The organism is Kitasatospora sp. NPDC052868, from assembly GCF_044547105.1.
Taxonomy (GTDB): Bacteria; Actinomycetota; Actinomycetes; order Streptomycetales; family Streptomycetaceae; genus Kitasatospora.
In genome coordinates this window covers 1-57,671 of the sequence record NZ_JBITZW010000025.1, presented here as the reverse complement: position 1 = coordinate 57,671, position 57,671 = coordinate 1, and the positions used below count along the sequence as shown (strand labels likewise).

Below are 57,671 nucleotides of genomic sequence, written 5' to 3'. Positions count from 1 at the left end.
GAGAACGCGCACTCCTTCCGGGACCTCGCCTACCACTCCGACCAGGCCGAGCTGTACGCCTCGATGTCCGCGCCGGTGATGGAGCGGGCGGTCGACCTCTTCCGCCAGGACGGCGACCACGTCCGGTCCTACGCCTTCAACCTGATCGGCATGGCCAGCGTGTACCTGCTGCAGAAGGAGCCGGAGCAGGCCGCGGTGATGGCCGAGCAGGCGGTGGACATCGCCACCAAGGTCCGCTCCGAGCGGCTGAACTCGCGGGTGCGCAAGACCACCGAGGCGGCCTCGGCCCGGTACCACGGCGTGGACGCGGTCAGCCGGCTGAAGGAGCGCGTCGTCCAGGACATCCCGGAGTACGTCTCGGTGGTCTGACCGGCTCCGCGAGGGCCTTGGCGCTGGCCTGCTCGGGCCATTTCGGGCCCTTTTTTCGGGGCCTCCCCAGGACTCCGCCGACCGTGACGGCCGCCGCCGCCACGGTCGGTGGCGTTTCCGGTACTCCTCGTGCCGCGCGGCGGCACGGTAGCCGATCGCGCACGGCGGCGCGGCCGTGGTTCACGTAGGCGTAACCCCTGCGTCGCCGTCGTCACGGCCGTGAAACAACGGGCCGCATCGGCCGAAACCCGCCTTCGGCACTCTCCTCTCATCGCCGACACCCCGGGTGGCACGGGACAGGTATCCCGGGTGTGGAGCGGCTTCCATTCATGAGGAGACGCCGATGCCGGACGGCTTCAGCGCGGGCGATACCGCCTTCGTGCTCATCAGTGCGGCCCTGGTCATGTTGATGACCCCGGGCCTGGCCTTCTTCTACGGGGGCATGGTCAGGGTCAAGAGCGTGCTCAACATGCTGGCGATGAGCTTCATCTCGCTGGGCATCGTCAGCGTCCTCTGGGTCCTCTACGGGTACTCGCTCAGCTTCGGCCCCGACGCGGGGGCCGGCCTGATCGGCAACCTGGACTTCATCGGCATGCACGGTGTCGGCCTGAACGACCTGACCGGGACGATCCCGGTCACCGCGTTCTCCGCCTTCCAGCTGATGTTCGCGATCATCACCCCGGCGCTGATCAGCGGCGCCATCGCGGACCGCGCCAAGTTCACCGCCTGGGGCCTGTTCATCGCGCTCTGGGTGACCGTGGTCTACTTCCCGGTCGCGCACTGGGTCTTCTTCTTCGACGGCGGCCAGGGCGGCTGGCTCGGCGACCGCAACGGCGTGATCGACTTCGCCGGCGGCACGGCCGTGCACATCAACGCCGGTGTCGCGGGCCTGGCCCTCTGCCTGGTGCTGGGCAAGCGGGTCGGCTTCCGCAAGGACCCGATGCGCCCGCACAGCCTGCCGCTGGTGATGCTCGGCTCCGGGCTGCTCTGGTTCGGCTGGTTCGGCTTCAACGCGGGCTCGGCGCTGGCCGCCAACGGCGTCGCCGCGATGGCGCTGGTCAACACCCAGGTGGCCACCGGGGCCGCGCTGATCGGCTGGCTGATCTACGAGAAGCTGCGGCACGGCGCGTTCACCACGCTGGGCGCCGCCTCGGGTGCGGTGGCCGGACTGGTCGCCATCACCCCGGCCTGCGGCTCGGTCAGCCCGCTCGGCGCGGTCGCGATCGGCCTGATCGCGGGCGCCGTCTGCGCCGCCGCGATCAGCCTCAAGTACCGCTTCGGCTTCGACGACTCGCTCGACGTGGTCGGCGTGCACGCGGTCGGCGGGGCGGTCGGCTCGCTGCTGGTCGGCCTGTTCGCCACCGGCACGGTCGGCCAGAGCGCCAAGGGCCTGTTCTACGGCGGCGGCCTGGAGCAGCTCGGCAAGCAGGCGATGGGCGTGGCCGTGGTCGCCGCGTACTCCTTCGTGCTCTCCTGGCTGCTCGCCAAGGCGATCGACAAGACGGTCGGGTTCCGGGTCGCCGAGGAGGTCGAGGTCGCCGGCATCGACCAGACCGAGCACGCCGAGTCGGCGTACGACTTCAGCGCGGTGGGCGCCAGCCTGGCCAGGACCACCCCGGCCCCGGCCGTGGCCGTGGTCGCCGCCCCCGCCCCGACGGCCGGTACCGCGGCCGGTAACGGATCACGCACCGAGAAGACCGAGGTCGACGCCTGATGAAGATCATCACCGCGGTCATCAAGCCGCACCGCCTGGACGATGTGAAGGCCGCCCTGCAGGCCTTCGGCGTGCACGGACTGACCGTGACCGAGGCCAGCGGCTACGGCCGCCAGCGCGGACACACCGAGGTCTACCGGGGCGCGGAGTACACCGTGGACCTGGTGCCCAAGGTCAGAATCGAGGTCCTGGTGGAGGACGAGGACGCCGAGCAGCTGATCGACGTCCTCGTGAAGGCCGCCCGGACCGGCAAGATCGGCGACGGCAAGGTCTGGAGCATCCCGGTCGACACCGCCGTCCGGGTCCGGACCGGCGAACGCGGCCCCGACGCCCTCTAACATCGGCTCCACTCGAACACCGCAGGCGGGCCTGCGACCGGTCCACGGTCGCCGGTCCGCCGACGGCGTATCAGCGGCTCCTGCTCAACCGGACGACGGACGGGGAGAACCAATGACCACCGAAGCCGACCCGCCCTTCCCGCCCGCAGGCGGGCGGCAGGGGTCCCCCGACCACGGCCTCCCCGACCAGAGCCCTTCCGACCAGAGCCCGTCCGACCACGGCCTCCTCGACCACACCGCCGCCCGGGCCGCGCTGCTGGCCGCGCCCGGCCCCGGCGGCAGTGCCCGCCGGGCCGCCCTGTCCCGGCTCACCGACGAGTGGCTGGCCGGTCTGCTGGCCGAGGCCGGCCACCCGGCCGGGGTCGCCCTGGTCGCGGTCGGCGGCTACGGCCGCGGTGAGCTCTCCCCGCGCAGCGACCTCGACGTGCTGCTGCTGCACGACGGCCCGCTCGACCCGGCCCTGCCCGAGCGCATCTGGTACCCGGTCTGGGACACCGGCGCCGCCCTCGACCACTCGGTCCGCACCTTGGCCCAGGCCCGTGACGTCGCCGCCGCCGACCTCAAGGCGCAGCTCGGGCTGCTGGACGCCCGCCACATCGCCGGCGACCCGGCGCTCACCGCCGCCCTGCGCTCCGCCGTCCTCGCCGACTGGCGCGCCGGCGCCCCCCGGCGGCTGCCCGAGCTGCGCGAACTCGGACGCGAGCGGGCCGAGCGCCACGGCGAGCTGTCCTTCCTGCTGGAGCCCGACCTCAAGGAGGCCCGGGGCGGCCTGCGGGACGTCGTCGCGCTCAACGCCATCGCCGCCACCTGGCTGGCCGACGCCCCGCGCGACGGCCTGGAGGCCGCCGCACTCCGGCTGGCCGACGTCCGCGACGCCCTGCACCTGGCCACCGGCCGCGCCACCGAACGGCTCAGCCTCCAGGACCAGGACCAGGTGGCCGAACGGCTCGGGGTGCTCGACGCCGACACCCTGCTGCGCCAGGTGTACGAGGCCGCCCGCACCATCGCCTACGCGAGCGATGTCACCTGGCGGGCGGTGGACCGGGTGCTCGCCGCCCGCTCCGCCCGGGGCCGGCGCTCCTCACGGCTGTCCTTCCCGTTCACCGGGGCCGGCCGCGGCTCGGGCGCGGTGGCCCGGGGCACGGTCGACCGCCGCCCGCTCGCCGAGGGCGTGGTGGAGCAGGACGGCGAGGCGGTGCTCGCCCAGGGCGCCCGCCCGGCCGCCGACCCGGTGCTGCCGCTGCGCGCCGCGGCCGCCGCGGCCCAGAACGGGCTCACCATCTCGTACGCGACGGTGCGCCGGCTGGCCGCCGAGTGCCGGCCGCTGCCCGTGCCCTGGCCGGACGAGGCGCGCGAGCAGCTGGTCACCCTGCTGGGCGCGGGCGAGGCCTGCATCCCGGTCTGGGAGGCGCTGGAGGCGGAGGGCCTGATCACCCGGCTGCTGCCGGACTGGGAGCGGGTGCGCTGCCGGCCGCAGCGCAACGCGGTGCACCGCTGGACGGTGGACCGCCATCTGGTGGAGACGGCGGTGCGCGCCGCCGCGATGACCCGCCGGGTGTCCCGGCCCGACCTGCTGCTGGTCGCCGCCCTGCTGCACGACCTCGGCAAGGGCTGGCCGGGGGACCACAGCGAGGCGGGCGAGGTGATCGTCCGGGACGTGGCCGTGCGGATGGGCTTCGACCGGGAGGACACCGAGACCCTGGCGGTGCTGGTGCGCCACCACCTGACCCTGGTCGACACCGCGACCCGGCGGGACCCGGACGATCCGGCCACCGTGGAGGCGATCACCAAGGTGGTCGCCGACCTGCACCAGCTGGAGCTGCTGCACGCGCTGACCGAGGCCGACGCCACCGCGACCGGCCCGGCGGCCTGGAGCAGCTGGCGGGCCTCGCTGGTGGACGGGCTGGCGGCGCGGGTGGCCGCCCAGCTGGCGGGCGGCGGGACGGACCAGGCCCCCGGCTCGGGGGGTCCGCACACGGCGGACGCCGAGCCGACGGCCGAGCAGGAGCGGCTGGCGGTGGAGGCCGCCCGGACGGGTGGGCCGGCCCTCTCGCTGCTGGCCCAGAGCGGCCCGGACGGCGGCGCCCCGTACGGCGGTGTCCCGTACGGCGGTGTCCCGTACGGCGGTGCCCCGTACGGCTCGGGGGTGCCCGGCGAGGCCGTGCAGCACCCCGAGCCGATGGGCGTCGAGCTCACGCTGGCGGTGCCGGACCGGCCCGGCCTGCTCGGCACGGTGGCCGGGGTGCTCGCGCTGCACCGGCTGACCGTCCGGAAGGCGGGCCTGCGGGAGCTGGACCCGATCGGCGCGGGCGCGGTGCTGCTGCTGTCCTGGACGGTGGCCGCCGAGTTCGGCGAGCTGCCGGAGGCGGCCCGGCTGCGGGCCGACCTGCGCCGGGCGCTGGACGGCACGCTGGACGTCTCGCGCCGGCTCGCCGAACGGGACGCGGCGGCCCCCCGGCGGCGCGGCATCCCCACTCCGCCGCCGGTGGTCGCGGTCGCGCCGGCCGTCGTCTCGGCGAGCGCCACGGTGCTGGAGGTCCGCGCCCACGACGCCCCCGGCCTGCTGCACCGGATCGGCCGGGCGCTGGACGGCGCCGGCGTGCGGGTGCGGACCGCGCACGTCAGCACCCTCGGAGCGGACGCCGTCGACTCCTTCTACCTGACCGACGAGGCCGGTCGGCCGCTGGCGGCGCAGCGCGCGGGGGAGGTCGCGGCGGCCGTGCGGGCCGCGCTGGGCTGAGCGCTTCCAGGACGGTCCACCCGGGGGTGGAGACCGTTGCCAGGGCGGCCGGATACCCTTGGGGGCGACGACCGTACTCATACCGATGCCGCAAGGGACCCGCGACGACGTGTTCGACACCCTTTCCGATCGCCTCGCAGCGACGTTCAAGAACCTCCGGGGCAAGGGCCGCCTCAGCGAGGCGGACATCGACGCCACCACCCGCGAGATCCGCATCGCGCTGCTGGAGGCGGACGTCGCGCTGCCGGTCGTGCGGGCCTTCATCAAGCAGATCAAGGAGCGGGCGCTCGGCTCCGAGGTCTCCGGTGCGCTGAACCCGGCGCAGCAGATCATCAAGATCGTCAACGAGGAGCTCATCGCCATCCTCGGTGGCGAGACCCGCCGGGTGAGGTTCGCCAAGAACGGCCCGACGGTGATCATGCTGGCCGGCCTCCAGGGCGCCGGTAAGACGACCCTGGCGGGCAAGCTCGGCCACTGGCTGAAGACGCAGAAGCACACCCCGCTGCTGGTCGCCTGCGACCTCCAGCGCCCGAACGCCGTCAACCAGCTCCAGGTCGTCGCCGACCGGGCCGGCGTCTCCTTCTACGGCCCGCAGCCGGGCAACGGTGTCGGCGACCCGGTGCAGGTCGCCCGCGACTCGATCGAGTACGCCAAGCAGAAGCAGTACGACGTCGTCATCGTCGACACCGCCGGTCGCCTCGGCATCGACGCCGAGCTGATGCAGCAGGCCGCCGACATCCGGGCCGCGGTCAACCCGGACGAGGTCCTGTTCGTCGTCGACGCGATGATCGGCCAGGACGCGGTCACCACCGCGCAGGCCTTCCTCGACGGCGTCGACTTCACCGGTGTGGTGCTGTCCAAGCTGGACGGCGACGCGCGCGGTGGCGCCGCGCTGTCGGTCGCGCACGTCACCGGCCGCCAGATCATGTTCGCCTCCAACGGCGAGAAGGTCGACGACTTCGACGCCTTCCACCCGGACCGGATGGCCTCGCGCATCCTCGGCATGGGTGACGTGCTCTCCCTGATCGAGAAGGCCGAGCAGACCTTCTCTCAGGCCGAGGCCGAGAAGATCGCCTCCAAGCTGCAGGGCGGCGGCAAGGACTTCACGCTCGACGACTTCCTGGACCAGCTGGAGCAGGTCCGGAAGATGGGCTCGATCTCCAAGCTGCTGGGCATGCTGCCCGGCATGGGCCAGATCCGCGAGCAGATCAACAACATCGACGACAAGGACGTCGACCGCGTCGGCGCCATCATCAAGTCGATGACCCCGGCCGAGCGGACCGACCCGAAGATCATCAACGGCTCGCGCCGCCTGCGCATCGCCAAGGGCTCGGGTGTCGGCGTCGGCGAGGTCAACAACCTGGTCGAGCGGTTCTTCGAGGCCCGCAAGATGATGTCCGCGATGGCCTCCGGCAAGGGCATCCCCGGTATGCCGGGCATCCCGGGCATGGGCGGCGGCGGGAAGAAGTCCGCCAAGAAGGCCCCGGCGGCCAAGGGCCGCAAGAAGTCCGGCAACCCGCTGAAGCGCGCGCAGGAGGAGGCCGCGGCCGCCGAGCGCCGCGCCCTCGGCCCGGGCGCGGCCGACCAGCAGGCCCCCGGCGGCGCGTTCGGTCTCGGTGCGGGCAAGGGCCCGGCCGACTTCCAGCTGCCCAAGGAGTTCAAGGACCTGCTGTAGGTCCTGTCGCAGGTCCTGCGGTCGGGTCGCCGGCCGCCCAGGACCGGCTTCGGGCCCGCCACGGCTCCGAACGGCCCGCATCCCGGTACGCACCGGGCGGCGGGCCGTTCGCATGTCCGATGATGGTGCGGTGAGAGTGACGATCAGGGCCCCGAGGGCCGAGGACGAGGTGGCTTACGCCGAGGCGGTCCGACGGTCCGCCGAGCACATCGGACGGTGGAACCCGGTCGAGCCGAACGGGCTGCCCGAGCTCCTGGAGCGCCAGGGGCCGGGCCTGCGGACCTTTCTGGTCGTCGATCAGGGCAGCGGCGGGCTCGTCGGCAAGGTGAACGTCGCCAACATCGTGATGGGCCGGTTCTGCAACGGCGCGCTCGGCTACGACGCGTATCTGCCGTTCGCCGGGACGGGCCGGATGGCCGAGGGCATGCGGCTGGTGCTGGAGCACTGCTTCGCCCCGGCCGCGGCGGGCGGGCTGGGACTGCACCGGCTGGAGATCAACGTGCAGCCGGACAACGAGCGCTCGATCGCGCTGGCGCGGCGGCTGGGCTTCCGGCACGAGGGCTTCACGCCGCGGATGCTGTTCCTGAAGGGCGCCTGGCGGGACCACGAGCGGTTCGCGCTGACCGCCGAGGAGTGGCCGGGCCTGGGGGAGTAGGGCCTGGCCAGGGGGGCCTCGGGCGCGGCGTTGCGGATGGATCACCTGAGCGGATGTCCGTATTGTCCGATGGGTGACCGATCCCGTGCCGCCGCGCCAGACCCCCGACCAGCCCTGGCGGTCCGAGGGCGCCCCGCCCCCGCCGCCTCCGCGCCGAAAGATGCCCGGCGGCTGGATGGGCCTCATCCTCACCGCGCTCGTGGTGTTCCTGATCTCCGACCTGCTGCTGTCCTTCTTCGGCAACGGCGGCGCCACCACGATCTCCTACACCGAGTTCAACAACCAGCTGAACAAGGGCAACATCACCAAGATCTACTCCAAGGGCGACGCGATCGAGGGCACCCTCAAGAGCGCCGAGCCCAAGCCGGACGGCGCCAAGGGCACGTACACCGAGTTCGACACCCAGCGCCCGGTCTTCGCCGGCGACAACCTCTGGACCACGCTGCAGCAGCAGGGCGTCGAGGTCACCGCCGAACCGGTGGTCCAGCAGCGCAGCTTCCTCGCCAACCTGCTGATCTCGCTCGCCCCGATGCTGCTGCTGATCCTGGTCTGGGTCCTGCTCGCCCGGCGGATGGCCGGCGGCATGGGGGCCGGCGCGCTCGGCCGCAAGGCCCCGCCCAAGCCGATCACCGCCGAACCCGGCAAGCGCACCACCTTCGCGGACGTGGCCGGCATCGACGAGGTCGAGGCCGAACTCACCGAGGTCGTCGACTTCCTGAAGAACCCGGAGCGGTACCGCAGGCTCGGCGCCAAGATGCCGCGCGGCGTCCTGCTCAGCGGCCCGCCCGGCACCGGAAAGACGCTGCTCGCCCGGGCCGTGGCCGGCGAGGCCGACGTGCCGTTCTTCTCCGCCTCCGCCTCCGAGTTCATCGAGATGATCGTCGGCGTCGGCGCCAGCCGGGTGCGGGACCTCTTCGCCGAGGCCCGCAAGGTCGCCCCCGCGATCGTCTTCATCGACGAGATCGACACCATCGGCCGCCAGCGCGGCGGCGGCGGTGGCATGGGCGGTCACGACGAGCGCGAGCAGACGCTCAACCAGATCCTCACCGAGATGGACGGTTTCACCGGCTCCGAGGGCGTCATCGTGATCGCCGCCACCAACCGGGTGGACGTCCTCGACCCGGCCCTGCTGCGCCCCGGCCGGTTCGACCGCCGGATCACCGTCAGCCCGCCGGACCGGGACGGCCGTGCGGCGATCCTGCGGATCCACGCCCGGTCCGTGCCCCTGGGCGGCGACGCCGACCTGGGCCGGCTGGCCAAGGTCACCCCGGGGATGACCGGAGCCGAGCTGGCCAACCTGGTCAACGAGGCAGCCCTGCTGGCCGTCAAGCGCGAGCAGGACGCGGTGGGGGAGCGGGACCTCTCCGACGCGCTGGAGAAGGTCCAGCTCGGCGCCGTCCGACCGCTGGTGATGCCGCAGGGCGAACGGGAGCGCACCGCGTACCACGAGAGCGGCCACGCCCTGCTCGGCATGCTCCAGCCGGGCGCCGACCCGGTCCGCAAGATCACCATCGTGCCGCGCGGCCGGGCGCTCGGCGTCACCCTCTCCACACCCGAGACCGACCGGTACTCCTATACCGAGTCCTACCTGCGCGGTCGGATCATCGGCGCGCTCGGCGGGATGGCCGCCGAGCAGGTGGTCTACGGGGTCATCACCACCGGTGCGGAGAGCGATCTGGAACAGGTCACCAACATCGCCCGGGGGATGGCCGGCCGCTGGGGGATGAGCGAGCGGGTCGGCCGGCTCACCGCCGTCCCCGCCGACCCGCAGGGCGCGTACGGGCTGTCCGCCGCGCCGACCACGCTGGACGCGGTGGACGAGGAGGCCCGGCGGATCGTCTCCGAGTGCTACGACGAGGCGGTGCGGCTGCTGACGGAGCAGCGGGAGCGGCTGGACGCGCTGGCGGCGGCGCTGCTGGAGGCCGAGACGCTGGACGAGGAGGGGGCCTACCGGGCCGCGGGGGTGCCGCGGAAGACGCTCGACCAGGCCTGAGCCGTTCGGGTGGGGTTCTGGTCTTTCCTGGGACGCGAGCCTGGGTTTCTGCGGAGGGCTCCGGGGCCGGGGTCGCCGGGGTCGCTGGGGGCGCCGGGGTCGACGGGGTCGCTGGGGGCGTGTGCCGGGTGGCGCACGCCCCCTGCTGTGTGATCAGGCCGCAGGTGATCGACCCCGGGTGGTCAGCGGGGCCGCTCGGCGATCAGGTAGCGGAAGAGGTTCTCCATCCGGACGGTGCCGTCCGGCCGCAGATACGGGTGCAGAGCCTCCTCCAGCTCCTTCGCCACCAGCGGCAGGCCGGAGAACTCCGCCGCCGCCTCGTACAGTCCGGTGGAGAGCAGCCCGCGCACCGCGCTGTCCAGGTCCGGGTACGCGAACGGGCAGCTCACCCGGCCGCTGCCGGCCGGGCGCAGGGCGGCTCCGGCGAGCAGGTCCTCCAGGGCGCCCGGCGTACTCAGCTCGAACGGGTCGCGCGCGGTGGTGCGGCCGGCCATCCGGCGGGCGACGTCCAGGACGGAGGCGCTCTCGCAGCGCTCCGGCGGCCCCCAGGCGGCCAGCACCACGTGTCCGCCGGGGAGTGTCAGCCGGGCGGCTTCGGCCACCACCCGATGCGGATCCGACGATCCCGGCAACTGCTCGAAAACGGTGACGAGCGAATGGGCCGGGCGGGGGACCGCGGCCGCCGACCGGGGACCGGCGCCGACCTGCAGGCTGCGGCCCCGCGCCAGCTCGCGCAGCTCCGCCTCCGGCTCCAGGCCGGCCACCTGTGCACCCCTTCCGGAGGCCAGCAGCAGGGCCAGCCCGGAGCGGCAGCCCAGACCGAGCACGCTGGTCGCCGGGCCCACCTCCAGCCGGTCGTAGACAGACTCGTAGAGGGGCACCAGCATCCGTTCCTGGATCTCCGCCCAGTCCCGCGCCCGGGTCGGTCCGGCGGCCTGCCCGGTGGCCGGTCCGGTGGCCGGTCCGGTGGTCGGTCCGGTGATGCCGCAGGCCGCGGGCGGTGTCGCCGAGTGCGCTCCCGGGCCCGGCTCCGGGTGTGCCGACAGGTGCGCTGCCGTGTGCGCAGCGGTGAGCGCCGTCGTGTGTGCCGTCGTGTGCGCTGTCGTGTGTGCCGCCGGACGCGTCGCGGCGTGCGGGTCGTGCGGGTCGTGCGGGCGTGCGCCTGCTGGTCGAGCACCTGCTGGTCGTGCGGTTGTGCCGGTCACCCGAGCTGAAGCCATCGCGGCCTCCCATCCGGTCCTTCGGTGTCCTGCTACGGCTCCCCCAAAGTCCCGCCCCACTCCAGCGAACAGCGGCTCGGGCGCGGCGTCCAGAGGGGTGCAGGGTGGTGCGCGCGTGTCGCGGTCGTGCGCCCCCTGGCGTTCTGCGGGCCGACGGATCCCGTTCGGTCCCGATGTATCCCGCCGGATTGCGATCCCAGCGGACGGATCGCGAGGGATCGAGCGGATCGCGGGGGATTAGGTGGGATCGCGAGCGATTGGGAGGAATCGGGTGGGATCGCACGAGTGATTGGGCTGGATCGCATGAGGGATCGGGACGGATCGAGCGCAGGATCCTGCGAGGGATCCTGCGAAGGATCGGGATGGATCGGGCGGGCTCGCGCGAAGGACCGGGAGGGAGCCGAGGTATCGGATTCGAAGTCAGGGCCCTGATCCCCGTACCATTCGCCCCATGGCAAAGGCACCCGTTCTCACCCCCCAGGCGGACGACTTCCCGCGCTGGTACCAGGACCTCATCAACAAGGCCGAGCTGGCCGACAACGGTCCGGTGCGCGGCACCATGGTCATCCGACCGTATGGCTACGGCCTGTGGGAGCGGATGCAGCAGGAGATGGACGCCCGGATCAAGAAGGCCGGCGCCCAGAACGCCTACTTCCCGATGTTCATCCCGCAGTCCTACCTGACCAGGGAGGCGGAGCACGTCGAGGGCTTCGCCCCCGAGCTCGCGGTCGTCACCCACGGCGGCGGCAAGCAGCTGGAGGAGCCGGTCGTCGTCCGGCCCACCTCCGAGACCATCATCAACGAGTACTTCTCCAAGTGGGTGCAGAGCCACCGCGACCTGCCCCTGCTGATCAACCAGTGGGCCAACGTGGTCCGCTGGGAGCTGCGCCCGCGCGTCTTCCTGCGCACCACCGAGTTCCTCTGGCAGGAGGGCCACACGGCCCACGCCACGTACGAGGACGCCCGTGAGTACGCGTCGATGATCCACACCGACGTCTACGGCGACTTCATGACCAACGTGCTCGGCATCGACGTGGTGCTCGGTCGCAAGACCGCCAAGGAGCGCTTCGCCGGGGCCATCAACACCCTCACCCTCGAGGGCATGATGGGCGACGGCAAGGCGCTGCAGATGGGCACCAGCCACGAGCTGGGCCAGAACTTCGCCAAGGCGTTCAACACCACCTACCAGCTGCATGGCGCCGAGCGCGAGTACGTCTGGCAGACCTCCTGGGGCGTCTCGACCCGTATGGTCGGCGGCCTGATCATGTCCCACGGCGACGACAACGGTCTGCGGGTTCCCCCGCGCCTGGCCGCCGTCCAGGCCGTGGTCCTCGCCATCAAGGGCGACGACGCGGTGATCGCCAAGGTCCGCGAGATCGGCGCCCGACTGGAGGCCGCGGGCATCCGGGTCGTCGTCGACGACCGCACCGACACCCCGTTCGGCCGCCGTGCGGTCGACTGGGAGCTCAAGGGTGTGCCGCTGCGCATCGAGGTCGGCCCGCGCGACCTGGAGAACGGCACCGCGATGCTGGCCCGCCGGATCCCCGGCGGCAAGGAGCCGGTCGCGATCGACGGCCTGGCGGAGCTGCTCCCGGGCATCCTGGAGGAGGACCAGGCGCTGCTGCTGCGCCAGTCCCGCGAGCGCCGCGAGGCCCGCACGGTGGACGTGAAGACGATCGAGGAGGCCGCCGAGGCCGCCGCCACCGGCTGGGGCCGCATTTCCTGGGCCGACCTCGGCCCGGAGGGCGAGGCCAAGCTGGCGGAGCAGAGCGTCTCGGTGCGCTGCATCATTGCCGCCGATGGTTCGGTGCCGCAGACGGACGATCAGGAAGGCAATATCGCGATCGTCGCGCGAGCTTACTGAGCAGTATTTCCGGTTACCGGTGAAGCCTGTCCAACGGTCTCTCATCAGTTGACATGCCTACTGGCCGGTCAACTGCCGGTATTAACGGAATAGCGGTACGGTGTACGGCCCGTGGCCCTGTCAACTCGACAGGATCACGGGCCGTACGTCCTGGGGGCGACAGCCCGCGCCCGGACGGAATTTGCGTGGCCCGCCGAGCTACGACGGGCCCAAACCTGCAGGGGGTTGGTCTTGCGTCAGATCCGGAGCGCGCAATTCGCGCGCAGTCGTACATTCCTGAGAGTTGCCTGGGAATTCCCGGGGAACGGGAACACGCGGAACATCGGCTCTCACTCCATCGTTGGTCTAGCGTGAGCACGACACAGCCCCTCGTTCTCGCGGCCGAACTGGCCGCCGCCTGGAGCGACATCCAGGCCTTCCATCAGGATCTCCCCGACCTCGCCTCTCCCGAGGCGTTGATCGGCGAGTCCTCCTCGGCCTGCGGGACGCGGCTCGGTTTCGAGCGGCTTCTCCACGAGGCCGCCCACGGTCTGGCCGCGGCCCGGGATATCCGGGACACCTCGCGGGCCGGCCGCTACCACAACCGGCGCTTCCTGCTCCTTGCCTCGGAGCTGGGCCTGGCGCACCCGGTCGAACCGCACGCAAGCAGCGGCTTCTCCCAGGTGACCATGCTCAAGGAGACGCAGGAGCGGTACGCGGAGACCATCGAACGCCTGGATCGGGCGCTCGGCGCCCACCAGGAGGCGGTGGCCGGCGACGGCACGACGCGGGCCTTCCGCGGTCCTGCCGCCCGACACGGCTCCTCCGGGGGTGGCGTCAGGGTCAAGGCGGTCTGCGGCTGCGGGCGCAACGTCCGGGTGGTGCCGTCGGTGCTCGCGCAGGCGTCCATCGTCTGCGGCGCGTGCCAGCAGCCGTTCAAGATCGCGTAGGTTCCCTCGCGGCCCTCTCGCGGCCGTCGCGTTGACGCCCGGGTGGGCCGGGATCCGGTTGACGACTGTGCGGGCAGTGGTTCGGCCGGGGTGATCGGCAATCCATCGGTGTTCCAGTGGTTGGGCTGACCGGGAGCGGGGGCTCCCGGTCGGACCTGCTCTGGGGCCGATCTGTTGTTTGGCGGGTCTGCCGCCTTGCCGGTCTGCTGTCCGGCCGGTCCGGGCAGGTGCCTTCCTGGGTGGGACCCGAGGCCTGTTGCCCGAGGTTCGCGGCCCGGTGACTGTGATGGCCGTGTGAGGGTGCTTCGCGCCGGTATGGCAGAATGGACAGCTGAGTACTCGGCAGCCGAGACAGGACCCCTCTCTCCTACGGCTGGCGTGTCCCTTGAACGGCTCGCCCCGCAACCCCACGCGATGGCGACGCTGTTCACCCACGTCAACACCAGGAGAATCCACTCCCGTGGCAGTCAAGATCAAGCTCAAGCGTCTCGGCAAGATTCGCTCCCCGCACTACCGCATCGTCGTCGCGGACTCCCGCACCAAGCGTGACGGTCGCGCGATCGAGGAGATCGGCATCTACCAGCCGACCTACAACCCCTCGAAGATCGAGGTCGACAGCGACCGCGCCCAGTACTGGCTGTCCGTCGGCGCCCAGCCGACCGAGCCGGTTCTCGCGATCCTCAAGCTGACCGGCGACTGGCAGAAGTACAAGGGCCTGCCGGCTCCGGCCCCGCTGCTCGTCGCCGAGCCCAAGGTCGAGGACTTCTCGCACCTGTTCGCGAAGGCCGTCGCCGGCTTCGAGGACGCCACCACCGGTGTTGCCATCACCCCGAAGGCCAAGAAGTCGGACAAGGCCGAGGCTGACGCCGACGCCGCCGTCGAGGCCTGAGCGTGATCGAGGACGCCCTCGACCACTTGGTGAAGGGCATCGTCGAGCACCCCGACGAGGTGCAGGTGCGCTCGCGCAACCTGCGTCGGGGCAACACCATCGAGGTGCGCGTGCACCCCGATGACCTCGGCAAGGTGATCGGCCGGGGCGGCCGCACGGCGCGCGCACTGCGTACCGTGGTCGGCGCCCTCGGCGGTCGCAACGTCCGGGTCGACCTGGTCGACGTGGACAGCATTCGCTGACGCAGCTGCTCGTTCAGCCGTCAGGCTTGAGGCCGGCCGGGACGCATGTCGTCCCGGCCGGCCTTCTGTCTTTTCCCGGCGGCCGGACCACTCGGGCCTTCCCGCCCTGCGTTCCGCCTCGGCCCGCCCTGTCTTCACCCGCATTCCCCAGCACCAGCACTCACCCAGGAGAACGATCACCGTGCAGCTCGTCGTCGGCAAGATCGGCCGCGCCCACGGCATCAAGGGGGACGTCAGCGTCGAGGTCCGCACCGACGAGCCGGAGCTCCGGCTCGGGCCCGGTGCCGTCCTGCTCACCGACCCCGCGTCGGCCGGGCCGCTGACCGTCGAGTCCGGCAAGGTGCACAGCGGGCGACTGCTGCTGCGCTTCGCCGGCGTCAAGGACCGCAACGGTGCCGAGGCGCTGCGCGGCACCATCCTGATCGCCGAGGTCGACCCGGAGGAGAGCCCGGACGACCCGGAGGAGTACTACGACCACCAGCTGATCGGCCTTGACGTGGTGCTGCTCGACGGCACCCCGGTCGGTGAGCTGACGGAGATCGTCCACCTCCCCTACCAGGACCTGCTCACGGTGAAGAAGCCCGACGGGACGGAGGTGCTGGTGCCGTTCGTCAGCCGCATCGTGCCGACCATCGACCTGGAGAACCAGCGTGCCGTGCTGGACCCGCCGCCGGGGCTGATCGACCCGGAGCAGGCCGACGTCGTCCGGGACGCGGAGGAGGGCCCCGAGGCGGGCCCCGGCGCGGATGCGGATGCGGGCTCGGACGTGGACGTGGATGCGGACTCGGAGGGGGAGCGGTGACCGAGGATGCGACTTCGGCGGTTCCGGCTGTCTCGGAGGCCTCGGCGGCCGGGGTGTCGAGTGGGATGCGGATAGACGTCGTCACGATCTTTCCCGAGTACCTCGAGCCGCTGAACATCTCGCTGGTCGGCAAGGCCCGCGCCCGCGGCCAGCTCGACGTGCACGTCCACGACCTGCGCGGTTGGACGCACGACGTGCACCGGACGGTGGACGACAGCCCGTACGGCGGCGGCCCCGGCATGGTGATGAAGCCCGAGCCGTGGGGCGAAGCCCTGGACGCGGTGCTCGCACAGGGTCCCGAGGGCGAGGTGCCCACGCTGGTGGTGCCCACCCCGAGCGGTCGGCCCTTCACCCAGGAGCTCGCGCAGGAGCTCGCCGGCCGCTCGTGGCTGGCCTTCACCCCCGCGCGCTACGAGGGCATCGACCGGCGGGTGATCGAGGAGGCCGCCACCCGAATGCCGGTGGTCGAGGCGTCGATCGGCGACTACGTCCTGGCCGGCGGCGAGGTCGCCGTGCTGGTGATGGTCGAGGCGATCGCCCGGCTGCTTCCCGGCGTGCTCGGCAACGCCGAGTCCCACCGGGACGACTCCTTCGCCCCCGGCGCGATGGCCGACCTGCTGGAGGGCCCGGTCTACACCAAGCCCGCCGAGTGGCGGGAGCGGACCGTGCCGGACGTGCTGCTCAGCGGCAACCACGGCCGGATCGCCCGCTGGCGGCGTGAGCAGGCCTTCGCCCGCACCCTGGCGAACCGCCCCGACCTGGTGGAGCGCTGGCAGTACGGCTCCTTCGACAAGAAGGAGCGCGAGGCCCTCAGCATTCTCGGGCTGGCCTGGGACGAGGAGCTCGGCCGATTTCGGCCCCTGGCCGTTGATGTGGAAGAATAGGCCGCTGCTGTCTGTCGCTGAGCCCCTCTCGTAGGGGTTACGTGGTCCGGTGCCCCCGCCACGGGGGGATCATCGCCAACCGATGCGGCCCGCAGCTCACCCCATTGTGACGAACTTCCGTGGGCGGCCCGTGGCGCCTGCGATGGAGAGCAACATGAGCAACAAGCTCGCTGCTGTCGACGCGGCTTCGCTGCGTAGCGACATTCCGGCCTTCCGCGCCGGTGACACCCTGAAGGTTCACGTCCGGGTCATCGAGGGCAACCGCTCCCGTGTCCAGGTCTTCCAGGGCGTCGTCATCCGCCGCCACGGCGCCGGCGTCGGTGAGACCTTCACCGTCCGCAAGGTCAGCTTCAACGTCGGCGTGGAGCGCACCTTCCCGGTGCACACCCCGGTCGTCGAGAAGATCGAGGTCGTGACCCGCGGTGCGGTTCGCCGCGCCAAGCTGTACTACCTGCGTGACCTGCGCGGCAAGGCCGCGAAGATCAAGGAGAAGCGCGACCGCTGATCCACCGGCCCCTGGCTCTGCCAGGGGATCGGGACGCTCGACGGGGCCAGGCTGCCGCACGGTAAGCTCACCCCCCGATGAGCACGCACGAACCAATCGCGGACCGCGACGGCAGTCCCGCACCCACGGGTGCGGACTCGCCGTCGCGGTCCGCGGTCGTTTCCGCGGCCCCCGCCGACGGCGGGTCGGAGGCCGCCGGGCGCGCGGAATCCTCGGAGAGGCCCGCCGCCGAGGCCGGGAAGTCGGCCGAGGTGGGGGAGCCGGCCGAGGTGGGGGAGCCGGTGGAGCCCGGGGAGTCGGCCGAGTCGGTGACGTCCGAGCTCGCCGAGGCGCCCGATGAGCCGCTCAACGGGGAGGCCGGCGAGGAGTCCGACGTATCCGAGGAGGATGTCGAGGCCCCGGCCCGCTCGCGCTCGCGGGACCTGCTACTGCTGGTCGGCATCTGCCTGGTGACCCTGCTCCTGGTGAACGCCTTTGTGGCGCGCCCGTTCGCGGTGCCCTCCGGGTCGATGGAGAACACGCTGCACCCCGGCGACCGCCTGATCGCGAACAAGCTGGCGTACGGGTTCGGCGGGCACCCCCGGCGCGGGGACGTGGTCGTCTTCGACGGGACGGGCTCCTTTCTCCGTGAGTCGGATGAACCGGACGACTTCTGGGACGGGCTGCGCTCGTTCGGGCGGGACCTCGGGCTGGCCCCGGCCGGGAACTCGGTCTACGTCAAGCGCGTCATCGGGGTCGGCGGGGACAGGGTGACCAGCACCGGCCCCGGTGGGCGGATCACCGTCAACGGCGTACCGGTCGACGAGTCGGCCTACCTGGCTCCCGGGGACGAGCCCTCGAACGTGGCCTTCGATGTGGTGGTGCCGGCCGGCAGGCTCTGGATGATGGGAGACCATCGCAGCGCCTCCCGCGATTCGCGCGACCACCTGGGCGAGCCCGGCGGCGGGTTCGTGCCCGAGAGCAAGGTGATCGGACGAGCCGAGTGGGTGGTCTACCCGATCGGCCACTGGAGCAGCCTGGACCGTCCGGCGGCCTTCGCCGCGACAGGGGGGACCGGTGGCCATGGGGACCAGAGGTAGAGGCCGGCTGGCCGACCGCCCTGCCGCGAAGGCCTCGGGTGATCCGGCGGCCTCCGCAGGCCGGGCGGAAGTCGCCGACCCGGCAGGACCTGCAGATCCGATGGGATCTGCCGGCGCGGTGGGGTCTGCCGACCCCGGGTCGCCGGCAATCCGGGGGCGGGCGGAACGCCGTCGCACCGCCCGCAAGGCGGCCCGGCGTCGCAAGCGCTCCCTCCTGCGCGAGGTGCCGCTGATCGTCGTGGTGGCACTGCTGGTCGCACTGGTGATGAAGACCTTCATGGTGCAGGTCTTCGTGATCCCCTCCGGTTCGATGGAGCAGACCATCCAGATCGGGGACCGGGTGTTGGTGGACAAGTTCACCCCCTGGTTCGGCAGCGAGCCGGAACGCGGCGACGTGGTGGTGTTCAAGGATCCGGGCGGCTGGCTGGAGGCCGAGCACAAGTCGGAGACGGACGGGCCGGTACTTCGGGGAGCCAAGCAGGTCCTCACCTTCGTCGGGCTGCTGCCGTCGGACAGCGAGCAGGATCTGATCAAGCGGGTGATCGGTGTCGGTGGGGACACCGTCGAATGCTGTGACGACCGGGGGCGGATCAGCGTCAACGGCACGGCGGTGGACGAGCCCTACCTCGCGGCGGGCAACCCGCCGTCCAGGCAGCCCTTCAAGGTGCAGGTGCCGCAGGGTCGGCTCTGGGTCATGGGCGACCACCGCGACGTTTCCGCGGACTCCCGCTTCCACATGGGCAATCCGGGGCAGGGCACCATCCCGTTGAGCGGTGTGGTGGGTCGGGCGTTTGTGATCGCCTGGCCGTTGGACCGGTTCCATCAACTTGATGTGCCAGGTTCACTCTCCTCGCTGGCGCGGGCTCGGACGGACCCCGGAACCGGGCCGAACCCGGTGGCCGTTGGGCCGGTTCCGAAGGAACCTCCGCTCGTTATGGGTGTGTTGGGCATCCTTCCGTTTGTCGTCCGCCGGCTGGGCCGGTCCTCGGAGTAGGGCGGGGCGACCGGAGACCGGCACGGTCGGGCGTGTGGGATCGCCGGCCGGATGCCCGGGAGTGATAGAGAAGTGCTGGAGCGGCCGGTGCGAGATGGCGGCCGCTCCGGAGGCTGTGCCGGTGTCAGACCTGCCCATGACGGGCAACTCTGAGGCGGGCCTACGGTCGGTGGTGCTGGAACGTGGTGCCCGCTGTGCGGCACTGTGAGCGCGGGCGCGCAGGCGTCCGCACAGCTGGGAGGAGACGTTGTGGGGGATTTGGTGATCGGCGCCCGCTCAGGCGCCGGAGAGCCCGAGGGCTCCGGCAGCCGGGCGGCCCGGTCGGCCGAGTCCGCAGTGGCTTCGGCGTCCGCCGAGGACGCGGCGGCCCAGTCCGCCGACGAACCGGGCGACAGCGCAGGCGATGCCTCGGATGCCTTCCGGGACGAGGCGGGTTCGGCGGACGAGTCGGCTGAGGAACCTCCCGCCAAGGAGCAGAAGCAGCGTTCCTTCTGGAAGGAACTGCCGATCCTGGTCGGCATCGCGCTGGTCCTGGCACTTGTGATCAAGACGTTCTTCGTCCAGGCGTTCTCCATTCCGTCGGAGTCGATGCAGAACACGCTTCAGGTGGGCGACCGCGTCCTGGTCGACAAGCTGACGCCGTGGTTCGGCGCGGAGCCCAAGCGGGGCGAGGTCGTGGTGTTCCACGACCCGGGCGGCTGGCTGAACGACGAGCCCGTCCAGCAGAGCGACAACTCCTTTGTCCGCGGCGTTCAGGACGTCCTCAGCTTTGTCGGCCTGATGCCCTCCGCCAACGAGAAGGACCTGATCAAGCGGGTCATCGCGATCGGCGGGGACACCGTCGAGTGCGAGGGCGAGGGGCCGGTCAAGGTCAACGGGATCGCACTCGACGAGCCGTACATCTTCCCTGGCAACACCCCCTGCGGTACCAAGCCGTTCGGTCCGGTGAAGGTGCCGAACAACTCGATCTGGGTCATGGGCGACCACCGTGCGGACTCGCTGGACTCCCGTTTCCACATGGACCAGCCGGGCGGCGGCAGTGTTCCGGTGGACGAGGTGATCGGCCGCGCCTTCGTGGTGGCCTGGCCGATCGACCACTGGGCGACGCTGCCGGTGCCGAGCACCTTCGACCAGAAGGGGCTGTCGGCGGCCGCGCCGCTCGTGCCGCCCGTGGCCGGTGCCGTCGGCGCGGTCGGGATGCTGCCGCTGGTGCGCCGGCTGCGGGATCGGGCGAACCGGCGAAAGCGGTCCTGACCTCCACCGGGTTGGCCCCGGGTCTTGCGCGGGCCGTGGTACCGACGAGTAATCTGCTCGGACGTGCCACGGCCCGCCGGGTTTTCCGCCTGTGGCCCCGGCGCGCCGTGCGTGTTTCCGGGTCGGTCGGGATTGGGCGGTTTCGATGAGCAGTGTCGTGGAGCAGACGGTCGACGGGCCGCCTTCCGCCGCCCGGTCCCGACGTCGGCCGGCCGCCGTGCTTCAGGGCGTGGCGATCGGGCTCGGCCTGGTCCTCATGGTCGGCGGCTTCGCGCTCCTTGCCGTGGACTACCGGCCCTACCGCATCCCGACGGCCTCGATGGCGCCCACGCTCCGGGTCGGGGACACCGTCGTGGCCCGGAAGATCGACGGCGGGGCCGTCGGCCGGGGCGACGTGGTGGTCTTCCGGGACCAGGCCTGGGGCGGCGAGCTGATGGTCAAGCGCGTGGTGGCGGTGGGTGGCGACACGGTGGCCACCACCGATGACGACCGCCGCCTGACCGTCAACGGCAAGCCGGTGGACGAGCCGTACCTGGCCGCACAGGGCGCGACGGGGAGCCCCTTCTCCGTCGAGGTGCCGGCCGGCCGGCTCTTCCTGCTCGGTGACAACCGGCTGGGCTCGCTCGACTCCCGTACCCACCTGGAGATCGACGGCGGGACCATCCCGGCCGGCGAGGTGCAGGCCCGGGTGGAGGCCACCCTGATGCCGTTCGGCCGGGGCGGACTGCTTGCCCGTACCCAGGCCTTCGACGCGCTCGACGGGCCGAGGGCCGGCGAACCGGGCCCGCTGGAGCCGACCTTCTACGCCACCGTTGTAGGCGCGGCGCTGATCGTCGTGACATCCGCGGTGGGCGGCGTGGCGGGGCTGGCGGGCCGGATCGGGCGCCGCCGCGCGGCCTGACCGCGACCGCCCGGGGCCGTTGCCCGGCCGCTCTGCCGAACACCACCCCGGACGCCGCCGCCGGATGGCAGGATCGGAAGCGCCACCGGGGCGTAGGGAGAGAGCAGGGGGAAGCGCCATGACGGCGAAGCGTCGCAGGGCAGCGCGCATCCTGCTGTTGGACGGGCAGGACCGGCTCCTGCTCTTCCGCGGCTCCGACCCTGCGGTCCCGGGCGTCACCTGGTGGTTCACACCCGGGGGCGGTTTGGAATCGGGGGAGGGCGTGCGCGAAGCGGCCGCGCGGGAACTGGTCGAGGAGACCGGACTGCGGGGCGTGGAGCTGGGGCCCTTGGTGGCGTACGGCACGGCTTCCTTCTCCTTTCAGGGGCAGCGTTACGAGCAGGAGCAGTGGTTCCACCTGGCCCGGACCTCGGACACGGTGCTCGACCACTCGGGAATGGGCGCCGATGAACACGCCCAGCTGCTCGCGGCGCGCTGGTGGACGGTCGAGGAGCTGCGGGAAACCGCCGAGACGGTCTACCCGGTCGGGCTGGCGGAGTTCGTGGGGCAACTGTTGGCCGAGGGGCCGCCAGTCGTTCCAGTACGGCTCTGAGGGTGGGTGTGGTGGTCCACAATGGGTGGACGTGACAAGTTGAGGGGACGCCTGGATGAGTGCCGAAGATCTCGAGAAGTACGAGACCGAGATGGAGCTCAAGCTCTACCGGGAGTACCGGGACGTCGTCGGCCTGTTCAAGTACGTGATCGAAACCGAGCGGCGTTTCTACCTCACCAACGACTACGAGTTGCAGGTGCACTCGGTCCAGGGCGAGGTCTTCTTCGAGGTGTCGATGGCGGATGCGTGGGTCTGGGACATGTACCGGCCGGCCCGGTTCGTCCGCAAGGTCCGGGTGCTGACCTTCAAGGACGTGAACATCGAGGAGCTCGCGAAGAGCGATCTGGAGCTGCCCTCGGACGACTCGGGCTTCGGGAACTGACGTTGGACCGACCGGTCCTGTGGTGTCCAGAGGAATTTCGAGGATCCCGGGATTCCCACTCTCCCGGGTGACGAAAGTTATCCACAGGCCCTGGTTATCCACAGGAAATAGCTAGTCTCTGGCCTCGTGTAGACCTGCACGGCAACCTCCACGGCGGAGGTGATGACCGTGCAGGACACGAAGCGCTCGACGCGCAAGCAGGCATCAGGGGATCAGCAGGACGCAAAGGTGGGGCGGCCGCCCCGACGCAGGACGGCCCGGGCGCTGGACGGGCCCCCGCCCGCCGCCCCGCCGGGCCCGTCGGCTCCGGCCGACCCGAAGCCCGGCCCCCAGGAGCCGGCCCGGCCGGAGCGCAGTACGAACAACGGCCTCGGCCGCTACGGGGAGCGGGTGGCCGCCCGTCGCCTCGCCGAGGACGGGCTCCGCATCCTGGACCGCAACTGGCGCTGCGTCGAGGGCGAGCTGGACATCGTCGCCCTCGACGGCGACACGCTGGCGGTCTGCGAGGTGAAGACCCGCTCCGAGCGGGGATTCCAGCAGCCCAGCGAGGCCATCGACCGGGCCAAGGCCGCCCGGCTGCAGCGACTGGCCGAGCGCTGGATGGTCGAGCGCTGGCCAGGGCACTTCGCCCGGCTGGCCGGCGCCGACTACCAGTCCGCGCCGGAGGACCCGAGGTGGCCGCCCCTGCCGCCCGGCGGCGTCCGCATCGACCTGGTGGCCGTCATCAACCGGATCCGGGGCGCCGCCTCCGTGGACCACCTGCGCGGGGTGGTCTGAGATGGCCTTCGCCCGCACGTGTTCCGTGGCACTGGTCGGAGTCGACGGCGTGATCGTCGAGGTCCAGGCCGACCTGGAGCCCGGAGTCGCCGCGTTCACCCTGGTCGGTCTGCCCGACAAGGCCCTCAGCGAGGCCCGCGACCGGGTCCGCGCCGCCGTCGTGAACAGCGGCGAGGCATGGCCGCAGCGAAAGCTCACCGTCGGGCTGAGCCCCGCCTCGGTCCCCAAGAGCGGCAGCGGCTTCGACCTCGCGGTTGCCTGCGCCGTCCTCGCCGCCGCCGAGCGGCTGGACCCGTCCGCCATCGCCGAGCTGCTGATCATCGGAGAGCTGGGGCTGGACGGCCGGGTACGCCCGGTACGCGGAGTCCTGCCTTCCGTGCTCGCCGCCGCGGACGCCGGCTACCAGCAGGTGGTGGTCGCCGAGCAGACCGCCGCCGAGGCCTCGCTGGTCCCCGGGGTGAGTGTCATCGGTGTCCGTAGCCTTCGCCAGCTCATCGCCGTCCTGAGCGGTGCCCCGGAGCCGGAGGAGCCGCCCGACCGCATCGGCGGTCGGCCCGATCCGCTGATGGCCGGGCTGATGCTGCCGAGCGCGGGAGTACGCGGACTGCCGGACGACACGGCGGCACGCCTCGACATGGCCGATGTGGCGGGTCAGTACGAAGCCAGGCGAGCCCTGGAGATCGCCGCCGCAGGAGGTCACCACCTCTACCTCAAGGGGCCGCCGGGAGCCGGCAAGACAATGCTGGCGGAGCGGTTGCCGGCTCTGCTGCCGCCGCTCACCCAGAAGGAGGCGCTGGAGGTCACCGCCGTGCACTCGGTGGCGGGCCTGCTGCCCGCCGGTCGGCCGCTGGTCGACTGCGCGCCGTACTGCGCCCCGCACCACTCCACGACCATGCCGGCGATCGTCGGCGGTGGCAGTGGGCTGCCGAGACCGGGTGCGGTCTCGTTGGCCCATCGGGGCGTGCTGTTCCTGGACGAGGCGCCCGAGTTTCCCGTACGGGTGCTCGACGCGCTGCGCCAGCCGCTGGAGTCAGGGGAGGTGGTGATCGCCCGCTCGGCCGGCTCGCTCCGACTCCCCGCCAGATTCCTGCTCTGCCTGGCGGCGAACCCGTGTCCGTGCGGGCGGTACTCGCGGCGCGGAGAGGGGTGCGAGTGCACGCCGGTGATGGTCAGCCGCTATCAGGGGCGGCTGTCCGGACCGCTGTTGGACCGGGTCGACCTCCAGGTCCAGGTCGCCCCGGTGACCAGGGTCGAGCTGATGGAACGCGACAGTACGGCCGAGACCACCCAGACCGTCGCGGCCCGGGTGCTGGCGGCCCGCGAGCGGGCGGCGGCCCGACTGGCCCACACCCCCTGGCGGACCAACGCGGAGGTGCCCGGCCATGAGCTGCGCACCCGCTGGCAGCTGGCCTCCGGCGCGCTGGACGACGCCGCCCGCCAGTTGGAGCGGGGGCTGCTGACCGCCCGCGGCCTGGACCGGGTGCTCCGGGTCGCCTGGACGGTCGCCGACCTCGCGGGCCGGGACCGCCCGGACCAGCGGGATGTGCTGACCGCCCTCGTCCTGCGCACCGGAGTCGAACAGGGCCTGCCGTTGACGAAGCATCCGTACGGCCGACCCGGGAGCGATCCGCGGGACGGCAGCCCGCCCCCGGACGAGCCGGCGGCCGGCAAGTCCGTGCGGACCCGCCCCGCCGGCACAGGCCGCAAGAAGTGACCAGCAGTCAAGGAGCGAGGAGAAAGAGCGTGAACCAGGCGATCAAGCACCCGAAGGCGTCGTCCGGGGAGGCCTTGGCGGCCCCGAAGGCCGAGCCGGGCGTCGGGCGCGGTACGAGTGCGACGGCCGGCCCCGCGGCGGCCGGCCCCGCCGTCGAGCCGGAGCGCTACGCCCGAGCGGCCCTGACCAGGCTCGGCGAACCCGGTGACGCGGTCGTCGGCCGGTGGCTGTCCCGGCTCGATGCCGCCGCAGTGCTCCAGGCGATCCGGGAGGGAGTGGTACCCGACCATCCGGCCCTGGATACGGCCCGGCTCGCGAGCTACCGCGCCAGACTCGCCGGACTCGACCCCGGCGCGGACCTGGAACGGGTACGAGCAGTCGGTGGACGCTTCATCATTCCGGGGGACACGGAATGGCCGAGCCAGCTCGATGATCTGGGCGACGGGCGGCCGATCGGGCTGTGGGTGGTCGGGGCGGGATCGCTGCGTCTGCTCGCCCTCCGCTCGGTAGCCGTGGTCGGTGCCCGTGCCTGCACCGCGTACGGCGCGCACGTGGCGGGGGACATGTCTGCACAGCTGGCCGAGCGCGGGTGGGTGGTGGTCTCCGGTGCGGCCTACGGGATCGACGCGGCCGCCCACCGCGGAGCGCTGGCGGTCGGCGGTATGACCGTCGGGGTCCTCGCCTGCGGAGTGGACGTCGCCTACCCGCGCGGGAACACCGACCTCATCCGGCGGATCGCGGCGCAGGGGCTGCTGCTGAGCGAACTGCCGCCGGGGGAACACCCCAACCGCTTCCGGTTCGTGCTGCGCAACCGCGTCATCGCGGCGCTCACCCGGGGCACCGTCGTGGTCGAGGCGGCGATCCGCAGTGGCGCGCTGAGCACGGCCCGGCGCGCGCGGGACCTCAACCGGCACGCCATGGGCGTCGCGGGGCCGGTGACGTCGGCGTTCTCCGCCGGGGTGCACGTGATGATCCGCAGCGGAGGCGCCACGCTGGTCACCGATGCGGCGGAGGTGGCCGAGTTGATCGGCGCGATCGGCGATGACCTGGCACCGCAGCGCCTCGGGCCGGTGCTGCCCAGGGATCTGCTGGAGCCGGCCGTGGCCCGGGTGCTGGAGGCCGTTCCCGCCACGGCGGAGGGTGCGCCCGTGGAGCGCTTGGCGCGGCAGTCGGGACTCCCGCCGGACGAAGTGCTCCAGCGGCTCTACGAGTTGGGCTCGCTTGGCTTCGTCGAACGGTACGGGGCGCACTGGCGGCTGGTGCGGGGGAGGTGACGCGGTGAGGCCGAGCCGGGAGTGCTGAGGAGCGGCAGCGGAGAGATGCGGCCGAGCGGGAGGGTCCTCGTTCGTCCACCTCCGGTGCCGGGATCCGGTGACGAGAAACGCCACCGGATCGGGGGACGACCGAGTGGCGGTAGCGCATTGCAGTGAGTCGGTCACGCTACGCTCGCCGTGCCTTCCCTATCAGCACATGACTCGGCAGAACGGCGCAGACCAACGCATGCCCACACACATTCCCGGACACAGAGTGACCGGTGGCGCCCGGTCCTCGGGAGGGCCGAGGACCGAGCGGCGCCCCGTGACCGAGTTCCCGCCCAAAGCGGGGGGTGCGATGGGGGCCCTGGCACGGCAGGGCGGTCGACCCCCTTCGGTGCCCGGCCAGCCTGCCGACGCCGAAGCGAGCAGTGCAGCGAGCGCTGCGGAGAGTACGGAGACCGGCGTAGAGGCGGGCGTCGAGACCGACGGGCCGCGCGGCGCTTCACCGGCCGTCGAGGTGGACGCGGGCGAGGAGGTGAGGGCGGACCGGGTGGTGGTGCGCAGCGGCCAGGACCGCGAAGGGCTGCGCATCGGGGCGCCGGCCGACCGACCTGGCGCGCCTGAGGAGGCCAACGCTTCCGCCGGCTCCAGGGCGTCAGGGGCTCCCGCCCGGCCGACCGCTGAAGCGGGTACTGCCGCAGAGGGTCCCGCCACAGCGGTTGCCGCCGTAGGGGTGGGAGCCCCCGAGGCCGTCGCCGCAGAGCCGGCCGTTACGTCCGAGTCGGCTGCGCCGCCCCCTTCGGCGGGGGCGCCCGCGCCGCGCCGGGAGACCGGCGGGAGCGACCGCACGGCGCTCGAAGCGCTCTGGCGCTCCTACAAGGAGACAGGGGATCAGCGGCTGCGGGAGCAGCTGATCCTCCACTACTCGCCACTCGTCAAGTACGTGGCCGGCCGGGTCGGGGTCGGCCTGCCGTCCAACGTCGAGCAGGCCGACTTCGTCTCCTCCGGGGTCTTCGGACTGATCGACGCGATCGAGAAGTTCGACATCAACCGGGCCATCAAGTTCGAGACGTACGCGATCAGCCGGATCCGCGGGGCGATCATCGACGAGCTGAGGGCGCTCGACTGGATCCCGCGCTCGGTGCGGCAGAAGGCGAAGGCGGTCGAGCGCACGTACGCGACGCTGGAGGCCCGGCTGCGGCGGACCCCGCACGAGCCGGAGGTCGCGGCCGAGATGGGCATCGCGATCGAGGACCTGCACGCCATCTTCAGTCAGCTGTCGCTCGCCAACGTGGTGGCGCTCGACGAGCTGCTCCACCCGGTCGGGGAGGGCGGGGACCGGCCGAGCCTGGTGGACACCCTGGAGGACCACGGCGCCGACAACCCGGTGGAGGTGGCCGAGGACCGGGAGCTGCGCAGGCTGCTGGCCCAGGCGGTGAACACCCTCCCCGAACGAGAGAAGACCGTCGTGACGCTCTACTACTACGAGGGCCTGACCCTCGCGGAGATCGGCCAGGTGCTCGGGGTGACGGAGAGCAGGGTCAGCCAGATCCACACCAAGTCGGTGCTGCAGTTGCGGGCCAAGCTCTCCGACATCAGGTGAGGCGTGCCGCCGGGCGGCGCCGCGCCGTGCATGTGCACGGTGCCGCGCCCCCGCGCGCCACCGCCGGCATGCGCGGCGCCGTTCCGGCGGGGTGTAGGGCTCCGTACAGTGGGAGGGTGCCGAAGATCCGAGCGGCCACATTGGCCGAGCATCGCCAGCTGCAGCGGGCAGCTCTTCTTGACGCTGCCCGCAGCCTCCTCACCGAAGGAGGCATGGAGGCCCTGACCTTCCCCGCGCTTGCAGCGCGCACCGGGCTGGCGCGTTCCTCGGTCTATGAGTACTTCCGCTCCCGCGCCGCCGTGGTGGAGGTGCTGTGCGAGGTCGACTTCCCGCTCTGGGCGGCCGAGATCGAGGCTGGTATGGAGAGCTGCGACACCGCCGCCGGGCGGGTCGAGGCGTATGTGCGGGGCCAGCTGGCGCTTGCGGGGGACCCGCGACACCGGGCCGTGGCGGCGATCTCGGCGCTGGAGCTCGACGAGGCCGCCCGGGAGCGCATCCGGGCAGCCCACGGCAAGCTCGTCGGCCTGGTGATCCGGGCGCTTGAGGACCTCGGGCACTCACAGCCCCGGTTGGCGGCGGCGCTGCTCCAGGGAATCGTGGAGGCGGCCGTCAGACAGACCGAGCAGCGGGCCGGCGGCGGAAGGGCCGAGAGCCCCGAAGCGATCGCGGACGCCGCCGTGGCCATCGCCCTGCACGGTCTCGGCCGGGGCTGACCGGCGGCAGTCCTCACCCGCCACCGCCCAGCGGCAGCAGCCGCGCCGCACCGGCGCCGAGCAGCGCCAGCGGGTCGAGGTACCGCTCGCCGCGCAACAGTCCCCAGTGCAGGCAGCCGTCGGCGCAGTGGCCGGTGCCGGGCGCGAGCTGTCCGACCACCTGGCCGGCCGACACCGCGGTACCCACGGGGACGGAGCCCGCGACGGGCAGGTAGGTCGTGCGCAGTGGAGGGGTGCCGGAGCCCTGATGGGTGACGGTGACCACCGGGCGGCCCGCCACAAGCCCCGCATAGGTGACCACCCCCGGGGCCGACGACCGTACGTCCGTGCCGGACTGCGCGGCCAGGTCGACCCCCCGGTGCCCGGCGGCCCAGGGTTTCGGCGGGGCCTCGAACCGCCCGCGCACCCCGCCGGGCCCGCCCACCGGCCACGCTCGCCCCGCTCCGGGCGCAGCCCCGGACGCCCCGGCGGCGGCCCCGGACGAAGCCGCGGCCCCGGCAGCCGTCCCGGCCGCGTGCCCCGCAGGTGCCGGCAGGCCGGCGAGCAGGAGGGCTGCCATGAGCAGGGCGAGCAGCAGCGCCCGCCGGCGCGGCTCCGGGTCGCGCGGCGGTGGTAGCGGAGGCGGAAGGGCGAACCGTCGAGAGCCACCGAGGGCGTCAGCGGCAGGGAAGAGTGCAGGGCAGGGGCGAACCGTCATGGCGACGAGGGTCCCCGCGTCACCCCGCCCCGACCACCCCCGCTCGGATTCCTGTGGACAACCGGCCCCTGTGGACAAAAGGCGTCCCCCGAACGGGTGCACTACAGCGCAGGGACGCCCATCCTGGCCGGGCCCCGCACACCTTCGGCACAGACCCGCCATAGGCCCGACATAGGCCCGGCCCAACACCGCACCGCCCCCAGAGCCACCCGCGGCGCCGCGCCGGCTCCACCCCGGCCCGGCCCCGACACCACCCCGGCGCTGTCTGCACCCCGCTGTGAAGTCGCCCGTCGCTCGGAGCTTCCCGTACACTTCACACGCGACCCGGTCCGCCGGGTCGACTTCGCACGCCCCGCCACCGGCGGTCGGACGCGGCTCAGCCGCTACCCCCGCCAGGTGCGAGTGCCGCTCGGTCCGCCGAGCCCGACCGGTCCCCGGACCGCGAAGGCCGAAGCGGCTCGGCACGTTCGGGGCGTCAGGCGTGGCTGTCACCTGGCTGCCACGGACAAAACCGAGCCTGACCCGGCCGAACGCAGCCGCCCGAGCGGGGAGCGCCACCGTGCGACCCACGACGACTGCTGCACGAGAGCCGGGCGCAACACCTTAGGAGTACGGCTATGGCCGTCGTCACGATGCGGGAGCTGCTGGAGAGCGGCGTCCACTTCGGTCACCAGACCCGTCGCTGGAACCCGAAGATGAAGCGCTTCATCATCACCGAGCGCAACGGCATCTACATCATCGACCTCCTGCAGTCGCTGAACTACATCGACCGCGCCTTCGAGTTCATCAAGGAGACCGTTGCCCACGGCGGCAGCGTCCTCTTCGTCGGCACGAAGAAGCAGGCCCAGGAGGCCATCGCCGAGCAGGCCACCCGCGTGGGCATGCCCTACGTGAACCAGCGCTGGCTCGGCGGCATGCTGACCAACTTCTCGACCGTCTACAAGCGTCTGCAGCGCCTCAAGGAGCTCGGCGAGCTGGACTTCGCGGATGTGGCCGGCTCCGGTCTCACCAAGAAGGAGCTCCTGGTCCTCCAGCGCGAGCACGACAAGCTGGAGAAGACCCTCGGCGGTATCCGCGACATGCAGCGCGTTCCCAGCGCTGTCTGGATCGTGGACACCAAGAAGGAGCACATCGCGGTCGGCGAGGCCCGGAAGCTCAACATCCCGGTCGTCGCCATCCTCGACACCAACTGCGACCCCGACGAGGTCGACTACAAGATCCCGGGCAACGACGACGCGATCCGCTCCGTCACCCTGCTGACCCGTGTGATCGCCGACGCCGTCGCCGAGGGCCTGAAGTCCCGCGCGGGTGTCGCCAAGGGCGACGCGAAGGCCGAGCCGGGCGCCGACCAGCCGCTGGCCGACTGGGAGAAGGACCTCATCGAGGGCGAGAAGAAGGCCGAGGAGGCCCCCGCGGCCGCCGAGGCCGAGGCCCCCGCCGCCGAGGTTGAGGCCCCCGCCGCCGAGGTCGAGGCCCCGGCCGCCGAGGTCGAGGCCCCGGCCGCCGACGCTCCGGCCGAGCAGGCCTGACGTACCAAGGGTGAGGGGCACCCGCCGGTACGACACCGGTAGGTGCCCCTCTCTCCCGTGCCGGGACCGAACCAGCGGTCCCGGCGCAACCCCACGCAGACACGCGAGACGCGAGAAGAGATTCACACCATGGCGAACTTCACCGCCGCGGACGTCAAGAAGCTCCGTGAGCTCACCGGCGCCGGCATGATGGACTGCAAGAAGGCCCTTGACGAGGCCGAGGGCGACGTCCAGAAGGCCGTCGAGTTCCTGCGCATCAAGGGCCAGAAGGGCGTTGCCAAGCGCGAGGGCCGCGACGCCTCCAACGGCGCCGTTGCCGCGCTGATCGCCGAGGACAAGAAGTCCGGCGTTCTGGTCGAGCTGAACTGCGAGACCGACTTCGTCGCCAAGGGTGACAACTTCGTCCAGGTTGCCGACGCGATCGCCGCCCACATGGCGAAGACCGCCCCGGCCGACCTGGAGGCCGCCCTGGCTTCCGAGATCGAGGCCGGCAAGACCGTCCAGCAGTTCGTGGACGAGGCCAACGCGACCCTGGGCGAGAAGATCGTCTTCCGTCGCTTCGCCCAGTTCTCGGGTGACGGCTTCGTTGCCGTCTACCTGCACAAGACCAGCCCCGACCTGCCGCCGGCCGTCGGCGTCCTGGTCGAGCTGGACAAGGAGAACGCCGAGGTCGCCAAGGACGTCGCGCAGCACATCGCCGCCTTCGCCCCGAAGTACCTCTCCCGCGAGGAGATCCCGGCCGCCGACCTCGAGAACGAGCGTCGCGTCGCCGAGGCCACCGCTCGCGAGGAGGGCAAGCCGGAGGCCGCCCTGCCGAAGATCGTCGAGGGCCGCGTCACCGGTTACGTGAAGGAGAACTCCGTTCTGGAGCAGGCCTTCGCCAAGGACAACAAGAAGACCGTCGCCAAGGTCCTCGAGGAGAACGGCGTCGCCCTCAAGCGCTTCGCCCGCTTCCGCGTCGGCGCCTGAGCCACGTTCCACCGGGCTCCCGGCCCGCATAGGCTGGGAACCGCCCCCGTCCGCTGACCAGGGCGGGAGGGACGCGCCGAGCGGGCTCCACCCAGCGTCATCCGTCTATGGGCGGGCCGCGTCGGCACCATGAACGACGAGGAGGCCATTGCCGTGCAGGACACCGTACCGGTTCCCGCGGCAGTGGCCTCCTCGCGTGTACGCGCAGGCCGGGGATCCGCACACCCGCGCCTGTGAACCAGTAGGTGCAGAAGGAGAAGTCCATGCAGGAGACGCAGGAGACCGCGCAGGACCCCCAGGCCGGAACGCGCCGCCGGGTGATGCTGAAGCTGTCCGGTGAAGCCTTCGCCGGTGGCGGCGGGCTCGGCGTCGACCCGGACGTCGTGCACGCGATCGCACGTGAGATCGCCACCGTCGTCCGCGCCGGTACCGAGGTCGCGGTGGTGATCGGCGGGGGGAACTTCTTCCGTGGTGCGGAGCTCCAGGTCCGCGGTATGGACCGGGCCCGTTCCGACTACATGGGCATGCTGGGCACCGTGATGAACTGCCTCGCGCTCCAGGACTTCCTGGTCAAGGAGGGCATCGAGACCCGGGTCCAGACCGCCATCACGATGGGCCAGGTCGCCGAGCCGTACCTGCCGCTGCGCGCCGTCCGGCACCTGGAGAAGGGCCGAGTGGTGATCTTCGGCGCCGGTATGGGCATGCCGTACTTCTCCACCGACACCACCGCCGTCCAGCGCGCGCTGGAGATCCACGCCGACGTGCTGCTGATGGGCAAGAACGGCGTGGACGGCGTCTACGACTCCGACCCCCGGACCAACCCGGACGCGGTCAAGTTCGACGCGCTGGAGTACTCCGAGGTCATCACCCGTGATCTGAAGGTCGCCGACCTCACCGCGATCACGCTGTGCAAGGACAACAACCTCCCGATGCTGGTCTTCGAGCTGCTGGCGGAGGGCAATATCGCGCGTGCGGTGAAGAGTGAGAAGATCGGCACACTCATCAGCCAGGATTCTGTCCGGGCCTGAGCAGCAATCAGCCGTACCGGACGGCGTCGACACCGCGACCGGGTTTGACGCCGACACCGGTCGGGACAACCGCAGATGAACCGGACAGGGAGTACACAGTGATCGAAGAGACCCTCCTCGAGGCCGAGGAGAAGATGGAGAAGGCTGTCGAGGTCGCCAAGAACGACTTCGCCGCCATCCGGACCGGCCGTGCGCACCCGGCGATGTTCGCCAAGATCGTGGCCGAGTACTACGGCGCCGTGACGCCGATCAACCAGCTGGCGTCCTTCTCCGTGCCGGAGCCGCGGATGGCGGTCGTCGCGCCGTTCGACAAGACCGCTCTGAAGGCCATCGAGCAGGCGATCCGCGACTCCGACCTGGGCGTCAACCCGAGCAACGACGGTTCCATCATCCGGGTGGTGCTCCCCGAGCTCACCGAGGAGCGTCGCCGCGAGTACATCAAGGTCGCCCGCGGCAAGGGCGAGGACGCCAAGGTCTCCATCCGCTCGGTCCGCCGCAAGGCCAAGGACGCCATCGACAAGCTGGTCAAGGACGGCGAGATCGGCGAGGACGAGGGCCGCCGCGCGGAGAAGGAGCTCGACGACACCACGGCCAAGTACGTGGCCGGCGTCGACGAGCTGCTGAAGCACAAGGAAGCCGAGCTGCTCGAAGTCTGATGAACGACGCCCCTGACGCCCCTGGCTACTGGGGCCCATCCGACCCGCAGCACCAGCAGAACCCGCACGATCAGCAGCACCCGCACTACCGGCCGTACCGGCCGGGGCAACCGCTGCAGCAGCCGCACCCGCAGCAGGCCCACCAGCCGCAGCCCGATGCGAACGGCATGCAGCACACCCAGCAGTTCCCGCCGTACCCGGCCGGACCGGCCGCTGCGGGTGACCAGGGACACCGAACGGGTCACTCGCAGCAGCCTCCGGTGTACTGGGGCGGTGACGCGGAGGAGACTCAGGTCATGCCTCCCGTACCGACGGCCAGCCCCGGGCCGGAGCCGACTCCGAGGCGCTCCCCGGGACGGACGGCCCAGCCGACCCCCGGTCCGGCCGAGGAGCAGTCGGGCCGGGAGGCCGGCCGGCTGAGCGGCCCGCTGTTCCGGGACGAGCAGCCCGAGACGGCGGTGCCGGGTGCGGCCGAGACGGTCGTGCTCCGTGCGGTCACCGAGAACTCCGGCCCGGCGCAGGCTCCGGCCGGCCGGCCGTACCCGCAGGCACCGGGGCTCCCCGGTGCCCCGGCCCACCCCGGGCCGCCGCCGAGCCACCCGGCGGCCGGGCAGCCCCACCTTGTGCCGTCGTCCCACCCAGGGCAGGAGACACCCGTGGCCGAGCCCGAACCGCAGCCGCGCAAGCAGCGCGGTGGCCGAAACCTCCAAGCCGCGATAGGCGTGGGCGTCGGCCTCGGCGCGGTGATCATCGCCTCCCTGTTCGTGGTGAAGGCGCTGTTCCTGGTCGTGGTGATGGCGGCCGTGGTGGTCGGCGTCTGGGAGCTGTCCAGCCGGCTGACCGAGCGCAAGGAGATCAACGCACCGCTGATCCCGCTGGTCGCGGGCAGTATCGCGATGATCTCCACCGGCTACTGGGCCGGGGTCCAGTGGGCGGCGGCCTCCCTGGCGCTGACCGGGTTGGCGGTGATGGTCTGGCGGATGGCCCAGCCGCCGGAGAACTACCTGCGGGACATAACGGCGGGTATCTTCACCGCCTTCTACGTCCCGTTCCTGGCCACCTTCGTGGCGATGATGCTGGCGGCCGACGACGGCCCCCAGCGCATCGTGCTCTTCCTGATCGTCACGGTCTGCAGCGACACCGGCGCCTATGCGGTGGGCTACAAGTTCGGCAAGACCAAGCTGGCGCCGACGATCAGCCCGGGCAAGACCCGCGAGGGCCTGGCCGGCGGCATCGGCCTGTCGATGCTGGCGGGCGCGCTGCTGATGGAGCTGATCATCGACGGCGGCAGCTGGTGGCAGGGCCTGATCCTGGGCGGCTGCGCGGCGGTCACCGCGACCCTGGGCGACCTGGGGGAGTCGATGATCAAGCGCGACCTGGGCATCAAGGACATGGGCACCCTGCTGCCCGGCCACGGCGGCATCATGGACCGGCTGGACTCGCTCCTGCCGACCGCTCCGGTGGTCTGGCTGCTGCTGGCCGCCTTCGTGGGCAGCTAGAGGTTCACCAGCAGGCCGTGGAGGCCGGCGAGGCAACTTCCCGGGGTCCTGTCGAACCGGGTGGCGATGCCTCGTCGGCCTTCGGTCTGTTTGGCCAGGTGGTCGACGGTGTTCCGCTCCGTGCCGAAATCACGTCGCCTCCGCGCGGCGGAGCCGGCTGAGCGACGGGGCCGCCGACGGGCCGTCCGAGGACGGCCGACGAGGACGGCCGATGCCCAGGGGTGACGGTCGCCCCGGGCCTCGGGAGACGGGTTCGCTCCGTCGGTCTGCGACACTGGTCAGACCATGCCTAAGCCCGGAGAACTCACCTTTGTCGCGCCGCGCGGCTCCAAGCCCCCGCGACACCTCGCCGACCTGAGCCCCGCCGAGCGCAAGGAGGCCGTCGCCGAGCTGGGCGAGCAGCCGTTCCGCGCGAAGCAGCTCTCCAACCACTACTTCGGCCGGATGTCGAACGACCCGGCGAGCTGGTCGGACATCCCCGCCGCCAGCCGGGAGAAGCTCACCGAGAGCCTGCTGCCCGACCTGATGTCGGTGGTGCGGCACGTCTCGTGCGACGACGACACCACCCGCAAGACGCTGTGGAAGCTGTTCGACGGCACGCTCGTCGAGTCGGTGCTGATGCGCTACCCGGACCGGGTCACGATGTGCATCAGCTCGCAGGCCGGGTGCGGTATGAACTGCCCGTTCTGCGCCACCGGCCAGGCCGGTCTGACCCGCAACCTCTCCACGGCCGAGATCGTCGAGCAGATCGCCGCCGGGATGCGCGCGCTCAAGGCCGGCGAGATCCCGGGCGGCGAGGCGCGGCTCTCCAACGTGGTCTTCATGGGCATGGGCGAGCCGCTGGCGAACTACAACCGGGTGCTGGCCTCGATCCGCCGCCTCACCGACCCGGCGCCGGACGGCTTCGGCCTCTCCCAGCGCGGTATCACCGTGTCCACCGTCGGCCTGGTCCCGGCCATGAACCGGCTCGCCGACGAGGGTCTGAGCTGCCGCCTCGCGCTGTCGCTGCACGCCCCGGACGACGAGCTGCGCGACGAGCTGGTGCCGGTCAACACCCGGTGGAAGGTCGCCGAGGTGCTGGACGCGGCGTGGAACTACGCGGAGAAGTCCGGTCGCCGGATCTCCATCGAGTACGCGCTGATCAAGGACATCAACGACCAGGCGTGGCGCGCGGACCTGCTCGGCCGACTGATCAAGAACCACCGGGTGCACGTCAACCTGATCCCGCTGAACCCGACCCCGGGGTCCAAGTGGACGGCCTCGCGGCCCGAGGACGAGCGCGAGTTCGTCCGTCGGCTGCAGTCGCACGGTGTGCCGACCACCGTCCGAGACACCCGCGGTCAGGAGATCGACGGGGCCTGCGGTCAGCTCGCAGCGGCGGGCTGAACAGGCGGTACTGAACAGGCGGTACTGAACGAGCGGTACCGAGCAGGCGGCGGGGCCGCGCAGGCGCGCGGCCGGCGGGAGCCGGGCTGGATCCGGAGCCGGACCGAAGGGTCCGGACTCAGGCCAGCCCGGCGGCCGCCAGAACGGCGGTCAGCCCGCCGGTGACCAGCAGGACGGTGCCGGTGGCCAGCGCCCGCAGCGCGACGGCGCCGAACAGCAGCCGGGGCGCGGCGCCGAGCCGCAGCAGCGCGTCGGTGACATCCCGGCGGGCGGTGCGGACCTCGGCCAGCCGCGCCACCACGGCCGCCGCCGTGCAGCCCAGCACCAGGCAGGCCTCGATCGCGGGCAGCGCGTCGGCGCTGCCGGGGGTGCCGATCCAGTAGCGGATGGTCGTGAGCACCATCGCGAGGGCCAGGGTGAGGACGGCCAGCGGCGGGCCGAGCCGGCGGGCCTGGGCGGTCAGCCCGCGGCCGGCCAGCAGCCGTAGCGGGGTCGGGCGGCCGAGCGCCAGCAGCCGCCCGGTCCAGGACAGCAGTGGCCCGGTGAGCAGCACCAGGCCGAGCGCGCACGCGACCCAGCCGCCGAGCGCGGCGGTGCTGGTACTGCCGAGGCCGGCCGGAAGGCGGATCGGCCGGCCGTCGGCGGCTGAGCCGGGCCGCAGCGCGATCAGCTCCAGGGCGAGGCCGGTGACGGCCAGGCCGACCGGCAGCGCGATGCGCAGCGGGCTGAAGCCGGTCGGTGCCGGGCGGCGGCCGCCGGGCAGGGCCTCGGCGAGCGGTACCGCGCCGGCCGCGGCGATTCCGGCGGTCAGCGGCACCAGGGCGAGCAGCGTGACGGGTGCGGCGGCGGGCAGCGGGACGCCCATACCGAGGTCGGGGGCGAGCGCGGGCCCGGCGATGTCGTTGCGCAGCACCAGGAAGACCAGCAGGGTCAGCGCGCTGCCGAGGGTGCAGGCGAGCGCGATCTCCCCGGCGATCAGGGTGCGGATCCGGGCGGCCCCGGCCCCGGCGGCGGTCAGACCGGTGATCCGCTCGGGCCGCTGGGCGGGGACGGCGCGGGCGGCGACGGCGGCGAACCAGGCGACGGCGGCCAGCGGCGGCAGGCACCAGAGCAGCCGGACCAGGGCGTCTCCGGGGCCGAGCGGGTCGCTCATCGCCCGGCCGAGCGCGCGCAGCAGGAAGCCCGCGACCACCGCCCCGGCGAGGGCGGTCAGCAGCCAGCGGCCGAGGTCGAGTGCCCGGTAGCCCCGGGCCAGACGGAGATAGAACACGTCGACTCTTTCAGCGGCGCCGGGCCGACACGGCGGACGCTCCGACCGATCCCGGCGTGCCGGCGGCCCCGGCGCCGCCGGGGAGGCCGCGCGGGACGGGGGCGGCGGGGGCGGTGAGCCGTCCGTCGAGGAGGGCGACGGAGCGGTCGGCGAACCGGACGAGCTCGGGGTCGTGGGTCGCGAGGACGAGGGTGAGCTGGTGCGAGCGCGCCGCGCTGGTCAGTATCCGCAGGACCTGGTCGGCGGCCTCGCGGTGCAGCGGCGCGGTGGGGTCGTCGGCGAAGACGACCGGCGGCAGCGGGGCGAGCGCGCGGGCGACGGCGATCCGCTGGCGCTGGCTCTGGACGAGCCGCTCGGGCCGCTGCTTGGCGATCGCGCCGACGTCGAGGCGGTCCAGCCACTCGTCGGCGGCGGTGTACGCGGCCTTGCTGCCGGCGCCGGCCAGCAGCAGGGGGAGGGCGACGTTCTCCCGGGCGGTCAGCTCGGGTACCAGGTGCGGTTCGGAGCCGACGAAGCCGAAGCGGTCGCGGCGCAGCCGCTCGCGGCCGGAGCGGCCCAGCGTGTGCACCGGGGCGCTGTTGAACCAGACCTCCCCCTCGTCGACCGGGAGGTGGGCGGAGAGGCAGCCGAGCAGGGTGCTCTTGCCGGAGCCGCGCGGGCCGGTGACGGCCAGTACCTCGCCCTCCCGGACGCCGAGCGAGACGCCGCGCAGGGCGGGGGTGCCGTGATGGGACTTGACGATCCCCCGGGCCCACAGCACGTCGTTGTCAGGCGGGGCCGCTGACATGAGGTTCCATCCTGGGTGGCCGCAGGGATATGACAGTCGTCAGATTAGAACGATCGGGACCGGGCGCGGTTGCGGCGCACTGGTCCATCAAGGGCAAATCACCCGTAATCAGGCGTGTTTGATCGCCAGGACCGGGGAGATCAGCGGAAAAACACCTATGGGCGGTCCCGCGCGAAGCGGGACCGCCCATAGGCGGAGGGTGGGGAAGAAGGATCAGGTGGTCAGATCTTCGCCCACGCGTCGGTGAGGCTGGTCCGCAGGATCTGCTCGATCTCGTCGAAGGTCGACTGGTCGGAGATCAGCGGCGGGGCCAGCTGGATGACCGGGTCGCCACGGTCGTCGGCGCGGCAGTACAGGCCGTTGTCGAACAGCGCCTTCGACAGGAAGCCGTAGAGCACGCGCTCGACCTCGTCGTCGTTGAACGACTCCTTGGTGACCTTGTCCTTCACGAGCTCGATGCCGTAGAAGTACCCGTTGCCGCGGACGTCGCCGACGATCGGCAGGTCGCGGAGCTTGTCCAGGGTGCCGAGGAAGTTCGCCTCGTTGTCCAGGACGTGCTGGTTCAGGCCCTCGCGCTCGAAGATGTCGAGGTTGGCCAGCGCCACCGCGGAGGAGACCGGGTGGCCGCCGAAGGTGTAGCCGTGCAGGAAGGTGTTGTCACCCTTGTAGAACGGCTCGGCGAGGCGGTCCGAGATGATCGTGGCGCCGATCGGGGAGTAGCCCGAGGTCATGCCCTTGGCGCAGGTGATCATGTCGGGCTGGTAGCCGAACTTGTCGGCGCCGAACATGGTGCCCAGGCGGCCGAAGGCGCAGATGACCTCGTCCGAGACCAGCAGCACGTCGTGGCGGTCGCAGATCTCGCGCAGGCGCTGGAAGTACCCGGGCGGCGGCGGGAAGCAGCCGCCGGCGTTCTGGACCGGCTCGACGAAGACGGCGGCGACGGTCTCGGCGCCCTCGTTGAGGATGGCCACCTCGATCTCGTCGGCGCACCAGCGGCCGTAGGCCTCGGGGTCGACCGTGCCGTCGGGGCCGGCCAGGAAGGCCGGGGCGCGGTAGATGTTGGTGTTCGGGGCCTTGTGGGTGCCCGGCACCAGCGGCTCGAACGGGGCCTTCAGGCCCGGCAGGCCGGTGATCGACAGGGCGCCCTGCGGGGTGCCGTGGTAGGCGACCGCACGCGAGATGACCTTGTACTTGGTCGGCTTGCCGGTCAGCTTGAAGTACTGCTTGGCAAGCTTCCAGGCGGTCTCGACCGCCTCGCCGCCACCGGTGGAGAAGAAGACCTTGTTCAGGTCGCCCGGGGCGTAGTTGGCCAGGCGCTCGGCCAGCTCGACGGCCTTCGGGTGGGCGTAGCTCCACACCGGGAAGAAGGCGAGCTCCTTGGCCTGCTTGGCAGCGGCCTCGGCGAGCTCCTCGCGGCCGTGACCGGCCTGGACGACGAACAGGCCGGCGAGGCCGTCGAGGTACTTGCGGCCCTTGTCGTCCCAGACGTAGGTGCCCTCGCCCTTGACGATCGTCGGCACGGGGGAGTTCTCGTACGACGACATGCGGGTGAAGTGCATCCACAGGTGGTCGTAGGCGGTCTTGGAAAGGTCCTTCTGCGCCGGGTCGGCTGTCATCGGGTGCCCCAGGTGTAGGTCTGTTTCCGGAGCTTCAGGTAAACGAAGCTCTCGGTGCTCCGCACGCCGGGAAGCGCGCGGATGCGCTTGTTGATCATTTCGAGCAGGTGCTCGTCGTCCTCGCAGACCAGTTCGGCCAGGAGGTCGAACGAGCCTGCGGTGCAGACGACGTAGTCGACCTCGTCGAGGGCGGCCAGCGCGTCGGCGACGGGCTCGATGTCGCCTTCGACGCGGATTCCGACCATCGCCTGGCGGGTGAAGCCGACGGTGAGCGGGTCCGTGACGGCGACGATCTGCATCACGCCTTGGTCGAGCAGCTTCTGGACGCGCTGTCGTACGGCCGCCTCGGACAGGCCGACGGCCTTGCCGATGGCTGCGTACGGGCGGCGCCCGTCCTCCTGGAGCTGCTCGATGATCGCCTTGGAGGCGGCGTCGAGGGGAACGCTGGCGTTCCGGTCGCGGTTGGCCACGCCGCAACTGTGCCTGATCGTTCCCCTGTTCGCAAGCGCGGATGCTGCTGATTTCGTCGTGATCTTGGAAATCCCATGCGGATTTCATCGCTCTTCGTTGCTCGGCCTGTCGATACCGGCAGTTCTCCGGCTACCCTGGCAAGGTACGCGCGCACCCCCGCTGCGGAGCGCGCGTTCCGCCAACAGTGGACCGCGCCACACCGGGCCCGGCCACTCGGCGCCCTTCGTCCGGCGGACCTGCCGACGTACCATGGCGCCGGATTCTGCAACGCCGCAGGCCCAGACCGAGGAGAGACCGTGAGCGACCTTCGCACGCTGCGCAACTACATCAACGGTGAGTTCGTCGATGCGGCGGACGGCCGCACGCTCGACATCGTGGACCCCACCACCGGCGAGGTCTACGCGACGTCCCCGCTTTCCGGCGCCTCCGACGTCGACGCCGCCATGGCCGCCGCCGCCGCCGCGTTCCCGGCCTGGCGCGACGCCACCCCCAGCACCCGGCAGAAGCTGCTCCTCAAGATCGCGGACGCGGTCGAGGCGCGTGCCGACGAGATCGTCGACACCGAGGTCCGCAACACCGGCAAGCCGCGGGCGCTGACCCTCTCCGAGGAGATCGGCCCGATGGTGGACCAGATCCGCTTCTTCGCCGGTGCCGCCCGCCTGCTGGAGGGCAAGGCCGCCGGTGAGTACATGGACGGGATGACCTCGATCGTCCGCCGCGAGCCGGTCGGCGTCTGCGCCCAGGTCGCGCCGTGGAACTACCCGATGATGATGGCCGTCTGGAAGTTCGCCCCGGCCATCGCCGCCGGCAACACCGTCGTGCTCAAGCCCTCGGACACCACCCCGGCCTCCACCGTGCTGCTCGCCGACATCATCGGCGGCGTGCTCAAGGAGCTGGACCTGCCGGCCGGCGTCTTCAACGTGATCTGCGGCGACCGCGAGACCGGCAAGGCCATGGTCGAGCACCCCACCCCGGCGATGGCCTCCATCACCGGTTCGGTGCGCGCCGGCATCTCGGTGGCCGAGTCCGCCGCCAAGGACGTCAAGCGCGTCCACCTGGAGCTGGGCGGCAAGGCCCCGGTCGTGGTCTTCGAGGACGCCGACATCGCCGAGGCGGTCGAGGGCATCTCGGTGGCCGGTTTCTTCAACGCGGGCCAGGACTGCACCGCCGCCACCCGCGTGCTGGTGCACGAGTCGATCCACGACGCCTTCGTGGAGGCGCTGGCCAAGGCCGCCGCCGAGACCAAGACCGGTGGCGTGGACGACGAGGACGTGCTCTACGGCCCGCTGAACAACGCCAACCAGCTGCAGCAGGTCACCGGCTTCATCGAGCGGCTGCCGGCGCACGCCAAGGTCGAGGCCGGCGGCCACCGGGTCGGCGACAAGGGCTACTTCTACGCCCCGACCGTCGTCTCCGGCCTGAACCAGGACGACGAGATCATCCAGAACGAGGTCTTCGGCCCGGTCATCACCGTGCAGAAGTTCTCCGACGAGGAGCAGGCCGTCGGCTACGCCAACGGCGTCGAGTACGCGCTGGCCTCCTCGGTGTGGACCAAGGACCACGCCCGCGCCATGCGGATGTCGCGCCTGCTGGACTTCGGCTGCGTCTGGATCAACACCCACATCCCGCTGGTCGCCGAGATGCCGCACGGCGGCTTCAAGAAGTCCGGCTACGGCAAGGACCTCTCCTCCTACGGCTTCGAGGACTACACCCGCGTGAAGCACGTCATGACCGCTTTCTAGGTCGTGACCGTTCAGCGCAGGATGACCGCTTTCCAGGTCGTGGCCGTTCAGCGCAGGATGTCTGCGATCTGATCGATCGTCCGAGGATCGTGTGATCTGACAATGGGCCCGGGTCTTCTCGACCCGGGCCCTGTGTCTTGTCACCCTGTCGGCCGTTCGCGTGACCGCCTGACAAGATGAACCTGCATTTCGCGGGTGGGACTCCCTAGCCTTACCGGCATGAGCATCCCCACCGCTGACTCAGCCGCCGGACAGGCGGTCAAGGCCGCCGACCGCGCGCACGTCTTCCACTCGTGGTCCGCCCAGGCGCTGATCGACCCCCTCGCGGTGGCCGGCGCCGAGGGCTCGTACTTCTGGGACTACGACGGCAACCGCTACCTCGACTTCTCGTCGCAGCTGGTGAACACCAACATCGGGCACCAGCACCCGAAGGTGGTCGCCGCGATCCAGGAGCAGGCGGCGAAGCTCTGCACCATCGCGCCCGGCTTCGCGGTCGAGTCGCGCAGCGAGGCCGCGCGGCTGATCGCCGAGCGCACGCCCGGCGACCTCGACAAGATCTTCTTCACCAACGGCGGCGCCGAGGCCAACGAGAACGCCATCCGGATGGCCCGGCTGCACACCGGTCGGCAGAAGATCATGTCGACCTACCGCTCGTACCACGGCGCCACCGCCAACGCGATCGCCCTCACCGGCGACCCGCGCCGCTGGGCCAACGAGACCGGTGTCTCCGGCGTCGTCCACTTCTGGGGACCGTACGCCTACCGCTCCAACTTCCACGCCGAGAGCGAGGCGCAGGAGTGCGAGCGCGCGCTGGAGCACCTGGAGCAGGTGATCGCGTTCGAGGGGCCGGGCACCATCGCGGCGATCATCCTGGAGACCGTGGTCGGCACCGCGGGCATCCTGATCCCGCCGCCGGGCTACCTGGCCGGGGTGCGCGAGATCTGCGACCGCTACGGCATCGTCTTCATCCTGGACGAGGTGATGGCCGGATTCGGCCGCACCGGCGAGTGGTTCGCCGCCGACCACTGGGGTGTCACGCCCGACCTGCTCACCTTCGCCAAGGGCGTCAACTCCGGCTACGTCCCGCTGGGCGGGGTGGCGATCAGTGCGAAGATCGCCGCCGACTTCGCCGAGCGGCCGTTCCCCGGCGGGCTCACCTACTCCGGCCACCCGCTGGCCTGCGCCTCGGCCGTCGCCACCATCAACACGATGGCGGAGGAGGGCATCGTCGAGAACGCCCGGCACATCGGCGAGACCGTGATCGGCCCCGGTCTGCGCGAGCTGGCCGAGCGCCACCCGTCGATCGGCGAGGTCCGCGGCCTCGGCGTGTTCTGGGCGCTGGACCTGGTGAAGGACCGCGCCACCCGCGAGCCGCTGGTGCCGTACAACGCGGCGGGCGCCGCCAACGCGCCGATGGCCGAACTGGCCGCCGCCTGCAAGCAGCGCGGGCTCTGGCCGTTCGTCAACATGAACCGCTTCCACGTCGTCCCGCCGTGCACGGTCACCGAGGAGGAGGCCAAGACCGGCCTCGCGGTACTCGACGAGGTGCTGTCGCTGACCGACGCGCACACCGTCTGACGTACCGACAGGACGGCCCCGGGTGCCCGTGCGCCCGGGGCCGTCCACGCTCCGGAGGATCCCCGTATGTCCAGCACCACCCTGACCCGCCGTCCCACCCGCCACCGCCGGCCGAGCCGTCGGGCGGTGCTCGGTGCCGCCGGGCTGCTCGGCGTCGGCACCCTGAGCGGCTGCGGCATCCCGTCCGCGTACGTCGCCGAGGACCGCCGCTCGGCGCCGGACCGCTCGGAACACGAGCGGCGGCTGGCCTTCTCCAACTGGACCCAGTACATCGACGTCGACGACAGCGGTCGGCGACCGACCCTGGACGCCTTCACCGAGCGGACCGGGATCAAGGTCACCTACACCGAGGACATCAACGACAACGACGAGTTCTTCGGGAAGATCGGCCCGGTCCTCACCCAGGGCACCGACCCCGGCCGCGACCTGATGGTGGTCAGCGACTGGATGGCCGGCCGGTACGTCTCGCTCGGCTGGGTGCAGACCATGGACCGGGCAGGGATGCCCAACGTCGCGGCCCAGCTGGACCCGCAGCTCGCGGACCCGGCGTTCGACCCCGGCCGCCGGCGCAGCGTGCCGTGGCAGTCCGGGATCACCGGGATCGCGTACAACCGCAAGGAGCTCGGGCGCGAGATCAGGACCACCGCCGACCTCTGGGCACCGGACCTCAAGGGCCGGGTCACCCTGTTCGCCGGGCTGGACGAGGCGCTCGGCCTGCTGATGCTCGCGCACGGCGCCGACCTCGCGGCCTTCACCTCGGACGACGCGCACCGCGCGATGGACCTGGTGCAGAAGCTGGTGGACTCCCGGCACATCCGCCGGTTCACCGGCAACGACTACACCAGCGACCTGGCCTCCGGCGCCGCGATCGCCTGCCAGGCCTACTCGGGCGATGCCGTCCAGCTGACCGCGGAGAACCCGGACATCGAGTTCGTGGTGCCCGAGGAGGGCGGCGAGCTGTGGGCGGAGAGCCTGCTGATCCCCAACCGGGCCGGCCACAAGCGCAACGCCGAGCTGCTGGTCGACCACTACTACCAGCCCGAGGTGGCCGCCGAGCTGGCCGCCGCCGTGCAGTACATCTGCCCGGTGCCCGCGGCCCGCGAGGTGCTGGCGGCGAGCGGGGACAAGGAGAAGGCCGAGCTGGCCGAGCACCCGCTGCTCTTCCCGACCGAGGAGATGCGGGCCCGGCTGCACACCATGCGCGATGTCACCTCCGCCGAGCGGCCCGACCTGCACAAGGTCTGGGGGCGGATCACCGGGGTGTAGCGGGAGCGCCAGCCCGGCCCGGCCTCCCCGGGGGCGTCCGGGCGGCCTACCGCCGGACGGCGTCCAGGGCGAGCAGCGCGACGTGCAGGGAGAGACAGGACTCCACCTGGTCGAGGTCGACGCCGAGGATCCGCTCGACCTTGTGCAGCCGGTCGTAGAACGAGGGCCGGGACAGGTGCGCGGCATCGGCCGCCGCGGACTTGTTCCGGCCCTGCTCCAGGTAGATCCGCAGCATCTGCACCAACTGGCTGTTGTGCTCGGCGTCGTAGGCGAGCAGCGGGCCGAGCTCCCGTTCGACGTAGGTCTGCAGCCGGGCGTCGTCGCGCAGCAGGTGCAGCAGACCGCGGAGCCGGACGTCGGGCAGCCGGTAGTAGGCGGCGGCGCGGCCGCCGGGGGCGTCGTGCAGGGCGGCGTCGGCGACCTGGGTGGCCTCCAGCAGGGTGCGCCGGGCGTCGCGGACCGAGCCGACGGAGGAGCCGGCCGCGACCACCGGTGCGGGCGCGGGACCGGCGTCCCGGTGGGCCTCCGTCATCAGCCGGCGCAGCGCGGCGGAGAAGGAGTCGAGCGCGGCGTGCTCGTCCTGCTGGGCGCCGAGCGCGATCAGCACCCCCACGCCCTCGTCGTCCAGTGCGCCGACCAGCGCGGAGAGCCGGCAGCCGCGGATCGCTCCGGCCGCCAGCTCGGTGAAGTCGCGCAGCCGGGCCTGGGCCTCCAGCGCGGCCGGGATCGGTCCGCGCCGCTGGCGCAGCACCACCCCGACCAGCCGCCGGCCCTCCAGCGGGACGCCGAGCGCCTGGGCGCGCAGGGCCACCTCGGAGACGGTCAGCGCATGGGTGAGGATGCCGGAGAGCAGGGTGCGGTGGGTCTGGCGTTCCAGGCTCTCCCGGTCGCGGACCACCAGCCGGTTGAGCGCCAGGGCGGAGGCGCCGCGCTCCAGCAGCATCGCGTGCGGGTGGCTCTCGCCGTTCGGCAGGACGGCCGGGTCCTGGACCAGGACGAGCCGCCCCCAGTCCTGGCCGCGTGCGCCGACCGTGGTCACCAGCCAGCCGCTGCGCGGGTCGTGCCCGGTGCGTCCGGCGGGGCGGACCCCGCGCGAGCGGCGCTCCCAGTCCTCCAGCAGCTCGGTCTCGGGGCGCCCGGCGGTGTCATGGGCCAGCACCTGGTGGGCGAGGTTCTCCAGCACGACGGGTGCGCCGGCCATCCGGGCCACCTGCCGGACCACCTCGGCGGGTTCGGCGCCCTCCACCACCAGCTCGTTGAACACCTGGTGGACGGCCTCCGAGGCGCGCAGCTGCTCCAGCTGGGCGTTGACCACCAGGGCGTGCACGGCCTCGGTGACGGCGACGAAGCGCAGCTCGCGGCGGAGGGCGATCAGCGGCAGTCCGCGCTGCTCGGCGGCGTGCACCAGGGCGCGGGGGAGCGAGTCGAAGTAGCGCCGGCCGAACTCGATGACCAGGCCGGCCACACCCACCTCGGCCAGCTCGCGGACGTACCGGGCCAGCCCCTCGCGGTCCTCGGGCAGCGCGATGCCGGTGGTCAGCACCAGCTCGCCGCCCTGGAGCATGCCGGCGACGTCGGGCAGTTCGCTGACGTGGACCCAGCGGACCGGGCGCTCCAGGTGCTCGGCGCCGGCGACCACCTGGGGCAGGCCGCGCCGCATCACCTCGAGATCGAGAACGCGGGCGACGGTGGGGAGCATCGCAGGGCCTCCAGGGTTCAGAGTGTCAGGTAAATCATCCCTCCCGGCGACGACCTGTTGCCCTGCCCGAACCCTTCCACCCTGTAAGGCCCTTTGCGCCGAGGTTGGCGGAGTGACCCTTGTCACGCGCATCCGGCAGCGGGCATGGTCAGCGGGTCGGCTGTGGCGAAACACGGGCATCACCGTCGGAATCCGTCGCGTCACCGGAAAGCACCCGCGGAATCCCTTGCCGGGCCTCCGCGGGCCTGCCAGGATCGCGCACCTCGGTGATCGACCGGGCCGGATTACCCCGTACCGCAGGCACGGCGACTCGACCAGTCGTACGAGGCCGGTACGGGCCCTCGCCCGCCGGCGCGTGCAGCATGACGGGGATCAACCGATCAGCACGCCATGCGGGCAGTCGAACCACCGGGCACATGGAGGAACCAGATGGACCTGACCGACTTCGGTGCGGGCGCGCAGTACATCGCGGGCCGGCAGAGCCGGGGCAGCGGTGATCCCTTCCAGGTCGTCAACCCGGCCGACGGCAGCGTGGTCGAGCGGATCACCCTGGCCTCCACCGGCGAGGTCGACGCGGCGGTGGCCGCCGCCCGGGCCGCGCTGCCCGAGTGGGCCGGCGCCACCCCCGGCGCCCGCTCCGAGGCGCTGACCCGGCTGGCCGCCGTCCTCACCGACGCCGCCGGGGACCTCGCCCGGGTGGAGACCTCGCAGACCGGCAAGCCGGTCAAGCTCGCCACCGAGTTCGACGTCCCCGGCACCATCGACAACGCCGCGTTCTTCGCCGGCGCGGCCCGCAACCTGGAGGGCAAGGCGGCCGGCGAGTACTCCGGCGACCACACCTCCTACGTGCGCCGCGAGGCGATCGGCGTGGTCGGCTCGATCTCGCCGTGGAACTACCCGCTGCAGATGGCCGCCTGGAAGATCCTCCCGGCGATCGCGGCGGGCAACACCATCGTCCTCAAGCCGGCCGAGCTGACGCCGCTGACCTCGCTGATGTTCGCCCGCGCCTGCACCGCGGCGGGCATCCCGGACGGCGTGGTGAACGTCGTCACCGGCGCCGGGCGCACCGCGGGGGAGCGACTGGTCTCCCACCCGGACGTCGCGATGGTCTCCTTCACCGGCTCCACCCCGGTCGGCAGGCGGGTCGCCGAACTCGCCACCGCGACCGTCAAGCGCACCCACCTGGAACTCGGCGGCAAGGCCCCCTTCGTGGTCTTCGACGACGCGGACCTGGACGCCGCCGTGCACGGCGCGGTCGCCGCCTCGCTGATCAACGCCGGCCAGGACTGCACCGCCGCCACCCGCGCCTACGTCCAGCGCCCGCTGTACGAGGCCTTCGTGGCCGGTGTCGCCGAGCTGTTCGGCGCGATCCGCCTCGGCGACCCGCTGAACCCGCGGACCGACCTCGGCCCGCTGGTCTCACACGCCCACCGCGACCGGGTGGCCGGCTTCGTCGAGCGCGCCCGCGGGTACGCCACCGTGGTCACCGGCGGCCGCGCCCCCGAGAAGGGCCACGACGGCACCGACCTCACCCCCGGCGCCTACTACCTGCCGACCCTGATCACCGGCGCCGCCCAGGACAGCGAGGTGGTCCAGGGCGAGATCTTCGGCCCGGTCCTGGTCGTGCTGCCCTTCGACGGCGACGACGAGGGCCTGCGGCTGGCCAACGACACCCCCTACGGCCTGGCCGCCTCCGCCTGGACCGGCAACGTGCACCGCTCGCTGCGGGCCACCCGCGAACTCGCGGCGGGCTGCGTCTGGATCAACGACCACATCCCGATCATCAGCGAGATGCCGCACGGCGGCTACAAGTCCTCCGGCTACGGCAAGGACATGTCGCAGTACTCGCTGGACGAGTACACCCAGGTCAAGCACGTCATGTTCGACACCACCGCGGTGGCCCGCAAGGACTGGCACCGCACCGTCTTCGGAGACAGATAACCCTCGGGGCGCACCCCCGGCGCCCCGTCCCGACCTCTCGCCCCCAGGAGGCCCGTTCCATGGCGTTCAACGAGCTCACCGACGGTCTGTCGGAACCGGTCCGCAAGGCCTGGGAACGCAGCCTGACCAGCGGCCGGGCCGCACTCGGCCGCCGGACCCTGCTGCGCGCCGCCGCCCTCACCGCAGGGGTCGGCACCCTGGCCGCCTGCGGCATCCCGGCGGCGAAGACCGCCGGGACGGGCGACTCGACCGCGAACGCGGCCAAGGACCTCTCCGACAGCGAGAAGGAGGTCAACTTCTCCAACTGGCCGCTCTACGTCGACACCGACGAGAAGGACGCGGAGAAGCACGGCACCCTGGAGGCCTTCACCGAGGCCACCGGCATCAAGGTCCGGTACACCGAGGACGTCAACGACAACGTCGAGTTCTTCGGCAAGGTCAAGCCACAGCTCGCGGCCGGCCAGGACACCGGCCGCGACCTGATGGTGCTCACCGACTGGATGGCCGCCCGGATGATCCGGCTCGGCTGGGCACAGAAGCTCAACCCGGCCAACGTCACCACCGCGATCACCACGATCGACTCCCGCTTTCGCGCCCCCGACTGGGACCCGGGCCGGCTCTACACCTACCCCTGGGCCGGCATCCAGGTGGTGATCGCCTACAACCGCAAGGCCACCAAGGGAAAGGAGGTCACCAGCGTCTCCCAGCTGCTGGACGACCCCGACCTCAAGGGCCGGGTCACCTTCCTCTCCGAGATGCGCGACAGCATCGGCATCACCCTGCTCGACATGGGCAAGGACCCGGCGAAGTTCACCGCCGACGACTACGACGCCGCGATCGCCCGGCTGCAGAAGGCCGTGGACAACAAGCAGATCCGCCGCTTCACCGGCAACGACTACGGCCAGGAGCTGTCCTCCGGCGACATCGCCGCCTGTGTGGCCTGGGGCGGCGACCTGATCCAACTGCGCGCCGACAACCCGGACATCGAGTTCGTCATACCGGAGAAGGGCTTTGTCACCTCGACCGACAACCTGCTCGTTCCGGCCAAGGCGCAGCACAAGGCGAACGCGGAAAAGCTGATCGACTTCTACTATCAGCCGAAGATCGCGGCGCAGCTGGTCGCGGGGATCGGCTTCGTCTCGGCCGTCACCGGGATGGCGGAGGAGCTCACCGTCCTCGACCCGGACACCGCGGCCAACCCCCTGGTCGTCCCCACCCCCGCGATGGCGTCCAAGGCGCACGTGTTCCGCACCCTCACCGAGACCGAGGAGAGCGCCTTCGAGGAGAAGTTCTCCAAGCTCATCGGCGCCTGACCCCCACTGACGGCAGAGACCCCAGAGAGACACCGCTATGACAGACCAGCTGCGCGACCCGGCCGCGGGCGGCGACGTCCGCCTCACCGGCATAGGCAAGACCTACGGCTCCTTCACCGCCGTGCACCCACTCGACCTGACCGTCCCCCAGGGGTCCTTCTTCGCCCTGCTCGGCGCCTCCGGCTGCGGCAAGACCACCACCCTGCGCATGATCGCCGGCCTGGAGGAGCCCACCAGCGGCACCGTCCTGATCGGCGGCCAGGACGTCACCGCACTGCCCCCGTACAAGCGGCCGGTGAACACCGTCTTCCAGAGCTACGCGCTCTTCCCGCACCTCGACATCTTCGAGAACGTCGCCTTCGGCCTGCGCAGGCGCGGCCGCAAGGACGTCAAGAAGCAGGTCGACGAGATGCTGGAGCTGGTCGAACTCGGCCAGTACGCCCGGCGCAAGCCGCACCAGCTCTCCGGCGGCCAGCAGCAGCGCGTCGCCGTCGCCCGCGCCCTGATCAACCACCCGCAGGTGCTGCTGCTGGACGAGCCGCTCGGCGCGCTCGACCTCAAGCTCCGCCGCCAGATGCAGCTGGAGCTCAAGCGCATCCAGACCGAGGTCGGCATCACCTTCGTGCACGTCACCCACGACCAGGAGGAGGCCATGACCATGGCCGACACCATCGCGGTGATGAACGGCGGCCGGGTCGAGCAGCTCGGTGCGCCCGCCGACCTCTACGAGAACCCCGCCACCACCTTCGTGGCCAACTTCCTCGGCCAGTCCAACCTGCTGCCCGCGGACGTCACCGGCAGCCAGGGCGGCGACCTGCTGCTCACCGCGGCCGGGGCCCGGCTGGCCGTGCCCAAGGCGCGGTGCGCCACCGACGCCACCAAGGTCCACCTTGGGGTGCGCCCGGAGAAGATCACCATCGAGCACGCCTCCGCCGAGGTCGCCGACGGCCGCAACCGGCTGGCCGGCACCGTCCTCGACTCCAGCTTCATCGGCGTCTCCACCCAGTACCTGGTGCGCATCGAGGGCGGCCAGGAGGTGGCGGTCTTTGAGCAGAACATGGAGCGCGACGCCCGGATCACCGCCGGCGCCCCGGTCGTCCTGCACTGGAACCCGGCCCACTCCTTCGCCCTCGACGCCTCCCAGGCGATCGACGCGGGCACCGGGGAGGAGGCGGCGTGACCACCACCACCGCGGCGGCTCCGCCGCAGGCCGTACCCCCGGACGGGAGCGCGCCCGCCGAGCCGGCCCCGAAGCCCCGGCGCAAGCTCACCCCGTACTGGCTGCTGCTGCCCGGCATCGCCTGGCTCGTCGTCTTCTTCGCCGTGCCGATGGTCTACCAGGGCTCGACCTCGCTGCAGACCGGCACGCTGGAGGAGGGCTTCCGGGTCACCTGGCACTTCGCCACCTACTGGGACGCCCTGGTCGAGTACCGCTGGCACTTCGTCCGCTCGTTCGGCTACGCCGCCACCGCGACCGTGATGTGCCTGGCGATCGGCTACCCGCTCGCCTACACGATCGCCTTCAAGGCGAGCAAGCGCTGGCGCAACGTCATCCTGATCCTGGTGATCGCGCCGTTCTTCACCAGCTTCCTGATCCGCACGCTGGCCTGGAAGACGATCCTCTCCGACGGCGGCCCGGTGGTCGGCGTGCTCAACACGCTGCACGTCCTGGACGTCACCAGCGCGATCGGCCTCACCTCCGGCGACCGGGTGCTGGCCACGCCGCTCGCCGTGGTCTGCGGCCTGACCTACAACTTCCTGCCGTTCATGATCCTGCCGCTGTACACCTCGCTGGAGCGGATCGACCCGCGCCTGCACGAGGCGGCCGGCGACCTCTACGCCCGCCCGTTCACCACCTTCCGCAAGGTGACCTTCCCGATCTCGCTGCCCGGCGTGGTCGCGGGCACGCTGCTCACCTTCATCCCCGCCTCCGGCGACTACATCAACGCGCAGCTGCTGGGCTCGCCGAGCGAGCAGATGGTCGGCAACGGCATCCAGAAGCAGTTCCTGAACGTGCTCGACTACCCCACGGCAGCCGCCCTGAGCTTCATCCTGATGGCCCTGATCCTGGGCATGGTGACGGTCTACATGCGCAAGGCCGGGACGGAGGAACTGGTCTGATGTCCCGAGTGATCAAGTGGATCCGCGCGCACCTGGTGGTGCTGGCCGGCCTGCTGGCCCTGGCCTACCTGGTGCTGCCCAACCTGGTGGTGCTCGCCTTCTCGTTCAACAAGCCGGTCGGCAAGTTCAACTACGAGTGGTCCGAGTTCTCCACCGACGCCTGGACCAACCCGTGCGGTGTGGCCGACATGTGCCAGTCGCTCTCGCTGAGCCTCCAGGTCGCGGTGCTCGCCACCATCGGTGCCACCGTGCTCGGCACCATGGTCGCCTTCGCGCTGGCCCGCTACCGCTTCCGCGGCCGCGCCGCCACCACCGCGATGATCTTCCTGCCGATGGCGATGCCCGAGGTGGTGATGGCCGCCTCGCTCGGCACGCTCTTCCTCAACATGCGCATCCCGTTCGGCTTCACCACCATCCTCATCGCGCACATCATGTTCTGCCTCAGCTTCGTGGTGACGGCGGTCAAGGCCCGCGTGATGAGCATGGACCCGAGGCTCGAACAGGCCGCCCAGGACCTCTACGCAACCCCGGTCCAGACCTTCCTGCGGGTCACCCTGCCGCTCGCCGCCCCCGGCATCGCGGCCGGCGCGCTGCTCAGCTTCGCGCTCTCCTTCGACGACTTCATCATCACCCAGTTCAACTCGGGCCCGACCACGGTCACCTTCCCGATGTTCGTCTGGGGCGCCTCGCAACGCGGCATCCCGGTGCAGGTGAACGTCATCGGCACCGCGATGTTCATCGCCGCGGTCGCGCTGACCGTGGGCGGCCAGTGGCTGGGCAACCGCCGGAAGGCCACCGCCTGACCCCGGCCCGCCCCGCGGCCGACCGGGTCCGCCCGACGCTCGACCGGGTCCGGCCCCGCGCCTGACCCACGACCGGCGCACCCCCGACGTACCGTCGGGGGTGACCGGCAAACCATCCCCGATGTTCAGAAAGTGGCTGATAATGCATGGACTCCGCCCGCGCACTCAGTGACGCCAGGCCCACCCCCTTCTGGTTGGAGGACCCGGGCCGGCCGGCGGCGCTGCCCGCCCTGGTCGGCGACGCCAAGTGCGACCTGCTGGTCGTCGGCGGCGGCTACTCCGGCCTCTGGACCGCCCTCATCGCCAAGGAGCGCGACCCCTCGCTGGACGTCGTGCTGGTGGAGGGCAACGAGGTGGGTTGGGCCGCGTCCGGGCGCAACGGCGGATTCTGCGCGGCCAGCCTGACCCACGGCTTCGGCAACGGCCTGCAGCGCTGGCCCGCCGAACTCGGCCGGCTGGAACACCTCGGTGCCGCCAACCTCGACGGCATCGAGGCCACCCTCAAGCGCTACGGCATCGACGCCGAGTGGGAGCGCACCGGCGAGATCGACGTCGCCACCCAGCCCCACCAGCTCGCCGAGCTGCACGAGGTCGCCGAGGCCGTCGCCGAGTACGGCCTTGACGTCACCGTGCTCGACCGCGACGCCCTGCGCGCCGAGGTCGACTCACCGACCTTCCTCGGCGGGATCTGGGACAAGGAGGGCGTGGCGATGGTCCACCCCGCCAAGCTCGCCTGGGGCCTCAAGGCCGCCTGCCAGGCCCAGGGCGTCCGCATCTTCGAGCACACCCGGGCCCTGGACCTGAACGAGTACGGCAGCGGCATGGCCGTCCGCACCCCCTACGGCCGGGTCTTCGCCCGCCGGGTCGCGCTCGGCACCAACGTGTTCCCGTCCCTGGTCAAGCGGGTCCGCCCGTACGTCGTACCGGTGTACGACTACGCGCTGATGACCGAGCCGCTCAGCGCCGAGCAGCTCGCCGCGATCGGCTGGCGCAACCGGCAGGGGCTCGGCGACAGCGCCAACAAGTTCCACTACTTCCGGCTCTCCGCCGACAACCGCATCCTCTGGGGCGGCTACGACGCGGTCTACAACTACGGCGGACACGTCCGCAGCGAGTACGACCAGCGACCGGAGACCTTCCGGACGCTGGCGCACAACTTCTTCCGCTGCTTCCCGCAGCTGGAGGGGCTGCGCTTCACCCACGCCTGGGGCGGCGCCATCGACACCTGCACCCGGTTCTCGGCGTTCTTCGACACCGCCTACCGCGGCCGGGTCGCCTACGCCGCCGGCTACACCGGCCTCGGCGTCGGCGCCACGCGGTTCGGCGCCGAGGTGATGCTCGACCTGCTGGCCGGACAGCGCACCGAGCGCACCTCGCTGGAGATGGTGCGCACCAAGCCGCTGCCGTTCCCGCCCGAGCCGGTCCGCTGGGCCGGGATCGAGATCACCACCCGCTCGCTGGAGCGCGCCGACCGCACCGGCGGCCACCGCAACCTCTGGCTGCGCACGCTCGACCGGCTGGGCCTGGGCTTCGACAGCTGACCCCACCCACATACCGGCCTCGCCCTAGTTGTGTAAGAGAGACCCGCCGTCAGCCTCTCGTTGGTGACGGCGGGTCTCTGTTTCCCGCCGCGCTACGACCAGCGTCAGCGCTGAGGAACGGGGACACGACATGGAGAGCACCGGACTGCACTGGCTCGCCCAGGCGGCATCGGATCCGGAGGCCTTCCGGCTGCAGTGGGAGCGCACCGGCTTCGGGCCGGCGCTGCTCCCGGCCGGGCGGCGCTGGGACGTCCTCTCGGTACCCGGGGGCCTCGGCCGGCCGGCCCTCGACATCCTGGCGTCGGGCCCCTGCGGCCCGGTGCTCGCCGACGGAGGGGACGAGCACCTCGGCTTCCTCGTCCCCGTCGGCACCGCCGCCCGATGGATCGGCACCGGCGTGCGCTGCGCCGGCGAGGGCACCTGGATCGCCGTCCCGCACCCGGGCCGGCGCAACCGCGGCCTGCGCTGGCTCGTCCCGCCGGACGGCTCCGGACGGCTCAACGATCCCGTCATGCTGGAGCTCGCCCTGCACGAGGCGGTGGCCCGGCTCACCGAGGGGTAGCGGCGGCCGCGTGGGCGCGCAGGAGGACGGGCGGTCGCGGCAGACTGGAGGCGTGACCACCGCCCCGGACGCCGTCGACGCGTCCCTCCGCCCGGGCCCGGCCCAGCTGCGCCTGGTCGAGCTGGCCCGTCCCGTCTGCGACCGGCTGGGCCTCGCCCTGGCCGGCGGCCACGCGCTGCGCGCCCACGGGGTCTCGGCCTGCGCCCAGGACGGGATCACCCTGGTCACCAGCGGCGGGGCGGAGCTCCCCCGGGCCGCCGACGAGCTGGCCGCGGCCTACCGGGCGGCCGGCGGCGGGGTCGCGGAGCGGCCGGGCACCCCGCGGCTGGAGCAGCTCTCCGTCCGGCTGACCCTGGGCGGGCGCACCCACGCGGTGGAGCTGCGCAAGGAACCGCTCGGTCACCGGCCGGTCCGGGTCGACCTCGGTGGAGGACCCGAAGCGGCGCCCTTGGTGGTCACCGTCGTCGCCCTGGAGGACGCGGCCGCATTGACCACCGCGCTGCTCGCCGACCGCGGCATGCCGCGGGACCTGATCGACGTCTACGCCCTGACCGCGCTGTACCGGGAGGGCGAGCTGCTCGCGCTGGCCGGCGCCCTGGACGCGGACTTCCAGCCCACCGTGCTCGCCGACCGCCTGGAGACGCTGGCCGAGGCCGCCGACGGGCGGTTCCGGGCGCGCGGCCTGGCCGGGAGCGCGGTCGGCGGGCTGAAACGGTGGGCGCTGGCCTGGTCGCAGGACCTGCGGTTGGACCTGCTGGAGACTCAGGAGGCCGCCGACGGTCTGCACGACCCGTACCTGGAGGACGTGGAGGAGGCGGCCGAGGCCGCCGACGCGGTGGGCGAGGAGGGGGCTCCGGAGGCGGGGGAGGCCTGAGCTTCGCCCGTTCGGAGTACCTGCCCGACGACCTGTAAGGCTGAATCCCCGATCCCCGTCAGCCTGTTCGTTGAGCCGGGCGGTGGCGGCGACCAGACTGGGTGATGAGCGCGGCAGCCCCGTGATCCCGTCGTCCGGCCCACCCGCGGGCGGCGTACCCAAGGGACCGCTGGCAGGACGCCGCCCGGGACTTCGGAGGAAGACGTACCTTGAGCAAGCACCTCATCCACTGGATCGGCGGCGAGGCGGTCGCCACCGCCGGTGCCGCGCCCCGCCGCGGTGACATCTTCGACCCGGCCACCGGCCAGGTCTCGGGCCAGGTCGACTTCGCCGAGATCGCCGAGGTCGACCAGGCGGTGGCCGCGGCCGCCGCGGCGTTCGGCGAGTGGCGCAACGCCTCGGTCGCCAAGCGCTCCACCGTGCTCTTCAGCTTCCGCGAGCTGCTCAACGCCCGCCGGGACGAGCTGGCCGCGATCATCGTGGCCGAGCACGGCAAGGTGCACTCCGACGCGCTCGGCGAGATCGCCCGCGGCCTGGAGGTCGTCGAGTACGCCTGCGGTATCCCGCAGCTCGTCAAGGGCGGCTTCACCGAGCAGGCCTCGACCGGCATCGACGTCTACTCGATCCGCCAGCCGCTCGGCCCGGTCGCGATCATCTCGCCGTTCAACTTCCCGGCGATGGTCCCGATGTGGTTCTTCCCGATCGCCATCGCCGCGGGCAACACCGTCGTGCTGAAGCCCTCGGAGAAGGACCCGTCCGCGGCCAACTTCCTCGCCGAGCTGTGGAAGGAGGCCGGTCTGCCGGACGGCGTCTTCAACGTCGTGCACGGTGACAAGGTCGCCGTCGACCGGCTGCTGGAGCACCCCGACATCAAGTCGGTCAGCTTCGTCGGCTCCACCCCGATCGCCCGGTACGTCTACGAGACCGGTACCCGCTACGGCAAGCGCGTGCAGGCCCTCGGCGGCGCGAAGAACCACATGCTGGTCCTGCCCGACGCGGACCTGGACCTCAGCGCCGACGCCGCCATCAACGCCGGTTTCGGTGCGGCCGGCGAGCGCTGCATGGCGATCTCGGTGCTGGTCGCGGTCGACCCGATCGGCGACGAGCTGGTCGAGAAGATCAAGCAGCGGATGGCCACGCTGAAGGTCGGCCCGGGCTGCAACGGCGACTCCGAGATGGGCCCGCTGGTCACCGGCCAGCACCGGGACAAGGTCACCTCGTACGTCGAGTCCGGTGTCGCCGACGGCGCCGAGCTCGCCGTGGACGGCCGAAAGCACCCGATCACCACCGAGGACAGGAACGGCGCCCCGACGGCGGACGGCTTCTGGCTCGGCCCCACGCTGTTCGACCACGTGAAGCCGGGCATGTCCGTCTACAACGACGAGATCTTCGGCCCCGTGCTCTCGGTGGTGCGCGTCGACTCCTACGAGGAGGGCGTGGCGCTGATCAACGCCAACCCCTACGGCAACGGCACCGCCATCTTCACCAATGACGGCGGCGCGGCCCGGCGCTTCCAGTACGAGGTGGAGGTCGGCATGGTCGGTATCAACGTGCCGATCCCTGTCCCGGTCGCCTACTACTCCTTCGGCGGCTGGAAGGCCTCGCTGTTCGGCGACGCCCACGCGTACGGCCCGGACGGCGTGCAGTTCTTCACCCGCGGCAAGGCCGTCACGCAGCGCTGGCTGGACCCCTCGCACGGCGGCATCAACCTCGGCTTCCCGACCAACAGCTGAGCCACCCGCTCACCATGAGCAGCCGGCCGGACCCTTCCCCCCAGGGCCCGGCCGGCTTCTTTGCGCTCCGTTTGCGTCCGTCTGTCGATGGGCGTAGTGTTCTCTAGTCGCTCGGCTGGGAGCACCGGACACGCACACTGCGCGGACGGTCCCGGGGCGGCCAATCCTCTGAAACACCACTTCCCGGTTCGGGCCGGGTCGCGTCTTGCCTTTTTCGGCTTCGCGGCTCGGGTTGAATTCGGCGTGCACGTTTATATGGATTGTGGCTGGATTCGCTTTTCGGAGCGGGGCTCGGCTAAAGTGGGAAACGTCGGACAGGCCGTCAGGTCGGTTCGGTGAAAGCCTCCTGAGACCGGGAGGCGCGGAAAGACACTGCAGAGCGATCTGGTAGAGTCGGAAGCGCCGAAAGGTCGAAGGACAGCGAGTCAGGGAAGCGAAACTCCGGTAAACGGAGCGGAAAACATCTGATAAGCTGGAAACACGAAAGAACGAAGCGCCCGGAGGGC

General features: G+C 71.8%; 50 protein-coding genes (1 of these 50 running past the window's edge). 43 read left to right on the top strand and 7 right to left on the bottom strand.

Features of this window, described 5'->3' with window-relative positions; translation table 11 throughout:
* From ACIGZJ_RS30405 to ftsH, 7 genes are all read left to right on the top strand, one after another.
* Positions 1-369, top strand: the 3' portion of a protein-coding gene (locus tag ACIGZJ_RS30405) for a hypothetical protein (protein ID WP_396460262.1). It extends 1,086 nt beyond the left edge of the window; 369 of the gene's 1,455 nt are visible here — the last part of the coding sequence; its start codon lies off the left edge, out of view; it ends in the stop codon at positions 367-369.
* Positions 370-712: 343 nt separating this feature from the next.
* Entirely contained in the window at positions 713-2,083 is a 1,371-nt protein-coding gene (locus ACIGZJ_RS30400; protein WP_396460261.1) for an ammonium transporter, read from the top strand.
* Positions 2,083-2,421, top strand: a complete 339-nt coding sequence (locus ACIGZJ_RS30395) for a P-II family nitrogen regulator (protein ID WP_396460260.1) — start codon at positions 2,083-2,085, stop codon at positions 2,419-2,421. Before ACIGZJ_RS30400 ends, ACIGZJ_RS30395 begins: the two co-directional genes overlap by 1 nt.
* A 112-nt stretch (positions 2,422-2,533) precedes the next feature.
* Positions 2,534-5,161: a [protein-PII] uridylyltransferase gene (locus tag ACIGZJ_RS30390; protein WP_396460259.1), complete on the top strand. Its 2,628-nt coding sequence runs from the start codon at positions 2,534-2,536 to the stop codon at positions 5,159-5,161.
* A 109-nt stretch (positions 5,162-5,270) separates the two neighbouring features.
* A complete protein-coding gene (gene ffh / locus ACIGZJ_RS30385) occupies positions 5,271-6,836 on the top strand; it encodes a signal recognition particle protein (protein ID WP_396460289.1) in 1,566 nt (521 codons plus the stop codon).
* Between the two features lie 112 nt (positions 6,837-6,948).
* Positions 6,949-7,491 (top strand): GNAT family N-acetyltransferase, encoded by a 543-nt coding sequence (locus ACIGZJ_RS30380; RefSeq protein ID WP_392929548.1) that lies wholly within the window; start codon positions 6,949-6,951, stop codon positions 7,489-7,491.
* Positions 7,492-7,564: 73 nt separating this feature from the next.
* Positions 7,565-9,484 carry an ATP-dependent zinc metalloprotease FtsH gene (ftsH, locus tag ACIGZJ_RS30375; RefSeq protein WP_396460258.1) on the top strand — a complete coding sequence of 640 codons (1,920 nt, stop codon included), beginning with the start codon at positions 7,565-7,567 and terminating at the stop codon, positions 9,482-9,484.
* A gap of 182 nt (positions 9,485-9,666) precedes the next feature.
* On the opposite strand, the gene ACIGZJ_RS30370 is transcribed toward ftsH, so the two are convergent.
* A complete protein-coding gene (locus tag ACIGZJ_RS30370; protein WP_396460257.1) occupies positions 9,667-10,371 on the bottom strand; it encodes a class I SAM-dependent methyltransferase in 705 nt (234 codons plus the stop codon).
* A gap of 784 nt (positions 10,372-11,155) precedes the next feature.
* Between ACIGZJ_RS30370 and proS the strand changes: the two genes are divergently transcribed.
* The 18 genes from proS to ACIGZJ_RS30280 all read left to right on the top strand — a co-directional run bounded on the left by proS (position 11,156) and on the right by ACIGZJ_RS30280 (position 28,084).
* Positions 11,156-12,568, top strand: a complete 1,413-nt coding sequence (gene proS, locus ACIGZJ_RS30365) for a proline--tRNA ligase (RefSeq protein ID WP_396460256.1) — start codon at positions 11,156-11,158, stop codon at positions 12,566-12,568.
* Positions 12,569-12,918: 350 nt separating this feature from the next.
* Entirely contained in the window at positions 12,919-13,497 is a 579-nt protein-coding gene (locus ACIGZJ_RS30360; RefSeq protein WP_387950280.1) for a hypothetical protein, read from the top strand.
* Between the two features lie 460 nt (positions 13,498-13,957).
* Positions 13,958-14,386, top strand: coding sequence for a 30S ribosomal protein S16 (gene rpsP / locus ACIGZJ_RS30355; RefSeq protein WP_392929556.1), 429 nt, complete (start codon positions 13,958-13,960; stop codon positions 14,384-14,386).
* Between the two features lie 2 nt (positions 14,387-14,388).
* A complete protein-coding gene (locus ACIGZJ_RS30350) occupies positions 14,389-14,628 on the top strand; it encodes an RNA-binding protein (RefSeq protein ID WP_030306741.1) in 240 nt (79 codons plus the stop codon).
* A 181-nt stretch (positions 14,629-14,809) separates the two neighbouring features.
* Positions 14,810-15,430 (top strand): ribosome maturation factor RimM, encoded by a 621-nt coding sequence (gene rimM, locus ACIGZJ_RS30345; RefSeq protein WP_396460255.1) that lies wholly within the window; start codon positions 14,810-14,812, stop codon positions 15,428-15,430.
* Positions 15,431-15,495: 65 nt separating this feature from the next.
* Positions 15,496-16,314: a tRNA (guanosine(37)-N1)-methyltransferase TrmD gene (gene trmD / locus ACIGZJ_RS30340; protein WP_396460254.1), complete on the top strand. Its 819-nt coding sequence runs from the start codon at positions 15,496-15,498 to the stop codon at positions 16,312-16,314.
* A gap of 154 nt (positions 16,315-16,468) precedes the next feature.
* Positions 16,469-16,819 (top strand): 50S ribosomal protein L19, encoded by a 351-nt coding sequence (gene rplS / locus ACIGZJ_RS30335; protein ID WP_063347674.1) that lies wholly within the window; start codon positions 16,469-16,471, stop codon positions 16,817-16,819.
* Positions 16,820-16,896: 77 nt separating this feature from the next.
* Positions 16,897-17,898, top strand: coding sequence for a signal peptidase I (lepB, locus tag ACIGZJ_RS30330; RefSeq protein ID WP_396460253.1), 1,002 nt, complete (start codon positions 16,897-16,899; stop codon positions 17,896-17,898).
* Between the two features lie 223 nt (positions 17,899-18,121).
* Positions 18,122-18,892 carry a signal peptidase I gene (gene lepB, locus ACIGZJ_RS30325; RefSeq protein WP_396460252.1) on the top strand — a complete coding sequence of 257 codons (771 nt, stop codon included), beginning with the start codon at positions 18,122-18,124 and terminating at the stop codon, positions 18,890-18,892.
* Positions 18,893-19,141: 249 nt separating this feature from the next.
* The gene (gene lepB, locus ACIGZJ_RS30320) at positions 19,142-20,146 is read left to right on the top strand and encodes a signal peptidase I (protein WP_396460251.1); all 1,005 of its coding nucleotides are present in this window, start codon (positions 19,142-19,144) and stop codon (positions 20,144-20,146) included.
* Between the two features lie 145 nt (positions 20,147-20,291).
* Positions 20,292-21,047: a signal peptidase I gene (gene lepB, locus ACIGZJ_RS30315; protein WP_396460250.1), complete on the top strand. Its 756-nt coding sequence runs from the start codon at positions 20,292-20,294 to the stop codon at positions 21,045-21,047.
* A gap of 118 nt (positions 21,048-21,165) precedes the next feature.
* Positions 21,166-21,639 carry an NUDIX hydrolase gene (locus tag ACIGZJ_RS30310; RefSeq protein WP_396460249.1) on the top strand — a complete coding sequence of 158 codons (474 nt, stop codon included), beginning with the start codon at positions 21,166-21,168 and terminating at the stop codon, positions 21,637-21,639.
* Positions 21,640-21,694: 55 nt separating this feature from the next.
* The gene (locus ACIGZJ_RS30305) at positions 21,695-22,021 is read left to right on the top strand and encodes a DUF2469 domain-containing protein (RefSeq protein ID WP_148642766.1); all 327 of its coding nucleotides are present in this window, start codon (positions 21,695-21,697) and stop codon (positions 22,019-22,021) included.
* A 264-nt stretch (positions 22,022-22,285) separates the two neighbouring features.
* The gene (locus ACIGZJ_RS30300) at positions 22,286-22,798 is read left to right on the top strand and encodes a YraN family protein (RefSeq protein ID WP_396460288.1); all 513 of its coding nucleotides are present in this window, start codon (positions 22,286-22,288) and stop codon (positions 22,796-22,798) included.
* A 1-nt stretch (position 22,799) separates the two neighbouring features.
* A complete protein-coding gene (locus ACIGZJ_RS30295) occupies positions 22,800-24,512 on the top strand; it encodes a YifB family Mg chelatase-like AAA ATPase (protein WP_396460248.1) in 1,713 nt (570 codons plus the stop codon).
* A gap of 29 nt (positions 24,513-24,541) precedes the next feature.
* Positions 24,542-25,786, top strand: a complete 1,245-nt coding sequence (dprA, locus tag ACIGZJ_RS30290) for a DNA-processing protein DprA (protein WP_396460247.1) — start codon at positions 24,542-24,544, stop codon at positions 25,784-25,786.
* A 715-nt stretch (positions 25,787-26,501) separates the two neighbouring features.
* Complete coding sequence (whiG, locus tag ACIGZJ_RS30285) at positions 26,502-27,371, top strand: RNA polymerase sigma factor WhiG (protein ID WP_396460246.1); 870 nt, start codon at positions 26,502-26,504, stop codon at positions 27,369-27,371.
* A gap of 140 nt (positions 27,372-27,511) precedes the next feature.
* Positions 27,512-28,084: a TetR/AcrR family transcriptional regulator gene (locus tag ACIGZJ_RS30280; RefSeq protein WP_396460287.1), complete on the top strand. Its 573-nt coding sequence runs from the start codon at positions 27,512-27,514 to the stop codon at positions 28,082-28,084.
* 13 nt (positions 28,085-28,097) lie between these two features.
* Here ACIGZJ_RS30280 and ACIGZJ_RS30275 read toward each other — a convergent pair whose 3' ends face one another.
* Positions 28,098-28,643 (bottom strand): M23 family metallopeptidase, encoded by a 546-nt coding sequence (locus ACIGZJ_RS30275; protein ID WP_396460245.1) that lies wholly within the window; start codon positions 28,641-28,643, stop codon positions 28,098-28,100.
* Positions 28,644-29,398: 755 nt separating this feature from the next.
* On the opposite strand from ACIGZJ_RS30275, the gene rpsB reads away from it, so the two are divergent.
* From rpsB to rlmN, 6 genes are all read left to right on the top strand, one after another.
* Entirely contained in the window at positions 29,399-30,310 is a 912-nt protein-coding gene (gene rpsB, locus ACIGZJ_RS30270; RefSeq protein WP_392929580.1) for a 30S ribosomal protein S2, read from the top strand.
* A gap of 129 nt (positions 30,311-30,439) precedes the next feature.
* Positions 30,440-31,279: a translation elongation factor Ts gene (gene tsf, locus ACIGZJ_RS30265; RefSeq protein ID WP_396460244.1), complete on the top strand. Its 840-nt coding sequence runs from the start codon at positions 30,440-30,442 to the stop codon at positions 31,277-31,279.
* Between the two features lie 263 nt (positions 31,280-31,542).
* The gene (gene pyrH / locus ACIGZJ_RS30260; protein WP_392929584.1) at positions 31,543-32,307 is read left to right on the top strand and encodes a UMP kinase; all 765 of its coding nucleotides are present in this window, start codon (positions 31,543-31,545) and stop codon (positions 32,305-32,307) included.
* A gap of 98 nt (positions 32,308-32,405) precedes the next feature.
* Positions 32,406-32,963: a ribosome recycling factor gene (gene frr / locus ACIGZJ_RS30255; protein WP_148642762.1), complete on the top strand. Its 558-nt coding sequence runs from the start codon at positions 32,406-32,408 to the stop codon at positions 32,961-32,963.
* 167 nt (positions 32,964-33,130) lie between these two features.
* Positions 33,131-34,462, top strand: a complete 1,332-nt coding sequence (locus ACIGZJ_RS30250) for a phosphatidate cytidylyltransferase (protein ID WP_396460286.1) — start codon at positions 33,131-33,133, stop codon at positions 34,460-34,462.
* Between the two features lie 285 nt (positions 34,463-34,747).
* Positions 34,748-35,848 (top strand): 23S rRNA (adenine(2503)-C(2))-methyltransferase RlmN, encoded by a 1,101-nt coding sequence (gene rlmN, locus ACIGZJ_RS30245; RefSeq protein WP_392929587.1) that lies wholly within the window; start codon positions 34,748-34,750, stop codon positions 35,846-35,848.
* A 118-nt stretch (positions 35,849-35,966) separates the two neighbouring features.
* On the opposite strand, the gene ACIGZJ_RS30240 is transcribed toward rlmN, so the two are convergent.
* The 4 genes from ACIGZJ_RS30240 to ACIGZJ_RS30225 form a co-directional block, all read right to left on the bottom strand.
* Positions 35,967-37,118: a hypothetical protein gene (locus tag ACIGZJ_RS30240; RefSeq protein WP_396460243.1), complete on the bottom strand. Its 1,152-nt coding sequence runs from the start codon at positions 37,116-37,118 to the stop codon at positions 35,967-35,969.
* A 10-nt stretch (positions 37,119-37,128) separates the two neighbouring features.
* Positions 37,129-37,905 (bottom strand): ABC transporter ATP-binding protein, encoded by a 777-nt coding sequence (locus ACIGZJ_RS30235; protein WP_396460242.1) that lies wholly within the window; start codon positions 37,903-37,905, stop codon positions 37,129-37,131.
* Between the two features lie 221 nt (positions 37,906-38,126).
* Positions 38,127-39,521, bottom strand: a complete 1,395-nt coding sequence (locus ACIGZJ_RS30230) for an aspartate aminotransferase family protein (protein WP_387950314.1) — start codon at positions 39,519-39,521, stop codon at positions 38,127-38,129.
* A complete protein-coding gene (locus ACIGZJ_RS30225) occupies positions 39,518-39,991 on the bottom strand; it encodes an Lrp/AsnC family transcriptional regulator (RefSeq protein WP_030306695.1) in 474 nt (157 codons plus the stop codon). Before ACIGZJ_RS30225 ends, ACIGZJ_RS30230 begins: the two co-directional genes overlap by 4 nt.
* 297 nt (positions 39,992-40,288) lie before the next feature.
* On the opposite strand from ACIGZJ_RS30225, the gene ACIGZJ_RS30220 reads away from it, so the two are divergent.
* From ACIGZJ_RS30220 to ACIGZJ_RS30210, 3 genes are all read left to right on the top strand, one after another.
* A complete protein-coding gene (locus ACIGZJ_RS30220) occupies positions 40,289-41,734 on the top strand; it encodes a gamma-aminobutyraldehyde dehydrogenase (protein ID WP_392929593.1) in 1,446 nt (481 codons plus the stop codon).
* Between the two features lie 219 nt (positions 41,735-41,953).
* Entirely contained in the window at positions 41,954-43,312 is a 1,359-nt protein-coding gene (locus ACIGZJ_RS30215; protein WP_396460241.1) for an aspartate aminotransferase family protein, read from the top strand.
* 66 nt (positions 43,313-43,378) lie between these two features.
* Positions 43,379-44,578 carry a spermidine/putrescine ABC transporter substrate-binding protein gene (locus ACIGZJ_RS30210; protein ID WP_396460240.1) on the top strand — a complete coding sequence of 400 codons (1,200 nt, stop codon included), beginning with the start codon at positions 43,379-43,381 and terminating at the stop codon, positions 44,576-44,578.
* Positions 44,579-44,624: 46 nt separating this feature from the next.
* Here ACIGZJ_RS30210 and ACIGZJ_RS30205 read toward each other — a convergent pair whose 3' ends face one another.
* Positions 44,625-46,277, bottom strand: a complete 1,653-nt coding sequence (locus ACIGZJ_RS30205) for a PucR family transcriptional regulator (RefSeq protein WP_396460239.1) — start codon at positions 46,275-46,277, stop codon at positions 44,625-44,627.
* Between the two features lie 429 nt (positions 46,278-46,706).
* On the opposite strand from ACIGZJ_RS30205, the gene ACIGZJ_RS30200 reads away from it, so the two are divergent.
* The 9 genes from ACIGZJ_RS30200 (at position 46,707) to ACIGZJ_RS30160 (ending at position 57,165) form a co-directional block, all read left to right on the top strand.
* Positions 46,707-48,218, top strand: a complete 1,512-nt coding sequence (locus tag ACIGZJ_RS30200; RefSeq protein ID WP_396460238.1) for a gamma-aminobutyraldehyde dehydrogenase — start codon at positions 46,707-46,709, stop codon at positions 48,216-48,218.
* 59 nt (positions 48,219-48,277) lie between these two features.
* Positions 48,278-49,531 carry a PotD/PotF family extracellular solute-binding protein gene (locus ACIGZJ_RS30195; protein ID WP_396460237.1) on the top strand — a complete coding sequence of 418 codons (1,254 nt, stop codon included), beginning with the start codon at positions 48,278-48,280 and terminating at the stop codon, positions 49,529-49,531.
* Positions 49,532-49,568: 37 nt separating this feature from the next.
* Positions 49,569-50,711, top strand: coding sequence for an ABC transporter ATP-binding protein (locus ACIGZJ_RS30190; RefSeq protein WP_396460236.1), 1,143 nt, complete (start codon positions 49,569-49,571; stop codon positions 50,709-50,711).
* Entirely contained in the window at positions 50,708-51,652 is a 945-nt protein-coding gene (locus ACIGZJ_RS30185) for an ABC transporter permease (RefSeq protein WP_396460235.1), read from the top strand. The genes ACIGZJ_RS30190 and ACIGZJ_RS30185 overlap by 4 nt, the downstream gene beginning before the upstream one ends.
* Positions 51,652-52,455 carry an ABC transporter permease gene (locus tag ACIGZJ_RS30180; protein WP_396460234.1) on the top strand — a complete coding sequence of 268 codons (804 nt, stop codon included), beginning with the start codon at positions 51,652-51,654 and terminating at the stop codon, positions 52,453-52,455. Before ACIGZJ_RS30185 ends, ACIGZJ_RS30180 begins: the two co-directional genes overlap by 1 nt.
* Positions 52,456-52,601: 146 nt before the next feature.
* The gene (locus ACIGZJ_RS30175; RefSeq protein ID WP_392929611.1) at positions 52,602-53,996 is read left to right on the top strand and encodes an NAD(P)/FAD-dependent oxidoreductase; all 1,395 of its coding nucleotides are present in this window, start codon (positions 52,602-52,604) and stop codon (positions 53,994-53,996) included.
* 130 nt (positions 53,997-54,126) lie between these two features.
* A complete protein-coding gene (locus ACIGZJ_RS30170; RefSeq protein WP_396460233.1) occupies positions 54,127-54,558 on the top strand; it encodes a hypothetical protein in 432 nt (143 codons plus the stop codon).
* Between the two features lie 52 nt (positions 54,559-54,610).
* A complete protein-coding gene (locus ACIGZJ_RS30165) occupies positions 54,611-55,432 on the top strand; it encodes a hypothetical protein (protein ID WP_396460232.1) in 822 nt (273 codons plus the stop codon).
* Positions 55,433-55,641: 209 nt separating this feature from the next.
* The gene (locus tag ACIGZJ_RS30160; protein WP_392929617.1) at positions 55,642-57,165 is read left to right on the top strand and encodes a CoA-acylating methylmalonate-semialdehyde dehydrogenase; all 1,524 of its coding nucleotides are present in this window, start codon (positions 55,642-55,644) and stop codon (positions 57,163-57,165) included.
* Positions 57,166-57,671: the final 506 nt, after the last annotated feature.

Bases quoted from the DNA above. Each gene is read 5' to 3' on its own strand.
- ACIGZJ_RS30400 (WP_396460261.1), top strand. From the start codon at position 713: ATGCCGGACGGCTTCAGCGCGGGCGATACCGCCTTCGTGCTCATCAGT.
- ACIGZJ_RS30395 (WP_396460260.1), top strand. From the start codon at position 2,083: ATGAAGATCATCACCGCGGTCATCAAGCCGCACCGCCTGGACGATGTG.
- ACIGZJ_RS30390 (WP_396460259.1), top strand. From the start codon at position 2,534: ATGACCACCGAAGCCGACCCGCCCTTCCCGCCCGCAGGCGGGCGGCAG.
- ACIGZJ_RS30380 (WP_392929548.1), top strand. From the start codon at position 6,949: ATGTCCGATGATGGTGCGGTGAGAGTGACGATCAGGGCCCCGAGGGCC.
- ACIGZJ_RS30370 (WP_396460257.1), bottom strand. From the start codon at position 10,371: ATGCTGGTGCCCCTCTACGAGTCTGTCTACGACCGGCTGGAGGTGGGC.
- proS (WP_396460256.1), top strand. From the start codon at position 11,156: ATGGCAAAGGCACCCGTTCTCACCCCCCAGGCGGACGACTTCCCGCGC.
- trmD (WP_396460254.1), top strand. From the start codon at position 15,496: ATGCGGATAGACGTCGTCACGATCTTTCCCGAGTACCTCGAGCCGCTG.
- rplS (WP_063347674.1), top strand. From the start codon at position 16,469: ATGAGCAACAAGCTCGCTGCTGTCGACGCGGCTTCGCTGCGTAGCGAC.
- lepB (WP_396460253.1), top strand. From the start codon at position 16,897: ATGAGCACGCACGAACCAATCGCGGACCGCGACGGCAGTCCCGCACCC.
- lepB (WP_396460250.1), top strand. From the start codon at position 20,292: ATGAGCAGTGTCGTGGAGCAGACGGTCGACGGGCCGCCTTCCGCCGCC.
- ACIGZJ_RS30310 (WP_396460249.1), top strand. From the start codon at position 21,166: ATGACGGCGAAGCGTCGCAGGGCAGCGCGCATCCTGCTGTTGGACGGG.
- ACIGZJ_RS30305 (WP_148642766.1), top strand. From the start codon at position 21,695: ATGAGTGCCGAAGATCTCGAGAAGTACGAGACCGAGATGGAGCTCAAG.
- ACIGZJ_RS30295 (WP_396460248.1), top strand. From the start codon at position 22,800: ATGGCCTTCGCCCGCACGTGTTCCGTGGCACTGGTCGGAGTCGACGGC.
- ACIGZJ_RS30275 (WP_396460245.1), bottom strand. From the start codon at position 28,643: ATGGCAGCCCTCCTGCTCGCCGGCCTGCCGGCACCTGCGGGGCACGCG.
- rpsB (WP_392929580.1), top strand. From the start codon at position 29,399: ATGGCCGTCGTCACGATGCGGGAGCTGCTGGAGAGCGGCGTCCACTTC.
- tsf (WP_396460244.1), top strand. From the start codon at position 30,440: ATGGCGAACTTCACCGCCGCGGACGTCAAGAAGCTCCGTGAGCTCACC.
- pyrH (WP_392929584.1), top strand. From the start codon at position 31,543: ATGCAGGAGACGCAGGAGACCGCGCAGGACCCCCAGGCCGGAACGCGC.
- ACIGZJ_RS30250 (WP_396460286.1), top strand. From the start codon at position 33,131: ATGCAGCACACCCAGCAGTTCCCGCCGTACCCGGCCGGACCGGCCGCT.
- rlmN (WP_392929587.1), top strand. From the start codon at position 34,748: ATGCCTAAGCCCGGAGAACTCACCTTTGTCGCGCCGCGCGGCTCCAAG.
- ACIGZJ_RS30235 (WP_396460242.1), bottom strand. From the start codon at position 37,905: ATGTCAGCGGCCCCGCCTGACAACGACGTGCTGTGGGCCCGGGGGATC.
- ACIGZJ_RS30230 (WP_387950314.1), bottom strand. From the start codon at position 39,521: ATGACAGCCGACCCGGCGCAGAAGGACCTTTCCAAGACCGCCTACGAC.
- ACIGZJ_RS30215 (WP_396460241.1), top strand. From the start codon at position 41,954: ATGAGCATCCCCACCGCTGACTCAGCCGCCGGACAGGCGGTCAAGGCC.
- ACIGZJ_RS30210 (WP_396460240.1), top strand. From the start codon at position 43,379: ATGTCCAGCACCACCCTGACCCGCCGTCCCACCCGCCACCGCCGGCCG.
- ACIGZJ_RS30205 (WP_396460239.1), bottom strand. From the start codon at position 46,277: ATGCTCCCCACCGTCGCCCGCGTTCTCGATCTCGAGGTGATGCGGCGC.
- ACIGZJ_RS30200 (WP_396460238.1), top strand. From the start codon at position 46,707: ATGGACCTGACCGACTTCGGTGCGGGCGCGCAGTACATCGCGGGCCGG.
- ACIGZJ_RS30195 (WP_396460237.1), top strand. From the start codon at position 48,278: ATGGCGTTCAACGAGCTCACCGACGGTCTGTCGGAACCGGTCCGCAAG.
- ACIGZJ_RS30190 (WP_396460236.1), top strand. From the start codon at position 49,569: ATGACAGACCAGCTGCGCGACCCGGCCGCGGGCGGCGACGTCCGCCTC.
- ACIGZJ_RS30180 (WP_396460234.1), top strand. From the start codon at position 51,652: ATGTCCCGAGTGATCAAGTGGATCCGCGCGCACCTGGTGGTGCTGGCC.
- ACIGZJ_RS30175 (WP_392929611.1), top strand. From the start codon at position 52,602: ATGGACTCCGCCCGCGCACTCAGTGACGCCAGGCCCACCCCCTTCTGG.
- ACIGZJ_RS30170 (WP_396460233.1), top strand. From the start codon at position 54,127: ATGGAGAGCACCGGACTGCACTGGCTCGCCCAGGCGGCATCGGATCCG.